Source organism: Streptomyces sp. NPDC059874 (assembly GCF_042731135.1).
Taxonomy (GTDB): Bacteria; Actinomycetota; Actinomycetes; order Streptomycetales; family Streptomycetaceae; genus Streptomyces.
The window spans coordinates 1-53,433 of record NZ_JBHWJY010000059.1; the positions used below are offsets into that span (position 1 = coordinate 1).

The following is a 53,433-nucleotide window of genomic DNA, read 5'->3' on the forward strand; positions in this document are numbered from 1 at the left end:
GGTACGTGGGGCCAGGCGCCCGGGGGCGGGACGCCGCCCGGCGGTGTGGCCGTGCCCGGGGCAGCGCCCGGCGCGTGGGCGAACCCGTTGCCCGCAGGAGCCCCCGCGGCGGGTCCCGCTGGCGGGGCCGTGGCTGGGATCGGCACCGCTGCCACGCACGTGGCCGGGGCGCCGGTGCCCGGGCCTCGGCAGGCTCCGGCCGTGGCCGCCAGGGGCGCGGGGGCCGGCCCCGCACCCGTATCCCCCCTGCCCCCCGCGGGAGCGGCAGCGGCGGCCCGGGTCGACCCGCGGGGCACCGCCCTCGCGCTGCCCGTGCCGCTCGTGGACGCGGGCGACCCGAACGCCGGGTTCCTGGCCGGCCTGCTGGCCTCCGCGCCCGGCGACCTGCTGGCCGCCCTCGGCTCGGCTCCGGCGGACTCCGCCGAGCTGCGACTGCGCGAGCTGCGGGCCCGCCTCGAACTGGGCGAACTGCCGGAGGCGTCCCGCACGCTGACGGATCTGGAGGCCCTGCATCCGGACGACTGGCGCGTGGTGTGGGCCCGCGGCATCGCCTCGCTGGCCACCGGGGACAACGAGATCGCGGCCCTGTCCTTCGACGCGATCTACGACGCCTTCCCGGGCGAGCCCGCGCCGAAGCTGGCCCTCGGGCTGTGCGCGGAGGTGCTGGGCCAGTTGGACAACGCCGCCGAGTACTACCGCCTCGTGTGGAGCACCGACCCCGGCTTCGTCAGCGCGGCCTTCGGTCTGGCCCGGGTCCAGCTGGCCACCGGCGACCGGGACGGAGCCGTGCGCACGCTGGAATCCGTACCGGAGGCGTCCATCCACTACACCGCCGCCCGGGTGGCAGCCGTACGCGCACGTCTGCGCGACCGGTCGCCGCAGGAGCCGCTGCTGACCGATCTGACGGCCGCCGCCGACCAGGTGGAGGCGCTGCGGCGATTCGGTCTGGACCCCGAGCGCCACGAGCGGCTCGCCACCGAAGTTCTGGGCTCGGCCCTGGACTGGGTACTGTCGGGTAGCCGGGGTTCCGACCCCGGCCGGACCTCGCTGCTCGGCAGTCAACTGGACGAGCGGGGCCTGCGCTTCGGCTTGGAGCGCTCGTACCGCGTGCTCGCGCGGCTGGCGCAGCGGGGCGAGGAGAGGATCGAACTGGTGGAGCGGGCAAACCGTTTCCGTCCCCGGACGTGGGTGTGAGTGATGTCGATGCATCGGCCGTCGGGCTGCCCCAGCTGCGCGGAACCCCTGGAGGAGGGTGACCGTTTCTGCGGAGTCTGCGGATACGCGGTCACCGCCCCTCCCCCGGCGGCGTCCACGGACCGCCCGACGATCGAGCTCCCCCCGGCGCCACCGGCCCCGACGGCCGCCCCCGGAGCGGCGGGTCCGGTCCCGGCCGGGTACGGGGCCCCGTCCCCCGGCGAGTCCTACGGCTCCGCCGCACCCGCCCCCGGCTGGGGCACGGCGGCCTCGGCCGCGCCGACCCTGGTCGACGGCCCGGCCGAGTGGACCGCCCCCGCCCCACAGGCACCGCAGGCACCACAGGCACCGCAGGCACCGGCCGGTGCCCCGGCCTGGACCCCGAGCTCGGCGGAGCACGCGCACGGCGGCGGGCCGGAAGGGCCGCAGGCCAGGTACGACCTGCCCGGCGGCACCACGCCGCCGGAAGGCACCGTCGCGCAGGGCACCTCCACGCCCCCGGAGGGGATCGCGTGGGGCGTGGCCGAAGCCGCGGCCGAAGCCCCGCAGGGGACCGGCAAGACCTGCGTCGCCTGCCGCTCCGGCCGTGTGGACACCGACGGGTACTGCGAGCACTGCGGCCACGCGCAGCCGCGCGAGCGGGACCACTTGGAGGAGGAGCTCGGCAGCGTCGCCGCGGTCAGCGACCGGGGCCTGCGCCACCACCGCAACGAGGATTCGTTCGCCGTGGCGGCCACCGCCCTGCCGAACGGCTCCACCGCGACCGTGGCCATCGTCTGCGACGGCGTCTCCTCGGCCAGCCGCCCCGACGAGGCTTCGGCCGCCGCCGCGGCAGCCGCCAACGAGGCGCTGCTCGACGCGCTCCCCCGCGGCGCCCACCCGCAGGAGGCCATGCACGACGCGATCCTCGCGGCCTCCGCGGCGGTGAACGCCCTGGCCCCCGAGGTTCCCGGCGCGCAGAACGCCCCCGCCTGCACCCTGGTCGGTGCCGTCGTCGGCAGCGGCCTGCTGACCATCGGCTGGGTCGGCGACAGCCGCGCCTACTGGGTGCCGGACGACCGGGCCGCGCTCCCCCGGCGGCTCACCGAGGACGACTCGTGGGCGGCCCAGATGGTCGCTGCCGGCCTGATGGGCGAGGCCGAGGCGTACGCCGATGTCCGCGCGCACGCCATCACCGGCTGGCTCGGCGCCGACGCGTACGACCTCGAACCGCACACCGCCACCTTCAAGCCGGACCACCCCGGCGTGGTCGTGGTCTGCACCGACGGCCTGTGGAACTACGCGGAGTCCGCGCGGGAGATGGCCCAGGTGCTGCCCGCGGACGCCGCCACCCGCCCGCTGCACAGTGCGCAGGTCCTGGTGGGCCACGCGCTGGACGGCGGCGGGCACGACAACGTCACCGTGGCCGTGGTCCCGTTCACGGCACTCGCGGACCCGTCACCGGCAGCCGAAGCGGAACCGGAACGGCAACCCGTACCGGAAGCGGAAGCGCGCCCCCAGGCCTGACCCGCCTGCCCGCCCGCCCGAGCCCCAAGGAGTCCAACCGATGGCGAACTTCGCCAAGCCGAGCGCCCCGCGCTTCAGCGTGGAGGTGTACCAGAACGAGTTCCTCCCCGAGGGCGGGCGGGACGTCCACGCCATCGTCACGGTCACCGCCACCGGTGGCGCCACCGCCACCCGCGCGAGCGTGGCCCACGGCACGGCCGCCGTCGTGATCATGGTCGACTGCTCGGGGTCGATGGAGTACCCGCCGGACAAGATGCGCGGCGCCCGCGAGGCCACCGCGGCCGCGATCGACACCCTGCGCGACGGCACCTCGTTCGCCGTGATCGCCGGTACGCACGTGGCCAAGGAGGTCTACCCGGGCCAGGGCGGTCTCGCCGTCGCTGACCCGACCACCCGGGCCCAGGCCAAGGAGGCCCTGCGCGGGCTCAGCTCCGGCGGCGGCACCGCCATCGGCACCTGGCTGCGGCTCGCCGACGGGCTGCTGCGCCGGTCCTCCGCCACGATCCGGCACGGCATCCTGCTCACCGACGGCCGCAACGAGCACGAGGAGCCGGCCGTGCTCCGGGCCACCCTCGACGCCTGCGCGGGCCGCTTCACCTGCGACGCGCGCGGTGTGGGCACCGACTGGGAGGTCAAGGAGGTCACCGGCATCGCGAGCGCGCTCCTCGGCTCCGCCGACATCGTGGCCGACCCGGCCCACCTCGCCGAGGACTTCACGCGCATGATGGAGAACGTCATGGGCAAGGAGGTCGCGGACGTCGCGCTGCGCCTGTGGACCCCGGTCGGCGTGGAGATCCAGTACGTGAAGCAGGTCGCGCCCACCGTGCAGGACCTGACCGACCGGCGCACCGAGGCCGGGCCGCGGGCCGGCGACTACCCGACCGGCTCGTGGGGCGACGAGTCCCGCGAGTACCACGTGTGCGTCCGCGTCCCGGGCGCCGCCGTGGGCCAGGAGATGCTCGCGGCCCGCGCGACGCTCGTCCTGCCGGGGGCGGCGCCCGGCGAGCCGGTCACCACGCTCGCCCAGGGTCTGGTCCGCGCGGTGTGGACGAACGATCTGGCCGCTTCCACGGCGATGAACCCGCAGGTCGCGCACTACACCGGGCAGGCGGAGCTGGCGCAGGCTATCCAGCAGGGCCTGGAAGCGCGCAAACTGGGCGATGTCGACGGCGCCACGGCCAAGCTCGGACGCGCCGTACAGCTTGCGAGCGCGTCCGGAAACGCCGACACTGCGAAGCTTCTGGCGAAGGTGGTGGATGTCGTGGATGCGGTGGCGGGTACTGTGCGGCTGAAACCCAAGGTCGCCGACGCCGACGAGATGACCCTCGAAACGCGATCGACACAGACCGTCCGAGTGAAGAAGACCTGAGAAGACCTGCCGTGATGAGGCAGGGAGAAGAAGGGGGAAGCGCCGCCATGCCGACCTGCCCGAACGGGCACCAGTCCGCCTCCGACGACTGGTGCGAGGTCTGCGGCCACCGCATGGCGGCCCAGGAGGCGCCGCCCGCGGCGCCCTCCTACGGCTACGGCTTCCCCCCGACCGGTGGTGCCGCGACCGTCCAGGCCGAGCTCTGCCCGCAGTGCCGCACCCCGCGCGAGGCCATGGCCCCGTTCTGCGAGGAGTGCCGGTACAACTACCTGACGCGGACGCCCACCGCCGGACCCGGCCCCCGGACCGGCGCCACGCCTCCGCCGCCGCCTCCGGCGCCCGCGACCTACTCCCAGGACCACTTCGAGTACCAGGGCTCGCGGCCGTCCCGGGTGAACCGACCGGCCGAGCCGCTCCAGCGCGAGGACGACTGGCTGCTGCCGCCGCCCGCGCACGAGCAGCCGCAGGAATACCGCCGGCCTCCGCAGCAGCAGCAGCAGCAGTACCAGCAGCCTCCGGCGCCCCCGCAGCCTCCCCAGCAGCACGAGTACCAGCAGCAGCCCCCGCCGCAGCACCAGCCGCACCAGCAGCAGCACCAGGCGCCGCCTCAGCCTCCGCAGCAGCAGTACGCGCCCCAGTACCAGCAGCAGGCCCCGCAGCAGCCGTTCCCCGCCCAGGGCGGCGCGTGGACCGCGACGATCGGCCCCGACCGCTCGTACTTCATGGCGATGATGCAGCGCAGCGGCCCCGAGGCGGCCGGGCTCAACCTGCCCGCGTACTCCCCGGAGCAGCACCTTCCGCTCTCCGGCGGCCAGATCACCATCGGCCGCCGGCGCGCCTCCACGGGCGAGTCCCCCGACATCGACCTGTCGGTGCCCCCGGAGGACCCGGGTGTCTCGCACGCGCACGCCGTGCTCGTCCAGCAGCCCGACCTGAGCTGGGCGGTGGTGGACCAGAACTCCACCAACGGCACCACCATCAACGGCGGCGAGGAGCCGATCCAGCCCTACGTCCCAGTGCCGCTCGCCGACGGCGACCGCGTCCACGTGGGCGCCTGGACCACCATCACGATCCGCCGGGGCTGAATGCCGCGGCCGCCGACCGGCCGGTTCACCCGTCCCCCAGGGGCCATACGTAGGGCCCCTGGGGGTCGTCGAGCCACGACCACTGGCCCTCGGCGCTCACGGTGACCCCGAAGCGCTCACGGCCCGGCCGGTCCTCGCTCCGCCACAGGTCCAGCGCCTCGCGGGGGTGCAGTACGCCGTCGGTCAGCACCAGCATGAATTGGAAGCGCTCGTTCTCCACCATCTCGTACGGGAGACCGTGCACCTCCCCGATCTCGGTGGGCGGCGGCGCCGCCGTGGCCCCGCGCAGCGGGACGAAGTAGGCCGGGGTGTGCAGGAAGTGCCCCTCGGCGAAGTCGGGGTCCCGGACCGTGAGGGCGATCAGCCCGGTCGACAGCGGGGCCAGGATCCGCGCCCCGGCCCGGCACTGACCGAGCCAGGCGACCGGGATCATCGGCAGCGTGCAGGTCACCATGATCCGGTCGAAGGGGGCCCGGGAGGGGCAGCCGCGGGCCCCGTCGCCGGTGATCACCGTCGGGTGGTAGCCGAGCAGCGCCAGGTGGGCCCGCGCCGACTCGGTGATCTCCTCGTCCAGGTCCACGGTCGTGACGAGCTCGTCGCCCAGGCGGTGGCACAGCAGGGCGGCGTTGTAGCCGGTGCCCGCGCCGATCTCCAGGACCCGGTCGCCGTCGCGCACCTCCAGCGCCGCCAGCATCTTCGCCATCAGGGAGGGCTGGCTGCTGGAGGAGACCAGCCGGCCGTCGCGCAGCCGGGTCGCGAGGGGGGTGTCGGCGTAGACCCCGCGCAGCCAGCGGGCCCGCCGCTCGGGGTCGGGGTCCTCGGCCCAGAGCCGCTCGTGGCCCGCTCCACGCCCGGTCCAGAAGTACGGCACGAAGACGTGCCGGGGCACGGCGGCGAAGGCCGCCCGCCAGCGCGGATCCTCCAGCACCCCGGCGGCCGTCAGCTCCCGCACCTGGGCGGCGTGCGCGGTCTCCCGCAGGTCCCGTACCGCGGTGGTGCGTGAGGTGTGTGCGCCCATGTCTCCACTGTGCTGCGCGGGGGCCCGGGAGGCGAGTGCGAACGCCTCCGAGTAGGTCCTAGGACCCCGGTCCTCCGTCCGGGCGTCTGAGACGATGGTCGGGTGAATGAGATTCCGCGGGGCACGCTTCAGGAGCAGACCTTCTACGAGCAGGTGGGCGGCGAGGAGACCTTCCGCCGCCTGGTCCGGCGTTTCTACCAGGGGGTCGCCGAGGACCCGCTGCTGCGCCCGATGTACCCGGAGGAGGACCTGGGCCCCGCCGAGGAGCGGTTCGCGCTGTTCCTGATGCAGTACTGGGGGGGTCCGACCACGTACAGCGAGCACCGCGGCCACCCGCGCCTGCGGATGCGCCACGCCCCCTTCCAGGTGGACGCGGCGGCGCACGACGCCTGGCTGAAGCACATGCGGGTCGCGGTGGACGAGCTGGGCCTGGCGCCGGAGCACGAGGCGCAGCTGTGGAAGTACCTGACGTACGCGGCCGCCTCGATGATCAACACCGCGGGCTGATCCGGACGGCCCACCGATCCGGACGGCCCCCGCGTTCCGAAGCGGAACGCGGGGCCTGCTACACCGGCCGGACCTGGAGGGCGCCCAGGCCGCCGGTGGCGCCGGGGCGGCGCATGGCGACGGAGCCGTACGGGGTGCGCAGCCGCAGCCAGCTCCCGGCGGCGAGCAGGGCCACCGGGTCGGGGGCGGCCGTGGCCGGCCCGCCCGCGGTCACGGTGGACCGGACGGGCCGCAGGAAGCCCAGGGACTGCGCGGCGTGTACGGCCCGCAGCGGAAGTTCGGTGTCGCCCAGCGTCCGGGACCAGATCTCGCGGCCGATGCGGTCGCGTTCCGAGCGGGTCCGGTGCTGGGCGGGCAGGGCCTCGTCGCGGGCCCGGAACTCGGCGACGGCCGCCGTGACGGCCGCCCTCATGTCCTCGGTGCCGGGCAGCCCGGGCACCTGCTGCCAGCCGCCGCGGGGCGGGAGCACCCCGGTCCAGGGCGGGCCGGTGACCGCCCCGGGGACGGTGGCCGTGGCCGAGGCCTCGTCCACGTGCTCCAGGAGCTCACCGGCGGAGACCGTCAGGTCCAGCGGCGCCTGCACGGGCGCGGCGAGCCGCACCGTGCGGACGGCCAGGACCTCGAAGGACGGCGGCCGGCCGAAAACGGCGAGCGCGCCGCCGCCGGCCTGGAGGCGAACGGCGGCGGCGCGGTCGTAGTGCACCAGCCGCCCCAGGAAGGCGGCGAGGTCCGCCGCCTCCCCGGAGTCGGCGAAGCGCAACTGCTCGTTCATGCCGCGAGGCGCCTTTCGGAGCCGTGCCGGGCCTCGGGCTCGTCGAGGTACTCCTCCAGGAAGTACCTCTCCTCGGCCGTGATGCGGCGGGGCCGCCCCTCGGCGAGGTTGTAGGGCACGACCACGGTCGAGGCGCGCACGTAGACCTTCTCGGGCGCGTCCTCGGTCGCCGCGTCCTTGACCTCGTAACCGATGGTCAGGGACGCGGCGCCTATCCGGGTCACCCACGATTCGATGAGCACCGGCTCGTGCCGGTGCACGAGGGGCAGCTTGTAGTCGATCTCGTGGCGGGCCACGACGGACCCGCCCGTGAAGGACTCGCTGCCCTCCCCGGGCGCCAGCCGGAACATGAAGTCGATCCTCGCCTCCTCCAGGTAGCGGAGGAAGACCACGTTGTTCACGTGGCCGAAGGAATCCATGTCCGACCAGCGCAGGGGGCACTGGTAGTGGTGTCTGGCCATGGTGACGGCCTCAGCCTCGGGTGAGCTTCTTGTAGGTGGCACGGTGCGGACGGGCCGCGTCCGGGCCCAGACGCTCGACCTTGTTCTTCTCGTACGACTCGAAGTTGCCCTCGAACCAGTACCACTTGGACTCGCCCTCGTACGCCAGGATGTGCGTGGCGACTCGGTCGAGGAACCAGCGGTCGTGGGAGATGACCACGGCCGCACCGGGGAATTCCAGCAGCGCGTTCTCGAGCGACGACAGGGTCTCGACGTCGAGGTCGTTGGTGGGCTCGTCGAGGAGCAGCAGGTTGCCGCCCTCCTTGAGCGTCAGCGCCAGGTTGAGGCGGTTGCGCTCACCACCGGAGAGGACGCCGGCCGGCTTCTGCTGGTCCGGGCCCTTGAAGCCGAAGGCGCTGACGTACGCGCGGGACGGCATCTCGACCTGGCCCACGTTGATGTAGTCCAGCTCGTCCGACACGACCGCCCAGAGCGTCTTCTTGGGGTCGATGTTGGCGCGGCTCTGGTCGACGTACGAGATCTTGACGGTCTCGCCGATCTTGACGGAGCCGGAGTCCGGCGCCTCCAGGCCCTGGATCATCTTGAAGAGCGTGGTCTTGCCGGCGCCGTTCGGGCCGATGATGCCCACGATGCCGTTGCGCGGCAGCGTGAAGGACAGGTCGTCGATGAGGACCTTGTCGCCGAAGGCCTTGGAGAGGTTGTTGACCTCGACGACGATGGAACCGAGGCGCGGGCCCGGCGGGATCTGGATCTCCTCGAAGTCCAGCTTCCGCATCTTGTCCGCCTCGGCCGCCATCTCCTCGTAGCGGGCCAGACGGGCCTTGGACTTGGTCTGACGCCCCTTGGCGTTGGACCGCACCCACTCCAGCTCTTCCTTGAGGCGCTTCTGGCGCTTCTCGTCCTTGCGGCCCTCGACCTTGAGGCGGGTGGCCTTCTTCTCCAGGTAGGTGGAGTAGTTGCCCTCGTAGGGGTGCGCGCGGCCGCGGTCGAGCTCGAGGATCCACTCGGCGACGTTGTTCAGGAAGTAACGGTCGTGGGTGACGGCCACGACGGCGCCCTTGTACTGCGAGAGGTGCTGCTCCAGCCAGTTCACCGACTCGGCGTCGAGGTGGTTGGTGGGCTCGTCGAGGAGGAGCAGGTCCGGGGCCTCGATCAGCAGCTTGCAGAGCGCTACGCGGCGCTTCTCGCCACCGGAGAGGTTGGTGACCGGCCAGTCGCCGGGCGGGCAGCCCAGGGCGTCCATGGCCTGCTCCAGCTGGGCGTCGAGGTCCCAGGCGTTGGAGTGGTCGAGGTCCTCCTGGAGCTTGCCCATCTCGTCGAGGAGCGCGTCCGAGTAGTCGGTCGCCATCAGCTCGGCGACCTCGTTGAAGCGGTTGAGCTTCGCGACGGTCTCGGCGGCGCCGTCCTGGACGTTCTCCAGGACGGTCTTCGACTCGTCGAGCTTGGGCTCCTGCATGAGGATGCCGACGGTGAAGCCGGGCGTGATGAAGGCGTCGCCGTTGGACGGCTGCTCCAGGCCCGCCATGATCTTCAGAACGGTGGACTTACCGGCACCGTTCGGGCCGACCACACCGATCTTCGCGCCGGGCAGGAAGTTCAGGGTGACGTCATCAAGAATCACCTTGTCGCCGTGCGCCTTGCGCGTCTTGCGCATGGTGTAGATGAACTCAGCCAAGAGAAACCGTCCGGCAGATCGATGGTGGGCAGATACACCCCATCTTGCCAGGCGTCCATACCCCGGGGGAAACGCGTGTGGTCGGGGCCCCTGAACCGGGCGCCGCCCGGAGGGGTACCTGACGGTCGTGGCCGTCACGGGTCGTCATCGGCCGTCATCGGCCGTCCCTGGGCCCCCTCCGGGGAATCGGCTTGCCCGCGGGTGCCGCGTGCGGTCACATACGGCCATGAGCAGAATGGCGCAGGTCCTGGTGCTGGCCCGGTACGAGGGCGAGGTGATGGAGCCGCTGACGCGGGACGACGAGTCGCGTACATGGCGCGGCCGGTTCGAGCCGATACCGGGCTGGTTCGTCGGCGGGTGGTACCTGGAGTTCTTCCGGGAGAGCCAGCGCACCGGGGTCCTGAAGGACCTGGAGGCACTGCCGTGGAACAGCCCGGAGTGCGTGCAGGTCATGCTCCACGACGAGGAGGACGACTGCTTCGGGCTGTGGATGTTCCGCGAGGGGAAGCTGGTGGAGCTGCCGCTGCCGGACACCGAACGCTTCCACAGGCCGGCCCCGCCCACGCAGGAGTACCCACCCCACCCCGGGTACCTGTGGCGCACGGACGTCGGGCACACGTGGCTGCCCGAGCAGACCCCGGAGGAACTGCGGGACCCGCGCCGGGCCTGGTAGGCGGGGCCCCGGCTATCGGACCGGTGCCCGTGGGACCGGGGACGGCGTGGTGAGGCGGCGGCGATGTGCCTGAACGGCGCGCGCCGTCGCCTCACCACGGGGCACGATGCCCCCTGCCATGACAGACGTGCCAAGTCATACAGGGGGTCCGGTGGGAAGCACACTGATCGGGTTGGCGGCCGCGGTGGTGGGCGTCGCGGGGACGCTCATAGCGTCCGTGCTGTCGCCACGCCTGCTGGCTCGCGTGCAGTCGGGACGCCACCATCTGGGCCTCGGCGAAGACCGAGTGGGATTCGCGACGGGCCTCTTCGACCACTTCCCTCGCTTCTGCGGTCACCGCACCCTTGTGCACGGCCCACAGGAAGTTCAGCAGATTTCGAACAGACTTCGTTCGGCTCTGGGACCGGTGGGAGCAGATGCTCGGCACGATGCGGGCCGATCTGGGCGTGGGGAACGGCGCGATCGACCTGCGGTCGGCCCCTGAAGGCCGACCTTTGCACCCCTGACGACCCACAGACGGCCCAGGCTGACCGAAGGTGCCCCTTGATCTCGGTCGCGGCGCCCGGGCTTACGCGGCCGGGCCGTCCTCCTCGTCCTGGGGGCGCTTGCGGAGCAGGAGGACCACCAGGCCGCCCAGGACCACCAGGCCCACCGCCAGGGAGGCGATGACCGGGGTCGCCGCCGAGCTGCCGCTGGTGGCCAGGCGTTCTTCCTCGGGGGTGGTCGGGGAGACGGGGGCCGCGCGGGTGCCCAGGGCGGCGGTGCCCACCGGGTCGGCGGCGGCGCCCGGCTGGGGGGCCGCGGGCTCGGGCCACAGTGCGGTCGCGGTGGCGGTGGACGCGGACTCGCTGGAGCCGGCCACGATCTGCGCCTGGGCCGGGACCTCGCTGGTGAAGACCCGGCCGACGGGCACCTTGGTCGCCCCGTGGACGGTGACCGAAGCCACCCCGTCGGGGGTGCCCGCGGGCACCTCGAAGTACAGCCGGGTGCCGTGGACGGCGGTGTCCAGGGGCCGCCCCTCGGCGTCCACCACGCGCACCCCCATCGCGAGGGCCGCGGTGTCGGGGACCACGGAGACGCTCCGCGCCCCGGTGCGCACGGTCACCGGGCCGATCCGGGTGCCCACCGCCCCCGAGACGTCGCCCGGGTCGAGCGCCAGCGAGGCCGGCGGCTCGGGCAGCCGCCCCGCCGCCTTCTGGAGGTAGTCCGCCAGCTTCTCCGCAGCCGGGTCCGCCGCCTCGACCTGCACCTTGTCCGCCAGCCGCCAGATCGCCACCTGGGTCCCGGCCGCCGCGCTCTCCGCGGTGAGCGCCTCGGCCCCGGCCGCCTTGGCGAGCCCGGCCAGATCGTTCAGCTGGGGGTAGGAGTGCTCCAGGACCCAGCGGATCCGGCCAGCCTCCCCGTTCCCGGCGAGCGGGCTGCCGCTCCAGCCGCTCTCCGTGTACCGGGCTTGCGGCTGCGCGTTCCCGGCCACTCCCACGCCGTACGTCTGGAGCATGCCGCCGCCGTCGACCCGCATCTCGTAGAGGCCCGCCGGGATGTGCCGCACGGACCCGTCTCCGGAGTGCAGGACCGCCTGCCCGTACGTCTTCAGCCCGTCCAGCACGGCGCTCGCGCCCTCCGGTGCCCGGGGCGAAGCCGGGCCGGAGTCTGCGGCCGCGCGGGCGCCGCCCGGCGCGGCGGTGAGGGCGGCGGCCAGCAGGGCCACCGCCAGCGGGCGCCGCGCGGAGCCCCGTACGGAAGGAGCGGGATCAGGAGCGGAGGATGCGGGAACGGCAATCGACACAGTCTTCCCCTTCGGGCCAAAGACCCAGGTGCCCGTGAGTACCGGGGAATCCTATCCGCCTCGAACACTCAGACCACCGCCGCCTTCTGAGTGCTCATCAGCGGGGTGTCCGTCTTCACCACGCGCCGGAAGGCCGCCGTGCCCCGGTTCAGGTCGTGCCCGATGGCGGTCGCGTCGATCTCCGCGGAGACCCACCGGTTGCCCTCTCCGTCGGCGGGATCGTCCCGGACCCGCAGCCGCCCGTGCACCACGAGCGGTTCGCCGACCGATACGGAGCCGGCCAGGTTCACGGCGAGCGAGCGCCGCGCCCACACGGTGTAGAAGCTGGTCGCCCCGTCGGTCCAGGCCTCCGTGCGCCGGTCGTAGTACCTCGGCGTCACGGCGAACCGGAACCTCGCCGACGGGCCGCCGGCCGTCTCCTTGAAGTCGATCCGCGTCGCCACGCAGCCCACCAGCGTCACCTGGGTGTCGTTCATCCCGGCCGCCCTCCCCCTCGGTACCGAGCCCGCGCGGACCATCCGTACGAGCTACGGACCATGCTGGGGCGGACCGCCGACGCCCGCTCGGGCCTGTGGACTACTGACGGGTTGTGGACAACTTCGTCCCCCCTGCGGCGACCGCGGCGTACTGCTCGCGCACCTCTCGGTAGCGCAGCAGTTCCGCCGCCACCGGTTCCAGCACGCGGGCCCGCCCGCATCCGGCCGCGGCCTGCCGCAGCCTGCGCTCCGCGTCCTGCCCGTAGCGCCGCGCCGGGCCCCGGGCCGCGATCGAGCAGGCCCATTCCACCAGCGGACCCCCGATGATGCCCGCCACCATCAGCAGCACCGGCGGCAGCAGCCTCGGCTCCAGGACCCCGACGATCTGCCCGACCAGCCACAGCCCGCCGTAGATCTGCAGCAGCGTCATCGCCGCCTGCCCCAGCACCGCCGCCGGCCACCACGCGGGCCTCGGCGGCTTGGCGCTCGGCACCGCGACCGCCGCGCCGAGGGTCACCGCGATCTCGTCCAGCGCCTCCGGGAGCCGGTCCGCGCCGCGCACCGCGGTCTCCCGTACCGCCTGCGCCCAGGGCTCGGGCAGGCCGGTGACCGCCTCGTCGGCGACCGCCCGTACGGCCTGCTCGACGCGCTGGCGCGCGGTCACCTCCTCCTCGACGGGGCCCTGCTCGGCGGCGGCGCCCCGGCCGCCGATCGCGGCCAGCGCGGCCAGGCCGGACAGGGTGCGGGGCGCGCGACGGCTCTCGTACCACCGCCACAGCCGGAGCCACGGCGTCCCGCACGCCTTTCCCGCGTTGCGTCGCCAGGCGCGCTCGGCGGCGAGACCCGCGGCGTACGCCCCGACCGCCTCCGCGAGCCGGTCCTCGAACTCGGCGCGCGCGGCCTCCCCGATCTCCGGCCCGGCGTGCCCGTCGGCCACGTACAGCGGCCGCAGGCGCACGGCCGCGCGGTCGACGTCGGCGGAGATCCTCCGGGTCGCGGCGCCCTTCTCCTGGGTGAACTGTCCGAGGAGCTCGCGCAGTTCCCCGACCCCTTCACCCGTCAGGGCGGAAAGTCCGAGCACGGTGGCCCCCGGTTCGCCGTGCTCGCCGAGTGCGATCCCGTCCTCGTCGAGCAGCCGCCGCAGGTCGTCCAGTACGAGGTCGGCGGCCTCCCCGGGCAGCCGGTCCACCTGGTTCAGCACGACGAAGGTCACCTCCGCGTGCCCGGCGAGCGGCCGCAGGTAGCGCTCGTGCAGGACGGCGTCCGCGTACTTCTCCGGGTCCACCACCCACACCACGGCGTCGACCAGGGCCAGTACGCGGTCCACGTGGTCGCGGTGCGCGCCTACGGCGGAGTCCAGGTCGGGCAGGTCCACGAGGACCATGCCGCGCAGGGCCCCCGTCTCCGAGGTCTCGCGGGGCCGGCGGCGCAGCCGGCCGGGGATCTCCAGCCGGTCCAGCAGTCCGGCGGCCCCGTCCGACCAGCTGCACGCGATGGGCGCGGCGGTGGTCGGCCGGCGCAGCCCGGTTTCGGAGATCTGCACTCCGGCGAGTGAATTGAACAGCGTGGACTTGCCGCTTCCGGTGGCTCCGGCGACCGCGACGACCGTGTGCTGCGGTGACAGCCCGCGGCGCGCGGCCGCTTCGTCCAGCACCCGGCCCGCCTCGGCGAGGGTCTTGCCGTCGAGCCTGGTCCGGGACAGGCCGACGAGCTGGCGCAGCGCGTCGAGGCGGGCCCGCAGGGCTCGGCCCTCGGGGCTGAGCGGGGGCGCCGCCGATTTGCCTCCGTCGCTGCCGACACCGGAGACGGCCCGTACGAGCGCGTCGTCTCCGTCCGAGCCCGTGTCGTCCTCGCCCTCGTCCGCCCCCGCCCGGCGCGAGCGCGCGATGAGCCCGTCGTCCCAGCGGTCGTCGATGCGGTCGCCGGTGCGGGCGTCGGTGCGGTCGGCGTCGGCGTCGGCGTCGGCGTCGGGCTCGGGGTCGGTCAGGGCGCTCACCGCGTCACCTCTCCTTCTGCAGTAGGGACAGTGCGGCGATGAGCTCGGCCTGTGGCTCCGGGGTCACTTCCAGCGCTTCGAGGGGGGCGAGCCTGCGGTCGCGTTCGGCGCGCAGCACCTGGTCGAGGTGGTCGCCGACCAGTTCCGCGCCCCGGTCGCGCAGCCGCAGCGCGGCCTGGGCGCCGATCCGTTCGGCGAGCCGCTCGCCGGCCGGGCGGGCCCGCTTGCCGCCGAGGAGTGCGGCGACGAGGAGGGCGGCGACGCCGCTGGGGTCGGGTGGCGGCTGCCTGTCGAGCCCGGCGACCTCTTCCTCGGCGAGTTCCTCCAGTACGCGCCGCCAGCGCCGTACGGCCATGCCGATGCGTTCGCCCGCTTCCCGGTCGGGCGCGGGCAGCGGCACGGCTCCGGAGGCCGGCTCTCGCTTCCAGGCCTCGGCGATGCGCTCGTCGGCGGCGGCGACGGCGCACTGGAGCAGTGCGGCGAGGGATTCGGCGAGGGAGTCGAGCAGTTCGTCGGCGCTGGTGTCGAGGGGGTAGCCGCGCCAGCGGGTGAGCGCGTCCCCGGCCAGTACGGCGCCCTGGTCGAGGCGGCCCTGGACCCGCTTGCCCTCCTTCTTGTACGCGTCCTCGACGGCGGCGGTCAGCCGTACGGCGGCGGCGTGCTGGGCGGCGACGGCGGAGGCGAGCTCCGGCATCCGCCGCGCGAGGGAGTCGAGCGCGCCGAGGGCGGTCCGCCCGACGGCGTACTGGCGGGCGGCCGGGTCCTGCGCGTGGTGGGCGAGCCAGGCGAAGAGGGGCGCGACGGCGCTGGCCGGCAGCAGCCCGCCGCCGCCCGCCGATTCGGGGAGCTCCGGCACGGTGAAGCGCGGTACGTCGCCCAGCCCGGCCCGGGTGAGGAGTGCGGCGTACTGGCGCGAGACCTCGGCGAGCACCTGGTGCGGGACCCGGTCGAGGACGGTGATGAGCGTGGCCTTGTACTGCTTGGCGGTGCGCAGCAGGTGCCAGGGGACGGCGTCGGCGTACCGCGACGCGGTGGTGACCATGACCCAGACGTCGGCGGCGCAGATGAGTTGGGCGGCGAGCGTCCGGTTCTCGACGACGAGGGAGTCGATGTCGGGGGCGTCGAGGATGGCGAGGCCGCGGGGCAGGCCGGACACGGTCTCGATCCGCATCTCGCGGGTCGCGTGGTCGGATCCGCGCCCTCGGTCGCGGGGGGATTTTCGTGCCGCGGGCGGGCCCTCGTCCTCGTCGTGCGGGACCCAGACCCGCATCAGGTCGGGCAGCACCCGCATCCCGGCGAACCAGTGGTGGTCGTCCGGATGGCAGACGAGCACGGGGATGCGCGTCGTCGGCCGGAGCACCCCCGCTTCACTCACTTGGCGGCCGACGAGGGAGTTGACGAGGGTGGACTTACCGGCTCCGGTGGACCCGCCGACGACGGCGAGCATGGGCGCCTCGGGCGCCTTCAGCCGGGGTACGAGGTAGTCGTCGAGCTGCGCGAGCAGCTCGGCTCTGGTCTGGCGGGCGCGTGGGGCGCCGGGCAGGGGCAGCGGCAGACGCACGGACGCGACCCGGTCGCGCAGGGCGGACAGGGCATCGAGCAGCTGAGGCCGAACATCCAAGGTCACCACATGCGAAGAATGCCCAATTTAGGACCATTTTTGAAGCTTATAAGTCCTCTGCGCGCCGAGCGCGACTCCAGAGGGACATCCTGGACACAGTGGACGAGTGGGACGCAGGCATAACGAGTGCACAACACCCAGGGCGCCGCGGCGCAAAAGCGGTGCGAGAATCGCACCTGCCTGCGATTATCGGGACCGCTTCACCGAACCTACACATCGTGGCACGCGGGTGAAGCAACCGGGACAAGGCAACCGGAGCTCTATCCTTGACCCGGCACGGCCCACCACGGCCACCTTCCGGCCCCCGTAGCTCAGTGGATAGAGCAGGTGCCTTCTAAGCACTTGGCCGCAGGTTCGAGTCCTGCCGGGGGCACCACTTGTCCGCCACCCCGAGGGCTAATCTGCGGAAGGCTTTCGTGCAGGTCAGCGGCACATTAGCCGGACCGCGGTAGCGCCGGCATAAACCCCGGAGCCTCCCTGGGGAGAGTCCGGGCTGTCCGGCTGTCACCGGGTTCCTGCGGGTGGCGGCGGAGAATACGCGGAGAAGTACCGGCTAGCCGAACGGGGCGGCGCCGTCCCGGCGCAGGGCCGACATCGTCATCAGCTGCGGGTCCTGGCGCAGCAGGCTCGCGTGGAGCGAGCGCAGGGCCGGGCCGGGCTCCGCTCCGAGTTCCTCGACGACCCGGGCGCGCTGGGCGGCGTACGTCGTCAGGGCCTCGTTCCCGCGGTCCGACCGGTAGAGCGCGAGCATCAGGAGCCACAGGAAGCGCTCCCTCAACGGGTACTTGTGCACCGCGTAGTGCAGGTACGGAACGGCGTTGCGGTGCCTGCCCAGCTCCAGTTCCAGCTCGGCGCGCACCTCCATGTCCGCGAGGAAGCGCTCCTGGCGGTAGAGCCGCTCGCGGTCCAGCATGGGGCCTTCGAGGCCTTCCGCGAGGGGCCCCGTGGACATCGTGCGGGCCTCTTCCAGCAGCTCGGCCGCCCTGAGGAGCTCGCCGTCGCGGGCGGCGGCCAGGCCGGCCGCCGCCAGCCGTTCGTAGACGTACAGGTCCACTTCACAGTCGCCGACGTCCATCCGGTAGCCGCCGCCCGACCATTCCAGGACGACGCCCCGTCCCCCGCCCGGATCGGGCGCGAGCAGGGCGCGCAGGCCCGAGACGTACTTCTGGATCAGGTTCTTCGCGTACGCGGGGCAGTCCTCGCCCCAGAGCGACTCGACCAGCTGATCGACGCCCGTCTCCAGATCGGGCCTGAGCAACAGCACGGCCAGCAGGGCCCGTTGCCTGGGCGGCCCCAGCTCCAGCGCCGTGGCGCCGCGGCTGACCCGGAGCGGCCCCAGGAGCCGGAAGCGCAGTCGTGGGGCACCCCCGCCGTCCCCCTCGGGGTCGCGGAAGCCGCGCTCGCGCAGCAGCACACCAGACATCGTTCCCCCCGCCCGAGACCTCGGCCAGCGTAGGTATTACCGACTGGTTCTCGCAGACGCCGTCCGGGGGTTGAGACCCGCGGACGGTCAGCGATCGTTCCAGCGACCGGTCAAACCCCCTCCCCGAAAGTGGAGCGGTCCCTCCTCCCATCCCCTTCGTTCGGAGAGCAGAGCATGCCGCCCACAGACCGGTCCGACCGCCCCCTTCTGCAGCGCTGGGGGCGGGTGGCCGCCGACCGGGCCCGGCTCCTGACCCGGGCGGGCGTCGTGCTCGCCGTACTGGGCCTGGTCCTGGCCGCCGGCACCATGGACCGTCTGGTCCTGAGCCGGTTCGAGAGCCCCGGTTCCGAGTCGGTGGCCACCCGGGCCGTCCTGGAGCGGGAGTTCGGGGCGGGCACGCCCGGTGTGCTGCTGATGGTCACGGCCACGCGGGGCACCGTGGACGAGGGTGCCGTCGCCGCCGAGGGCCGCGCCCTGGAGCGGGAGCTGGCCGCGCGGGACGGCGTCGCCGAGGTCTTCTCGTACTGGTCGCGGAACAACGCGCCCACCATGCGCGGCGAGGACGGACGGCAGGCCCTGATCATCGCCCGGATGTCGGGGACCGTGACCGAGGCCCGGACCAGGCTGGCCGAGCTCTCCCCCGACTTCACCCGGGACGGCTCCGAGCCGGGCTCCCTGGTGACGGTCCGGGTCGGCGGCGGTGACGAGGTGTTCCGGCAGGCCGCGGAGCAGGCCCGCAAGGACTTCCTGCGGGCCGAGGCGATCGTGTTCCCGCTGGTGCTGCTCCTGCTGTTCGCCGTCTACCGCCGGTTCTCGGCCGCCTTGCTCACCCTCGGCATGGGCCTGTTCTCGGTGGTCACCTCGCTGGCGCTGCTGCGCGGTGTCACCCACCTCACCGACGTCTCGACCTTCGCCGCCAACCTGGCGCTGGTGATGGGCATCGGGCTCGGCGTCGACTACAGCCTCTTCGTCATCAACCGCTTCCGCGAGGAGCTGACGGCCGGCCGGTCCGTCCCCGAGGCCGTCGAGCGGTCCGTCGCCCGGGCGGGCCGCACGGTCGCCTTCAGCGGTCTGACCGTGATCCTGTCGTTGTCCGCCCTGCTGCTCTTCCCGTTCCCCTTCCTGCGCTCGTTCGCGTACGCGGGCATCACCACCGTCCTGACCTCGGTCTTCGCGGCGCTGGTGGTCCTGCCCGCCGCGCTGGCCCGGCTCGGCCGGCGGATCGCCCGCAAGGGCGACGGTGCCCGCCCCGGGCGGGGCTGGTGGCACCGCGGCGCGCTGCGCATGATGCGGCGGCCGCTGCTGTACGGGATCCCCGCGCTGGTGGTGCTGCTGGGGCTGGCCGCGCCGGCGCTGGGGCTCACCTTCGGCGTTCCGGACGAGCGGGTGCTGCCGCAGGGGGTGTCCAGCCGGGTCGTGCAGCAGGAGATCCGGGACAACTTCGCCGCCGAGGAGATGGACGCGATCCAGGTCCTGCGGCCCGGCCCGGCAGGCGGGGCGGCGGGCGGGGCGGCGGACAGGACGGAGATCGAGGCCACGGCCCTGGCCCTGTCCCGGATCGCCGAGGTCCACCAGGTCGACGCCCTCACCGGCTCGTACGCCGAGGGCCGCAAGATCGCGGAACCGAACGGCCACACCGAACGGTTCTCGGGCGGACGGGGCACCTGGTTCTCGGTGGTGGCCACCCACCGCGGACTCGACCGGGACGTCGACCGGGTGCTCGCCGACATCCGCACGGCGGCCCCGGGAGCACGGCTCGGTGGCTATCCCGCCGAACTGCACGACTTCCGGGTGGAGTTGGTCGAGCGACTGCCGCTGGTCCTCGGGTTGATCCTGGTGACCACGTTCCTGGTCCTGTTCCTGATGACCGGCAGCCTGCTGCTCCCGGCGAAGGCCATGCTCCTGAACACCCTGAGCATGGCGGTGATGTTCGGCGTCCTCGTCCTGGTCTTCCAGGACGGCCGGCTGTCCGGCCCGCTCGGCTTCACCGCGAGCGGTTCGATCGAGCCCAGCATCCCGATCCTGATGTTCTGCACCGCCTTCGGCCTCTCGATGGACTACGAGGTCCTCATGCTGGCGCGGATCAAGGAGGAGTACGACCGCACGGGCGACAACACGGGCGCGGTCGCCGCCGGCCTGGAGCGCGGCGGCCCGCTGATCACCGCGGCGGCGGTCGTCCTCGCGGCGTCCTTCGCCACGTACGCCTCGTCCGGGATCGTCTTCCTCAAGATGCTCGGCATCGGCATGGTGGTGGTGATCCTCGTCGACGCCACCCTGATCAGGGCGGTCCTCGTACCGGTGTCCATGCGGCTCGCCGGCCGGGCCAACTGGTGGGCCCCCGGGCCGCTGCGCGCCCTGCACGACCGGTTCGGCATCTCCGAGGAGCCGGCGTCCGGGCGGCGCGGCGGCGGGCGTGCTCCTCTGCCGGAAAACGCATCGTCTGGTCGATGAAGATCCGCATCTCGCGCGAGAGGGTCTTGCCCGTGCGCCACGCGATCCGGGTGTGCACCTCGAAGGGGATCGGCCAGGAAGGGCAGCGACTCGCCGGGGCCGTCGTTCAACTCCGCCTCGAACAGCTCGCGGTAGGCGCAGCCTGCCTCGGCGGAGATGACCTGGACGCCGCGCAGATCGTCCGTGGTCACCACAGCATCGGCCGCCCGGACGGTCGAAGAGGCTCACCTCAAGGGATTCTTCGAGACTCTTGATGTGCGCCGTGACACTGGATTGCGCGTATTTCAGCTCGATGGCCGCGCGGGTGAAGCTGAGCAGCGTCGCCACCTTGTGGAACGTCGCCGACTGTCGAATGTCCACGCCCCCTCCATGGTCCGGTTTTCGCCGAACTCGTAGAGCGAAGACCAGCACATCAGGACACGAGAACCGGAGACCGGAACAATCGACTGTCTCATCGCGGACAGAGCCCGTCAGGAACCTGCCACGCCTTCGCCGTCCGGGATCAGTCCCTGTCGGGCAAGCAGAATTCCGGCCTGGAATCGACTGGTCGCCCCCACATCGGCCATGACGGCGGAAATGTGCCGGCGGCACGTGCGGGTGGCCATGCCGAGGCGCCGGGCGATCACCTCGTCCTTCAGACCCATCGCCATCAGCCGGATGACCGAAATCCGCAGGTCCTCGGTGTGGGGGTACTCGGCGACCCCGCCGATGTCGAAGGGCGTGCTGCCCTGCCAGACCGACTCGAAGGAACGGCACAGGTAGGCGACGACGGTGGGATCGGTGACGAGGGCCGCGCCGGGCGGTTCCTTGCCCTTGCGCTCCTTGGGGATGAAGGCGTTCTTGCGGTCGTAGACGATGAGCCGCTCGGACAGCTCTTCCGCGACGCGGACCTCGGCGCCCGCCTCGACCACCTGGCGCACGTAGGCGCGGGTGGCCAGGCTGGCCTGGGCGGTGTGCTGGTAGAGGATCCGGACGCGGATGCCGCGTTCTCGCATCTCCAGGGTCTGCAGCAGGTCCTGTTCGAGCAGCTCCGCACTGCGGCCGCCGCCGGGCTGGAGGGTGATGCGCTCCTCGGTGCAGCGCCGTCGCGCCAGGTCGATTTCGCGCCGGACGTCCTCGTAGTCGTCGAGGATCCGGATGGGTACGTCCTCGGCCACGGGCTGGGCGCGCGAGCGGTACATCTCCGACAGCACGCGCAGTTGTTGGTGGATCCCGGAGATCTCGCGGCGGCGCTGGGCGATCGACAGCTCCAGCGGCGTGACCAGCTCCGCTTCGGCGATCTCGGGGTCGAGCGCCACCGCGGCCCGGTCGCCGCCCGCCGAGGCGAGCAGTCTCAGGTTCTGCAGCTGCTTGCGGGCCTCGGTGACCAGGTGGACGTCGACGCCGAGGTGGTCGGCGGCCTCCTCGTCCCCACAGGATCCGACACGTAACACGTACTCGTAGGTCGCCAGGGCGACTTCGTCCAACAGGTGATGGTCGTCCATCGGCCACGAACCCCTCACCGAATGTCCGGTTTGCCGCTATCCACTTACTGCCGCTCCATCTTAGGACAGCCCGTGGCACTCGAACTCAAGCTTTGCTGGTGACAGATTCGAAGAGCGGCGGCAGAGAGCACCGAAATCAAAATCAGGGTCGAATACCGCATCACCGATACCCGGTCTCCGCCCGTATTTCGCGTTCCGAGCCCGAGTAGAGAAGAGAGTTCCATGCCCACCATTCCCTGGATGCCCGGGGCCGCCGCCGGTGAAGCGACCGCCGACTCCGGCCAAGCCGTGGTCATGGCTTCCAAGCTCCAAGTCGCCTCCTTCCTCCACGTCCCGCGGTTCTTCCTGCTGTCGCTGGTCGTGTGGAAGCAGCTGCGGTCGACCCCCGGGGTGATCGGTGCCTCGCTGAAGGCGGAGCCGCTGAAGAAGACCTTCTGGACCCTGTCCGCGTGGAGCGACCAGGAAGCCCTCGACACCTTCTCCCGCTCGGATCCGCACGCCCGGATCGTCACCCGGCTGCGTAAGGTGATGGACCGTTCGGTGTTCGTCTTCCATCCGGCCGACCGCGACAGCCTGCCCGCCGGCTGGGACGACGCGGTCGCACGGCTCTCCGACAAGGAGGCGGGCCGATGAGCGCCGTGACGGGACGGGCCGCCGACGAGGCGCCCGCGAGGCCGGTCGTGCCGCACGGGCGGCTGGTGCCGGCCGCCGCCTGCCTGGGGCTGTTCATGTCGTTCATCGAGGTGACGGCCGCGATCTCGACCCTGCGCGCGCTGCAGCTGGACATGCAGGTCGCGCCGGCCGACCTGAGCTGGGTGTCGAGCACGTACACCCTGGTCGTGGCGGCCTGCGTGCTCTCGGGCGGTGCGCTCGGCGAGCGTTTCGGCAGGCGCCGGGTGTTCGTCACCGGCGTGGTGGCGCTCGCCGCGGGCTCGCTGGTGGTGGCGAGCGCGAGCGGGTTCCCGCAGGTGCTGGTCGGGCGGGCGATCAGCGGGATCGGCGGCGCGCTGGTGCTGCCGACTTCGCTGGCCATCATCACCACGACCTTCTTCGTCGACCTGCCGCGGATGCTGCGCTACATCACGATCTGGGTGTCCATGTCGGGCGTCGGCCTCGCCGTCGGCCCGCTGCTCGGCGGCGCGCTGCTCGACCGCTTCGACTGGCCGGCCGTGTACCTGGTGAACACGCCGATCGCCGTGGTCACCGTGGCCATCGCGCTGTACGCGATCAAGGAGTCGAAGGTTCCCGACCGGGCCCTCGACCTGCCCGGCCAGTTCCTGTCGATCCTCGGTCTCGGCACGCTCGTGTACGGGATCGCCGTCGGTGGCCGACTGGGCTACGACGACCCGCTGGTGTTGGCCTCCCTGGGCGTCGCGGTCGTCTCCCTGACGGCCCTGGTCCTGGTGGAGCGGCGGGCGCCGATGCCGATGCTCGACGTACGGATGATGGGCTCGCTGCGGGTCTCCGCCACGCTGGTGGTGGCCGCGAGCGCGCTCTTCACCTTCGTCGGCGTCGTCTTCCTCGAGGTGCTGTTCCTCCAGCGGGTCCAGGGCGCCGCGCCGATGGCCACCGGCCTGAAACTGCTGCCGGCGATGGTCGCGTTCGTCCTGTCCACCCTGGTGGCGCAGCGGATCGCGGGGAAGGTGGGGCCGGGCCGGCTGCTGGCCGCCGGTTCCCTGGTCACGGGCGCGGCCGCGGTCGTCCTGGTCGGGCAGCGGCCCGACAGCGGGTACGGGATCACGGCCCTGGGCCTGACCCTGCTCGGGTTGGGCAGCGGCCTCGTGGTCGCACCGTCGACGGCCGCGGCGTTCGCGGTGGTCGAGCCGGCGCAGATGGGTTCGGCCTCCAACGCCGTCACCGCCTTCCGCCAGGTCGGCTCGGTGCTGGCCACCTCGGTACTGGGCGCGGTGCTCGCCGTGCGCTTCATCGGCGTGCTCCCGGACCGGCTCGACGCGGCACACGTGCCCCCACAGGTCGCCTCGGCGGTCGTGGAGGTGGCCCGCAACGGGGGCAACGGCACCGGCCGCTCCACCCCCGAGGTGACGGAAGCCGTCAACGCCTCGTTCAACGCCGGCATCCACACCGGAATGTGGGTGGTGGCGGCCGTCTCCGCCCTGGCGGCGGTACTGGCCCTCGCGTTCCTCGCGCGGAAGAAGAAGGACGCCTAGCGCTGTGGCCGGAAAGGTTTGCCGGGGCGCGGTGACCACCCGACAGGGCGGAACCCTGAGGAAGACGGAGAAAGCACCTGCTGAGGAGAAAAAGGTGAAGCGATCATGCGCCACAACCACTGATACGGAGCAAGCACGGCTTGAGGCTGCCGGCCGCCCCGGAATCAGGGCCGTTCTGCGGCTGCCGGCGATGCGCGCGATGTTCCTCGCGCACGCGATCTCCATGCTCGGCACCATCGCCGCCGAAGTCGCCCTGTCCGTCCTGGTCTTCCAACGCACCGGGTCGGCCCTGCTCTCCGCGCTGGTGTTCGTCTGCACCTTCCTGCCGTACGCGGTGGGCGGCACGTTCCTGTCCTCCGTCGCCGACCGGCTGCCCGCCCGCCGGCTGCTGGTCTCCTCCGACCTGATCTGCGCCGCCTGCGTCACTGCGATGACGATCCCCGGCATGCCCGTTCCCGCTCTTCTCGGCCTGCTCGTGATCACCGGTCTCGTCGCACCCGTCTTCCAGGGGGCGCGGGCCGCGAGCCTGGCCCAGCTGCTGGACGAGGAGCTGTTCCCGGTGGGCCGGTCGCTGCTGCGCACCATCAGCCAGACCGCGGTGGTGTCCGGGTTCGCGATCGGCGGCGTCCTGGTCGCCCTGGTGGGACCGCGCTGGGTGCTCGTCGCCAACGCCGTCAGCTTCCTGGTCTCGGCCGCGCTGCTGCGGCTGTGCACACCCGCCACCCCCGCCAACTCGGCGGCGACGCACGAAGGAGCGGCGGCCAAGCCGACCGTCCTGCGGGAGTCGCTGACCGGCCTGCGGCACCTGATGCGCACGAAGCGGCTGCGCGGACTGCTCCTGCTGTCCTGGGCGGTGCCCGCCTTCTCCTCGGTGGGCGATGGTCTGGCCGTGGCCTACACCGTCCAGACGGGCGCCGCCGCCACCGCGGCCGGCGCGCTCTTCACCGGCTACGCGGTCGGCACGGTCGTCGGCGAGGTCACCGTGGCCCGGCTGTCACCGGCGAGCCGGCGCCGTCTCGTCGTACCCCTGCTGATCACCAGCCAGCTTCCGCTCGTCTTCTTCGCGGCGGCCCCTTCGCTCCCCGTCGCGGCCCTGCTGCTCGCCCTGTCCGGGGCCGGCTTCGCCTTCAACCAAGGCATCGACCCGCTGATCCTCGCGGCGACCGAACCCGCCTACCGAGGGCGGCTGTTCACCGTACAGAGCAGCGGCCTGATGACCGTCCAAGGCCTCGGCATCGCCCTCTTCGGGGCCGCCGGCACGGTCGTCGCCCCGGGCCTGGTCATCTGCGCGGCCGGGACGGTCGGCGCCGTGATCGTCCTGTCCCTGGCCTACGCGGCACTGCGCGAGACCGCACCACCCTCCGCACCTTCCCCGACCCCGGACCGCGCCCCGGCCTCGATGACCGAATAGGCCCCGCACCCCGGCGGGACGCTCGTCATCCGTTCCCTCGACCGCCACCACCCCCGCTGCGCCGCTTCGCGCGCGAGCTCTGGTTCGGGCTGTGGGACCTGGTGCGCAGCAGTTCCGGTGCCGCTCCGGAGGAACTCGAGGCCTTCTTCGGCGACGCGATGCTGATCAATACGCGGGTGGCGCTCGGGGGGTGAGCCCCTCACTGCCCGGTACCGGAGAGCCCGAAGCCCTTCACGCCCTGGTAGTAGAGCCACGCGGTGCTGTCGCAGGAGGCCTTGCGGGCGTCCGCGTACCGGTCGCAGACCCGCCTGAGGTCTGCGTGGAAGGCGTCGTCCAGGCGGGCCTTGGCGGCCGGGAACAGCCCCGCCGCGCGGTGGTTGCGGTAGCCGAAGTCGTGGCGGGCGCAGGCCGTCGCGAAGGGGAAGCCGAACGGTTCCTCCGGGGCGCCGGTGCAGTAGTCCGTCGACCAGTCGAAGCCGTACGAGGCCCACGCGCTCCGGTTCGCGCGGGCCTCGGCCCACTCCTGCTGGCTGGCGGCGCTGCTCTGCGTCCAGCGGCTCAGCACCTGCGGCTTGTCGGCCGGCATTTCCGGGGCCGCCACGGCCGAGGGGGCGAGGGCGAGCACCGCGGCGGCGGAGGCGAGAAGGGGGGCGAAGCGGCGCATGGCGTTCCTCGGAGGTGGGGGCGGAGGGGGTGGCTGAGGGTCTGCCCCGGCCAACTGCTCCGGGCGCCGTCGGGTTACTTGCCGATCCGGCTCCCCTGGTCCGGCTCCCTCTCAGGTATGACGCCGTGTGGGACTTGCGGCAGGGAATTGATTCGTCCTGAGGAGGGACGCGCGAGGGGGGTCCCGCGGCCGAGACTGAAGGGCATGAACCGCCGTCCGCTCGTCATCGCCGCCGCCACCGTGGGAGTCCTCGCCACCGCCGCCTTCGCGCTGCCCAACCTCCCGCCCAACCCGCTGTCCGACTCGATCGACGACCACGTCTTCAAGGAGAAGGGCCGGCGTTTCGCCACCGCCGCCGACGCGCCGACCCGCGGGGACCTGGCCTTCGTCCTGCCCTCGTGGATACCCAAGGACGCCACCGACGTCCGCATACGGGTGCGCACCACCGGCAATGCCCGGCTGATCCGGTTCAACCTCGGGGCGACCCCGCTCGACGGCCCGCAGTGCACGGCGGGCACGCCGCATCGGATGGAGGCCCCGGAGTTGGGCGCCAGGTGGTGGCCGGGGCACATCCGCGCCGAGGTGCGGCCCGAGTGCCGGGACCGCTACCAATACCAGGTCGCGGTGCGCGGCAAACGGGTCTACGCCTGGACCGACGGCACCCCGTCCCCGAGCACGCAGCCGCAGGACGGCACCCACGGCACCCCGGCGGCCCCGGCGAGCGCGCGCTAGGGACGTCGCGGGGCAGACGGGAATTTGACGACAGGCCCTAGTCTCGGGCGCCCTGCGCCTCAGTCCTGGGCCAATACCGCGGCGGCGGCTTCGGCGAAGGCCTGTGGGTTGTCCAGCATGATGTTGTGCCCGCAGTCGGGCAGGGCCAGCACCGTGACGCCCGCGGCCTCCAGGGCCTCGGCGCCCGGGAGCGGGCCGTCGGCCTCGGGCAGCAGGAAGCCGCGCGGGATCTTCAGCTCCAGCAGCAGCTCCCGCATGGTGGGCGTGGTGCCCGCGGCGAGGTGGACGGCGGAGCGGTACAGGGCGGTCCGATCGGCCAACCGCATCGTGGCCCACCAGTGCGCGCCGACCCGGTCGCGGACCTCGGCCCAGCCGCCGGCGAGGAACTCCTCCTCGGTGTAGGTGGCGATCCCGCTGCTGCCGGGTATCCGCACGGGCGGCGTCGGGTCCAGGTTGGCGTCGACGAGCAGCAGCCGGGAGACCAGGTGGGGATGGCGGGCGGCGAGCACGATGGCCACGGCTCCGCCCATGCTGTGCCCGATCAGCTCGGCGCCCTCCACGCCGGCCGCGACGAGGGCGGCCGCCAGCGCGTCGGCGTGCGATTCGAGGGTGTAGTCGAACTCCTCGGGGCGGTCGCTGTGCCCGTGCCCCAGCAGGTCGATCAGCAGCGAACGGCGCCCGGCCAGCAGCGGATGCGTGGCGCTCGCCGCGAAGTAGGCGGGCGAGGTGGCTCCGAGGCCGTGCACGTACACGCGCGCCGGTTCCTCCCCGGGCAGTTCGGCCCACCTGATCCGGTCATCTCCCGCCGTCACGACTGCACTTCGCATGCTGCTCCCCCTCTGATCGTTCGGTCGGGGGTCAGCGTAGCCGGCCGTTCGGCCATGTCGTCTAGTCTCGGGCGGGTGACCGATTACGTGAACCAGCTCGGCGTGGACCCACTGCGGACCGGACCGCTCCCCGAGGAGGCGGCGGTGGCGGTGTGGTCCCTGGACACCAGACTGGACGTGGTCGGCGGACTCCCGGTCGCCGAGGCGGCGCGGGTGCTCGACGCGGGCGAGCTGAAGCAGGCCGAGCTGAAGTACCGGCCCGCGGACCGGCACCGGTACACCGCCTCGCACATCGGGCTGCGGGTGCTGCTCGGCGGCCACCTGGGGTTGGCTCCGGCGGACGTCGTCCTGGTCCGGGAGGACTGCCCGGGCTGCGCGGGCCCGCACGGCCGGCCGGCGGTGGCAGGGGGCGGGGTGCACTTCTCCCTCTCGCACAGCGGCGACGTGGCGTACGTCGCCCTCGCCCCGGTGCCGGTCGGCGTCGACATCGAGGAGTTCCCGAGCGCGGGGGCGGTGGCCGACGTACTGGACGACCTGCACCCGGCGGAGACCGCCGAGCTGACCGCCCTCCCGGAGGCCGACCGACGGTCCGCGCTCGCCCGCGTCTGGTCCCGCAAGGAGGCCTGCCTGAAGGGGATCGGCACCGGGATCGGCCTCGGCATCGTCGAGCCGTACGTCGGCTCCGGCCCGGCCCCGGCCGCCGTCCCGGACTGGCTCCTGACGGACCTCCCGGCCCCGACCGGCTACGCGGCCGCCGTCGCGGTGCGCGCCTAGTGCTGTGGCCGGAAGGGTTTGCCGCGCCGTGACCCGGTGAACCTTTCCGGTCACAGCACCAGGTCCACGACCGCGGCCGGCCGCCACGCCCGGCCGATGTCCCGCTCGCCATCCGTCGTGGCGCGGTTATCGTGACCGCCATGGACATCCGCCGGGCCCTGCGCCCCGCCGAGATCACCGCCGCCGAGTCCCTCTTCGACGGACCGGCCTCCCCCGAGTGGTCGGAGCGGTTCCTCGCCGCCCCGGGCCACCTGATGCTCATCGCCTACGTGGACGGGGTCCCCGCGGGCATGGTCTCGGGGGTGGAGATGACCCATCCCGACAAGGGCACCGAGATGTGCCTGTACGAGCTCTCCGTGGACGAGGGCTACCGCCGCCGCGGGATCGGCCGCGCGCTCACGCTGGCGCTGGCCGACGAGGCGAAGGCGCGCGGCTGTTACGGCATGTGGGTGGGCGTGGACACCGACAACGAGGCCGCCCTCGCCACCTACGACGCCGCCGGCGCCGTGGACGAGGGCACCTTCTCGATGCGCGGCTGGCCCCTGGCCCGGTAGGGACGGGCACCCCCGCGGCGGCGTGTCGTGCCGCCAGTCGGCGCACCCTCCGCGCGCCCGGCCCGCCGCTCGCCGAGCATCGGCCGCATGACCCCATTCGCCGCTCTCCTGCCGGCCGCCGCACTCCTCGCGGCGGCCACCACGGCCACCGCCCCGACGCCGCACTCCGACGCCACCGACGCCACAGCCCCCACCGCCGCCTACGTCGTCGTCCTGAAGGACGCCACCTCCCGCGCCCCCGCCCGCACCCGCGCCCTGGCCGCCGAGGCGGCGGCCGCCGGGGACGAGGTCGGCGCCGTCTACGACACCGCCCTGAACGGCTTCGCCGTCCGCACCACCCGCGCCCGCGCCGCCGAGCTGGCAGCCGACCCCCGGGTGGCTTCGGTGGAGCCGGACGCCGAGTTCCGCGTCTCCGACACACAGCCGCAGCCGCCCTGGCCGCTGGACCGGATCGACCAGCGCGACCTCCCGCTCGACGACTCGTACACGTACGCCACGAAGGCCGAGGGCATCACCGTCTACGTCGTGGACACCGGGATCAACGTGCGCCACGAGGAGTTCGGCGGTCGCGCCCGCAGCGGCTACAACGCGGTGTGGCTGGAGAGCTCCGGCGACTGCAACGGCCACGGCACGCACGTCGCGGGGACGGTGGGCGGGCGGACGTTCGGGGTCGCGAAGGGGGTTTCGCTGGTCTCGGTGAAGGTGGCCAACTGTCGGGGTTCCGGCAGCCTTTCGAACATCCTCAAGGGCCTCGACTGGATGGTGAAGGACGCCGCCCGCGATCCGGACACCCGGGCGGTGGCCAACATGAGCATGGGTGGCACCCGCAGCCGCGCCCTCGACGAGGCGGTGATCCGTGCCGTCGCCTCCGGGATCACCTTCACCGCGGCCGCCGGCAACGACGCCAAGGACGCCTGCGCCGGCTCCCCCGCCTCGGTCCCCGAGGCCCTCACGGTCGGCGCGAGCGACGGCGGTGACCGGTGGGCCCCGTTCTCCAACCACGGCCCCTGTGTGGACCTCGCCGCGCCGGGCGTGGCCGTCGTCTCGGCCTGGAAGGGCTCACCCACCGCCACCGCCCGGGCCTCCGGCACCTCGATGGCGGCCCCGCACGTGGCGGGGGTGGCGGCGCTGATCCTGGCGGGCGGGGTCGCGAGGACCCCAGACGAGGTCTCGGCGGCCCTGCTGCACTCCACCGTCGCGGACCACCTCTCCGACCTCCCGCCCGGCACGCCGAACCAGCTCCTGCACACACCGACCGACCGCTAGAACGGACACGCGACACCACCCCGACCGGTCGGTATCCGATGGGCCATCAGACTCTTGCTGATGGCCCATCAATTTCTGTGTGCTTCACGCGAAAACAAGTCATTGACTTCTCATCACGGCGACGCGTCAATATCGGCCACCGCACCGGCTCGACCTCCCCCACACAGCGGGTGGGGGGAGGGGTTCGTCATGACGAAGGAGTCGCGACCCAGTGAGTACGAGAACGCTCAGACACAGAGTGCTGGCCGGGGCGGGCGCATTGTCCCTGGCCCTGACAGGTGGCGTCATGGGCCTGGCGGGGACGGCGCAGGCCGCGACCAAGACCACACCCGTGTTCGTGAAGTGCGTCGCCCCCGCGCCGCAGCCGGGCGCCGACGGCAACCAGGACTTCACGGTCACCCTCCCCGACGGCGCCAAGGCCGGGGACGTCGTACCGATCACGATCGACCCGGGCGAGACCCCGGTCGTCCCGATGTTCACGATCGACACCGTGAACACGATCAAGGCCAAGCTGTTCGTCGGCGGCGTCGCCCAGACCGTGACCAGCCCGCCCACGCCCAGCCACCAAGAGGCGAACAAGAAGGCCAACCCGCCCGCTTTCAGCGGGAACATCACCATCCCGGACGGCACCGAGGGCACCACGATCCAGGTCACGATCGACCAGGTCATCACGGACGCCGAGCTGGGCGGCACCATCTACACGACCACCTGTACGCCCGATCCGCGGCCCAGCGCCTCGATCGGCTCCGTCGCGGTCGAGGCGCTGCCCAAGGACCCGATCACCACGAAGCTGACGCCCAACAGCGGCGGGGCGGGCACCGCCGTCGTCGCCACCGGCGCCAACTTCCCGGCCGGCGCCGTCACCTGTTCCGCCCTGCTCGCGGGCGCGGCGACCGGTGACACCGGATCGGGCACGGCGGACGCCGGCGGCGTCGCCACCTGCAACATCACGGTCACCAAGAAGGCCGACGCGATCAAGATCGACGGTGCGACCACGTCCAAGTCCTTCGTCTTCGTCGAGAAGGCGACCGGGGTCAGCAACCCGGTGGACGTCGAGGTCCTGCCCGGACCGCTGGCCCTCGGCCCGAAGGACGGCCAGCCGGCCGTCAGCTTCGGCTCGGTCACCATCAACGGCAAGTCCCAGTCGGTGGTCGGCATGTTCAACGCCGCGACCGTCCAGGACTTCCGCGGCGGCTCGCTCGGCTGGGACGTGACGGCGACCCGTACGCCGTTCCTCAACACGACGACCGGCCACTCGATGGCGAAGGCGCAGATCGGCATCCAGCCGTCCTGCACCGTCACCAACCCGGACAGCCCGAGCACCTGCACCGCGGGCACCCCCGGAGCGATCTCCGACACCCCGATGAAGATCGCTTCCCAGGCGGCCGGCGGGGAGGAGCTGACCGGTGGTGAGTTCGCCGTCGGCGGCGCGGGGATGATCCAGCTCCCGCCGTTCATGTTCGCCGACACCTACCAGTCGGTGGTCACCTTCTCCATCGCGTAACCCGCACCGCCCGTACAGGTACCCGTACCCGTACCCGTACGGCCCGCTCCGCCCAGGGTGGTGCGGCGCTCCGGCGCCGCGCCACCCCTTCCCCGTCTCCGCGCCGACTGGAGAACCTCCCATGCGCACCCGCACCTCTCTGTACGGTCTGCTCGTCGGCCTGCTGCTGGGCGTGGGCCTGCTCCCGGCCGGCGCCGCCACCGCGGCGGACAACGGCACCTGGGGGGTCTTCCCCACGCCCGCCGCCGGTGCGGCGATGACCGACCGCGCCTACTTCTTCCACCAGGGCCAGGCCGGGACCTCCGTCGGCGACAGCGTCACGATCCTGAACTCCTCCGACAAGGAACTGACGTTCCAGGTCTTCGCCACCGATGCCGTGAACACCCCCTCGGGCGGCGCCTTCGCGCTGCTGCCCGTGGAAACCAAGCCCAAGGACGTCGGTGCGTGGATCGCGCTGCCGCCCGAGACGGCTTCCACCGTCACCGTGCCGCCCAAGGGCCGCAAGGACATCCCGTTCACCGTGAAGGTCCCGGCGGACGCGACGCCCGGCGACCACGTCGGCGGGATCGTCGCCCTCAACACCGCCGTGGAGGGCGTGCAGCAGGAGGGCAAGGTCCAGGTCGGCGTGAAGCGTTCGGTGGGCGCCCGGCTGTACTTCCGGGTGCCGGGACCCCTGACGCCCGGACTGAGCGTGGAGGACGTGAAGGTCGACCGGTCGGCGCCGCTGCTGCCCTGGGTCAAGAACGCCCGCGCCACGATCACGTACACGCTGGTCAACCGGGGCAACGTGGTCGTCGACCCCAAGGTGACGGTGTCCGCCGAGGGCCTGTTCGGGCGCACGGTGCTGGACCGGCCGGCCCGGGAGCTGAAGCTGGCGCTGCTTCCCGGCCAGCGGATCGAGCTGACCGAACCGTGGCCCGACGCCCCCCAGTCGGACTGGGTGACCGTCAAGATCACCGCCGGGGCCACGGCCCACCCCGAGCTGCTCTCGGAATCGGAGACGGACTTCGTGGCCGTCCCGTGGCCCGCCGTGGGCGTGTTCCTGGTGCTCCTCGGCGCCCTGACGACCCTTCTGGTCCTGCGGCGCCGCCGCCGCTCGGCGGGCCGGGAACAGACTGATTCCGAACGGGACTTGGCTCGGACGCACTGACCGGCAAGGGTGTCCTTGGGGTGACGGTATTCGGCCATCACCGTGTCAAGGGGGAGGCACCACCAATGGACCAAGAGCACAGCGCCACCCGGCCCGGCGCCGGCCCGGGCCCCGGCCCCGACCGGCGGGCCGTCCTCGCCGGCGGGCTGGCCGGCGCCGCCGCCCTGACCCTCGGCTCGGCCGCGCCCGCCGCCGCGGCCAAGGGCACCGGACTGCTGAGCCGCATCGAGCGGGCGCTGGGCACGGGCACCGCCGCCTACCTGCCCGGCGACGGCTGGATACGCCTCACCCTGCCGCTGGACGACGGCGGCCCGGCCCCCGTCACGGTGGACGTGGTCGCGGACACGGCCCGGCCCCCGCACGGCATCGCGTACCTCCTGCCCGGCGGCGGCCTGAACTTCGCGGCGGACTTCTTCACTCCCGTGGCCCCCGACGGCCCGGGCCTCGCCCACGAACTGCGCCGCCGCGGCCTGCTCGTCGTCGGTGTCACCCCCCGCGAGGACGCCGCCGCGCCCCGGGACGTCACCGCCGAGTGGGGGCTCGCGGCGCACCGCCGGGACCTGGCCCGGGTGGTGGGCGCGCTGGACTCCGTACTGCGGCTGCCCTACCAGTACGTCGGCCACTCCGCCGGGGCCGCCCTCGCACTGGACGCGGCCTCGCACGACGACTCGCCGCGGCTGCGCCGCGTGGTCGCCCTGGACACCACCGGCCCCTACACGGGCGAGCTCGCGCTGCGGGCGGCCGCGACCCGGGACGCGTACGCCGCACAGCTCGCGCAGGGCACGTACGCGGCCGATCCGGGGCTCGCGGCCCTCGTCGCCCGCGCCGTGACGGACCCGGCCGGCGCCTCCCCGGCCCCCTGGCCACCGAACCCCTCGCTCCGGTTCACCCACGCGGGGCTCGCCCACTTCGCGCTGATCCGAACCGCGGCCCTGCCCGGCGCGGCGAACTGGATCTACGCCCAGGGTCACGGCGCGGGCGGCTACGCCTTCGGCGCCACCCCGGCCGAGGACCGGTTCACGCTGACCCACACCCCCCTGGCCACCTGGCACGCGGCGACCTCCGCCGTCGGCAGCGGACTGCTGCCGACCGCCCTGATGCGGGACCTCGCCGCGATCTGGGCGGGCGACGAAACCACGTACCGGATCGGCTGGGACCGCATCCGCGCCGAGGTGGTGTGGGTCAACACGGCGCTGGGCCGCGGTGACCACCCGCGCGGCGCGGAGCTGATCCGCGCCGCCGGCAACGACCGGGTGACCTTCACGGTCGTACCCGGCTACGGACACGGCGACGCGGTGTGGAGCGCGACGGCGGCGCGGGACGTGTGGTCGCTGCTCGGTTGACGAAACGGACTCGCCCCCCGCGGTGAGGGTTGCGGGGGGCGAGCGGTCCAGCGAGCGGTCCAGCGGGTGCGGTCGGTGGTTGCGGTCAGTGGTTGCGCGGGAAGCCCAGGTCCACGCCCGCCGGGGCGTCGGCCGGGTCCGGCCAGCGGGTCGTGACGACCTTGCCGCGGGTGTAGAAGTGGATGCCGTCGTTGCCGTAGATGTGGTGGTCGCCGAAGAGCGAGTCCTTCCAGCCACCGAAGGAGTGGTAGCCCACCGGCACCGGGATCGGCACGTTGACGCCGACCATGCCCGCCTCGATCTCCAGCTGGAAGCGGCGGGCGGCGCCACCGTCACGGGTGAAGATCGCGGTGCCGTTGCCGAACGGCGAGGCGTTGATGAGGGCCACGCCCTCCTCGTAGGTCTCCGCGCGCAGCACGCACAGCACCGGGCCGAAGATCTCGTCGCGGTAGGCGTCGGAGTCGGTCTTCACGTTGTCGAGCAGCGACAGGCCGATCCAGTGGCCGTTCTCGAAGCCGTCCACCGTGTAGCCGGTGCCGTCCAGGACCACGTCGGCGCCCTGGTCGGCCGCGCCCTTGACGTACGAGGCGACCTTGTCGCGGTGGGCGGCCGTGATCAGCGGGCCCATCTCGGAGGTCGGGTCGTTGCCGGGGCCGATCTTGATCTTCTCGGCGCGCTCGCGGATCTTCTCGACGAGGGTGTCGGCGATGGAGCCGACGGCCACGACGGCGGAGATCGCCATGCAGCGCTCACCGGCGGAGCCGTAGGCCGCGGAGACCGCCGCGTCGGCGGCCGCGTCCAGGTCGGCGTCCGGCAGCACCAGCATGTGGTTCTTGGCGCCGCCCAGCGCCTGTACGCGCTTGCCGTTCGCGGAGGCGGTGGTGTGGATGTGGCGGGCGATCGGGGTCGAGCCCACGAAGGAGACGGCCGCGATGTCGGGGTGGGCCAGCAGCGCGTCGACGGCGACCTTGTCACCGTGGACGACGTTCAGAACGCCCGCCGGCAGCCCGGCCTCGGTGGCCAGCTCGGCCAGCTTGTTGGCGGCCGAGGGGTCCTTCTCGCTCGGCTTGAGGATGAAGGTGTTTCCGCAGGCCACGGCCAGCGGGAACATCCACATCGGGACCATCGCCGGGAAGTTGAACGGGGTGATGCCCGCGACCACGCCCAGCGGCTGGCGGATGGCGGCCACGTCCACGCGGTTGGACACCGACGTCGACAGCTCGCCCTTGAGCTGCGTGGTGATCCCGCAGGCCAGCTCGACGATCTCCAGGCCGCGGGCGACCTCGCCCAGCGCGTCCGAGTGCACCTTGCCGTGCTCGGCGGTGATCAGCTCGGCGATGGCGTCGCGGTTGGCGTCCAGCAGGGCGCGGTAGGCGAAGAGCACCTTGGTACGGGCGGCCAGCGAGGACTGGCCCCAGCTCAGGTACGCCTCCTTGGCGACCTGCACCGCCGCGTCGACCTCTTCGGCCGAGGCGAGCGCGACCTGCGTGGTGACCTCGCCGGTGGCCGGGTCGGTGACCGGGCCGTAGTTGCCCGAAGCGCCCTCGACGGTCTTGCCACCGATCCAGTGGTTGACGGTCTTCATCCCTTTTGCTCCTTCACAGATGGCGACGTCGCTGAGCGGCTTGCCGGTCGTACTCTTCACGGGCCTGGGCCGCCGCTTTGCGCTTCGCGGTCTCGGCCACAGGAACATCCCACCACGCCTGCGCGGGGGGCGGGCCCGACACAGTGTCGGGCGTTCGGGTCTGTACGTAGACACATGTGGGACATGTTGCCGAGCGCGCCTCGGCCAGAGCTTCCCGCAGGTCACGTACGGTACGGGCGCGTATCACGGCCATCCCGAGGGACCCCGCGTTGGCGGCGAGGTCCACCGGAAGGGGGTCGCCGGTGTACGAACCGTCGGGCGCCCGGAAGCGGTACCCGGTGCCGAATCCCTCACCGCCCACCGCCCCCGAGAGCCCGCCGATCGACGCGTACCCGTGGTTGTCGAGGATGACCAGCTTGATCGGGACGCCCTCCTGCACGGCCGTGACGATCTCGGTCGGGTTCATCAGGTACGTCCCGTCGCCGACCAGCGCCCACACCGGGCGACCGGGAGCGGCCAGGGCCACCCCGATCGCGGCCGGGATCTCGTAGCCCATGCAGGAGTACCCGTACTCCAGGTGGTACTGGTCGACCGAGCGGGCCCGCCACAGCTTGTGCAGGTCCCCGGGCAGCGAGCCGGCGGCGTTGACGAGGATGTCGCTCTCGTCGACCAGCGAGTCGAGCAGCCCGAGCACCTGGGTCTGCGTCGGCGGCAGGTCCTCGTCGCCCGCACCCCAGGCGGCATCGACGAGCCGCTCCCACTCCCTCTTCCCCTCCCCGTACGAGGCCGTGTACTGGGGATCCACCCGGTACCCGGCGACCGCCTCCCGGAGTTCACCGAGCCCCTCGCGGGCATCGGCGACCAGGGGCAGGGCGCCGAGCTTGTGGGCGTCGTACGGGTCCAGGTTGAGGCCGAGGAACCGGACGGCCGGGTTCTGGAAGAGGGTCGCGGAGGCCGTGGTGAAGTCCGTCAGCCGGGTCCCGGCGGCGATCACCAGGTCGGCCTCCCGGGCGAGCCCGTCGGCGGTGGCCGTACCCGTGTGCCCGATCCCGCCGACCTCGGCCGGGTGGTCGTACGGGAGCACGCCCTTGCCCGCCTGGGTGGTGGCCACGGGAATCCCGGTGGCCTCGGCGAACTCCGCCAGCGCGGCCCCCGCCCCGCTGTGCCGGATTCCGCCGCCCGCGACGATCAGGGGCCGCGCGGAGCCCCGTACGGCGGCCGCGGCCGCGGCGAGCTCGACGCGGTCGGGCCGGGGCCGGCGTACGCCCCACACCCGCTCGGCGAAGAACTCCTCGGGCCAGTCGTACGCCTCGGCCTGCACGTCCTGCGGCAGCGCGAGCGTGACGGCGCCGGTCCGCACCGGGTCGGTGAGCACCCGCATGGCCTGGAGGGCGGCCGGGATCAGCGCCTCGGGCCGGGTGATCCGGTCGAAGTGGCGGGAGACGGGCCGCAGGGTGTCGTTGACGGAGACGTCCCCCGCCTCCTGCACCTCCAACTGCTGCAACACGGGATCGGCGGGCCGGGTCGCGAAGGTGTCCCCGGGCAGCAGGAGCACCGGAACGCGGTTGATGGTCGCTCCGGCGGCGCCGGTGACGAGGTTGGTGGCGCCGGGCCCGATGGAGGTGGTCACGGCGTGCGCCGACAACCGCCCGCTCTGCCGGGCGTACCCGACGGCGGCGTGCACCATCGCCTGCTCGTTGCGGCCCTGGAGGAAGGGCATGTCCTGCGCGCCCGTCTCCAGCAACGCCTGCCCGATCCCGGCGACGTTCCCGTGCCCGAAGATCCCCCAGGTGGCGGCGATCAGCCGGTGCCGCCGCCCGTCGCGCTCGGCGTACTGCGCGCTCAGGAACCGTACGAGCGCCTGCGCGACGGTGAGCCTCACTGGTGGTCCTCCGCTCGGGGGAAGGGCAGCCGGGGGTCGATCTCCTGCCCGTCCCAACTGCCGCGGATCCAGGCGTGGTCGGGGTGGTCCCGGATCAACCACTCCCGCGGCTCGCCGGGCGGCCCGGCCATCACGTTCAGGTAGTACATGTCGTGCCCGGGAGCGGCGATGGACGGCCCGTGCCAACCGTCCGGGATCAGCACGGCGTCCCCGCTCCCGACCTCGGCCAGGATGTCGGTCTTCCCCGCCGGGGAGGGCGTGACGCGCTGGTACCCGACCCCCGGGGTGTCCCCGTGCGGAGCGATCTCGAAGTAGTAGATCTCTTCGAGGCGGGACTCTTCGCCGGGGGCGTGCGTGTCGTGCTTGTGGGGCGGGTACGAGGACCAGTTCCCGCCGGGGGTGAGCACCTCGACGGCGATGAGCCGGTCGGCGGGAAACACGTCGGCCGCCCCGAAGTTGTTGACCTGGCGGGAGCAATTCCCGGCCCCGCGCAGCTCGACGGGCACCTCCCCGGCGGGCCCGTACCGCGCGGGCAGCCGCGCCGCGCACCGCGCCCCGGCGAGCGCGAACCGGCCGCCGCCGGCCGAGGTGACCTCCGCATGCGCGTCCCGGGGCAGGTAGACGAAGTCGGTGACCCCGTCGAACACCCCGGTCCGCCCCCGCAGTTCGAAGCTCAGCGGCGGTGTCGCGTCAGGCCCTGCGGGGCTTCCCCCACCCCGCCCCTTCCCGAACCTGTGTGCTCCGCCCCCGGCCCCCCGCGCCTCAAACGCCGGCGGGGCTGGATTTGGCTGATGCCGCCGGTCCGCTGAGGCCGCCGCACCATCCTGCCCCGGCCGGGCAAAACCCAGCCCCGCCGGCGATTGAGGCGCGGGGTCCGGGGCGGAGCCCCGATCGGTGACCGGCACCGGACCACCAGGCCCCGCGACACGCACACGGCAACCGCCCGACAACGGCAACACGATCCATTCAGCCTCCCCGCACGCGTGCGCGTACACCTCCCCCGGCGCCAACTCCAGGACTGCCAGCCTCGTCCACTCCATCCCCCACTCAGACACCACCGGCACGGGCGAGCACCTCCTCCACCTCGTCAGGGAACGGCATGGCCGACGAACACGCCAGCCGCGAGGCGACAATGGCCCCCGCCGCGTTCGCGTACCGCATCACGGCTTCCAGCGACCACCCCGCCAACAACCCGTGGCACAGCGCACCCCCGAACGCGTCCCCCGCCCCCAGCCCGTTCACCACCTCCACGGGCACCGGTGGGACCTCCGCCACCGTCCCGTCCCGATGCACCGCCAGCACGCCCTCCGGCCCCCGCTTGACCACCGCCAGCTCCACGCCGGAGGCGATCAGCGCCCGCGCCGCCTCGTACGGCTCCGACCGCCCCGTGGCGATCTCGCACTCCTCCGGGTTCCCGACGGCCACCGTCGCCACCGCCAGCGCCCGCTCGTAGTACGGCTCCGGTTTCTCCCGCCACAGCATCGGCCGCCAGTCCAGGTCGAACACCGTCACCCCCGCCCCGCGACCCCGGGCCTCCAGCGCCGCCAGCGTCGCCGCCCGCGAGGGCTCCTCGCTCAACCCCGTCCCCGTCATCCAGAACACCCGCGCGGCCCGCACCGCCGCCAGGTCCACCTCCGCCGCCTCGATCTCCAGATCGGGCGCCTTCGGCAGCCGGTAGAAGTACAGCGGGAACCGGTCCGGCGGGAAGACCTCGCAGAAGGTGATCGGCGTGGGGAGCCCGGCGACCTCCGCCACCCACCGGTCGTCCACCCCGAACCGCCGCAGCTCCGCGCGGAGATACGCGCCGAAGGGGTCCGCCCCGGTGCGGGTGATCACCGCCGTCCGTCGCCCCAGCCGGGCCGCCGCGACGGCCACGTTGCTCGGCGAGCCGCCGAGGAACTTGCCGAAGGTCTCCACCTCGGCCAGTGATACGCCGGTCGTCAACGGGTAGAGATCCACCCCGATCCGGCCCATCGTGATCAGGTCGAACTCCAACGGATCGCCGGTCCCGTTCACAGTCACGTCCTCCCGCTCGCCTCCCACCCTAAGGTGGCCGTTATGACGTCCTCCCCGCCCGCGTTGACCCGTATCCGTGTCGGTTCGGCTCCGGACTCCTGGGGTGTCTGGTTTCCCGACGATCCCTTGCAGACCCCCTGGGAGCGCTTCCTCGACGAGGTCGCGGACGCCGGGTACGAGTGGATCGAGCTCGGCCCGTACGGATACTTGCCCACCGATCCCGCCCGCCTCGCCGAGGAGACCGCCAAGCGCGGGCTGCGGGTCTCGGCCGGCACCGTCTTCACCGGACTCCATCACGGGCCCGCCGTGTGGGAGGACACCTGGGCGCACGTGTCGCGGATCGCGGCGCTGACCCAGGCCATGGGCGCGGCGCACCTCGTGGTCATCCCCTCCTTCTGGCGGGACGACAAGACCGGCGAGGTGCTGGAGGACCGCACCCTCACGCCCGCCCAATGGCGCGAACTGGCCTCCCAGACCGAGCGCCTGGGCCGGGAGGTCCGGGAGCGGTACGGGCTGCGGATCGTCGTGCATCCGCACGCGGACACCCACATCGACACCCCGCGGAACGTGGCCCGCTTCCTGGACGCCACCGACCCGGCCCTCGTCTCCCTCTGCCTGGACACCGGGCACTACGCGTACTGCGGCGGCGACAGCGTCCAGGCCATCGAGACCTTCGCCGAGCGGATCGGCTACCTCCACCTCAAGCAGGTGGACCCGCGGGTCCTCGCCGAAGTCGTCGCGCAGGAGCTGCCCTTCGGGCCGGCCGTGGGCCGCGGGGTGATGTGCGAACCGCCCTCGGGGGTGCCCGCGCTGGAACCCGTGCTCGCCGCCGCCCAGCGGCTCGACGTGGACCTCTTCGCCATCGTCGAGCAGGACATGTACCCCTGCCCGCCGGACCGACCGCTGCCGATCGCCCGTCGTACCCGCGACTACCTGCGCTCCTGCGGCGCCCGCTGACTCCTCGGAGGATACGAACATGAGCACGCTCGGCATCGCCGTCATCGGCACGGGCAAGATGGGCGCCGACCACGTCCGCCGGATCGGGCGCACCGTCGGCGGGGCCCGGGTGGTGGCCGTGGCCGATCCGGACGGGGACCGGGTCAAGGCGGTCGCGGGCACCCTGGACGGGGCGAGCGCGCACACCGACCCGGCGGCCGCGATAGCCGCGCCCGGGGTCCAGGCCGTGCTGATCGCGTCCCCCGGGCCCGCCCACGAGGAAGCGGTGCTGCGCGCCTTGGAGCGGGAGCTGCCGGTGCTGTGCGAGAAGCCGCTGACCCCGGACCCGGCGGGGGCGCTGCGGGTCATGGAGGCCGAACAGCGGCTGGGGCGGCGCCTGGTGCAGGTGGGTTTCATGCGGCGGTTCGACGCCGAGTACGAGCGGCTGAAGGAGCTGCTGGACGCGGGTGGGATCGGGAGGCCGCTGTTCTTGCACTGCCGGCACCGCAACGCCGCCTCGCCGTCCTTCTTCACCAGCGACATGCTGATCAGCGACTCCGTGGTGCACGAGGTGGACGCGGCGCGCTGGCTGCTGGGCCAGGAGATCACGGCCGTCACCGTGCTCTCCCCGCGGCCCACGGCGGCCGCCCCGGAGGGGCTGCGCGATCCCCGGCTGGTGCTGCTGGAGACCTCCGGCGGGGCCGTGGTCGACGTGGAGATCTTCGTGAACTGCGGGTTCGGCTACCAGGTGCAGTGCGAGGCGGTCGGCGAGGCGGGCAGCGCCCGGATCGGTGACGGCCACGCGATGGTGGTGCAGGCGGCGGGCCGGTGGGGCGGGGAGATCGACCAGGACTTCACGGTGCGTTTCGCCGACGCCTACGACCGTCAGCTGCGCCGCTGGGTGGCCGCGGCCGCGCGCGGCCGGGTGGCGGGGCCCGACGCCTGGGACGGGTACGCGGCGGCGGCCGTCTCCGAGGCGGGACTGGTGGCCGCGCGGACCGGCGTACGGACCGAAGTGACCCTGACGGAACGGCCTTCCCTCTACCGCTGACGCCCCCGATCGACCCGATCGCCCGACCCGGTCGACCCCTGTGCCGCATCCGTCACAGGGGTCGCATTCGTGTCACGCATGTCCCCGTTACGCGGGTCTTGCGTCACAGGGGCTCGACAGACCCTCCCCTGCCCTCGATCCGCGTCGTTCCCCGGGCACGAGGCGAGTGATCGTCAGTGTCCACGTGCCGGCTCCCCCGACGGCCTCCCGGCCGGCCCCGCGGCGTGGACGAGGAGGTGCCTGGCATGAGCGACCGACAGCTGTGGTCGTACAAGGAGATCGCTGCCCACATCCGGGTCCAGCCCGACACCGTGCGCTCCTACCGCAAGCACGGGCTCCTCCCCCCGCCCGATCACGTGGAGGGCGCCAAGCCCTACTGGTACGCCGACACCGTCCGCGCGTGGGTGGCCCGTCGGCCCGGCAACCGGGGGCGCCGCGAGGACTGAGCGGCGTACCGGACGAGCGGGGCCCCGGCCCCGCTCACCAGGACTCCTCGCCGCCGATCCGGGCCCCCGCCCGGGCCCGCACGCGGTCCCGCAGCCGCAGCCCCACCAGCGGGAACACCAGCACCGACAGCATTCCGGCTCCCACCAGCGCGGCGGCCTCCCCCGGGTCCACCTTCCCGGCCTGCACCCCGAGCGTGGTGATCGCCACCACCAGCGGCAGCGCGGTGGACCCGAACAGCACCAGCGCCGACCGGTCCCGCCGGTCCAGGTCCTTCGGGGCCAGCAGCCAGATCGGCAGCCCGCGCACCACGAGGAACAGCAGCAGGAACAGCGGCAGCAGCAGGAGCTCCCGGCCGCCCGCGAGCAGCGCCTTCAGGTCGAACTCGACCCCGGTGACCACGAAGAACAGCGGCACGAGGAAGCCGAAGCCCATGGCCTCCACCTTCGACAGCACGGTCGCGCTGCTCTCCGGGGCGGCCCCGTGCAGCACGAGGCGGGTGATGAGCCCGGCGGCGAAGGCCCCGAGCAGGATGTCCAGGCCGAGCACCTGGGCCAGCGCCAGCATCGACACCAGCAGCAGGACCACCAGCCGTACCGCGAACTGCGCGCTGCTGTGCAGGGTCTTGGCGATGACGTTGCCGAACCAGGGCGGCTTGGGCCGCAGCGACCAGAGGACCGCCGCCGCCGTCAGGGCCGCGAAGGCGGCCAGCAGCGCCGCCGACCGGCCCGGGGCCCGCCCGCTGAGCAGCAGGGCCATGGCGATGATCGGCCCGAACTCACCGATCGCGCCCATGGCCATCATCACGGAGCCGAACCTGCTCTGCAGGTCTCCGGCGTCCCTCAGCACGGGCAGGATCGCGCCGAGCGCGGTGCTGGTGAGCGCGGTGCCGACGTAGACGCCCTTGTCGAATCCGCCCCCGTGGGCGAGCAGGGCCCCGAGGCCGAGGCCCAGTGCGAGGGCGATCAGCCAGGCCCACACCGACCGCTTGAGGGTGTCCCCCTTGACCCGGTCGAATTCGAGTTCGTAGCCGGCCAGGAAGATCAGCATCGCGAGGCCGAGGTTGCTCAGTACGTCGACCACCTCGCCGGTGTGTACCCATCCGAGGACGTCGGGGCCGAGCAGGATTCCCAGCAGGATCTCGAAGATCACCAGCGGTACGGCCAGCCAGCGCGAGATCCCATAGGCCAGCAGGGGCGCGAGCACGGCGGCGGCCATGATCAGAACGAGGCTTACCGAGTGATCCATAACGGTCATTTACGTACAGTTCGGCCACACCGGCCAGTTTTGGCAACACGAGGCTCGCATTGATACCCCCTAGGGGTATAGTCTTCGAGTGTGGGGAGGACGGTGGAGGAATCCATCGCCCCCTGCGATCGGACACGTACGCCGCGAAGAGGAGAACGACATGACCGCCGAGACGGACACCCGGACCACCACCGTCTACCGCGTGACCGGCATGAGCTGCGGGCACTGCGAGGGCTCGGTGACCACGGAGCTCAGCGCCCTGCCCGGCGTCAGCTCGGTCAAGGCGGTCGCCGCGACCGGCGAGGTCACCGTCGTCTCCGACGCCCTGCTCGCCGAAGAGGACGTCCGCGCCGCCATCGACGAGGCCGGCTACGAACTCGTGGGTCGGGCCTAAGCGGCCTCGGGGAAGTGGGGTGCGTTTCCGCGTCGTCCGGTGCGGTGCATCGCAAGGCGGAGCAGTGCCCTTGTACTGGACGTACTCGGGTGCTGCGACAACGCGGCGAGGTGCCGTGCCGGGCGGCGCGGGGACGTGCCCCACTTCCCCGAGGCCGCTTAGCCATCGCGCGGTACCCCCGCAGCATTCCGCCGGGCCGTACCGGCCAGCTCATACTGGTTCCGTACGGCCCGGCCATCCCCCTGGAGCCGGAAGATGACCAGCACAGTGCACGACGGGCCCATAGCGGCGGTGGAACTCTCGATCGGCGGGATGACCTGCGCCTCCTGCGCGGCCCGCATCGAGAAGAAGCTCAACCGGATGGACGGCGTCGAGGCCACGGTGAACTTCGCCACCGAGAAGGCGAAGGTCTCCTACAGCGGTGACGTCCGGGTCGCCGACCTGATCGCGACCGTCGTGAAGACCGGATACACCGCCGAGGAACCCCCTCCGCCGGAGCCCGAGCCCGCGTCGGAGCCCGAAGGCGACCGGGCCCCGCGCGACCCCGAGCTCGCCGCCCTGCGCCACCGGCTGCTCGTCTCGGCCGCCCTGGCCCTGCCCGTGGTCCTGCTCGCGATGGTCCCGTCCCTCCAGTTCGACAACTGGCAGTGGCTCTCGCTGACCCTCGCCGCCCCCGTCGTCGTCTGGGGCGCCTACCCCTTCCACAAGGCGGCCTGGACCAACGCCCGGCACGGCGCCGCGACCATGGACACGCTGGTCTCCGTCGGCACCCTGGCCGCCTTCGCCTGGTCGCTGTGGGCCCTGTTCTTCGGCCACGCCGGCATGACCGGCATGCGGCACGGCTTCGACCTGACCATCTCGCGCACCGACGGCTCCTCCGCCATCTACCTGGAGGTCGCGGCCGGGGTCGTCTCCTTCATCCTGCTCGGCCGCTACCTGGAGGCCCGCTCCAAGCGGAAGGCCGGCGCGGCCCTCAAGGCCCTGCTGGAGCTCGGCGCCAAGGACGTGGCCGTGCTGCGCGGCGGCGCCGAGGTACGCATCCCCGTGGCGCAGCTCGTGGTCGGCGACCGGTTCGTCGTCCGGCCGGGCGAGAAGGTCGCCACCGACGGCACGGTCGTCGAGGGCAGCTCCGCCGTGGACGCCTCCATGCTGACCGGCGAGTCCGTGCCCGTGGAGGTCACCGTCGGGGACCCGGTCACCGGCGCCACCGTCAACGCCTCCGGGCGCCTGGTCGTCGAGGCCACCCGGATCGGCGCCGACACCCAGCTGGCCCGGATGGCCCGGCTCGTCGAGGACGCGCAGAACGGCAAGGCCGAGGTGCAGCGCCTCGCCGACCGGATCTCCGGGATCTTCGTGCCGATCGTGCTGGTCCTGGCGCTGGGCACCTGGGTCACCTGGCTGCTGGTGACCGGCGACGCCACCGCCGCCTTCACCGCCGCCGTGGCCGTCCTGATCATCGCCTGCCCGTGCGCCCTGGGCCTGGCCACGCCGACCGCGCTGATGGTCGGCACCGGCCGCGGCGCGCAGCTGGGCATCCTGATCAAGGGCCCCGAGGTACTGGAGTCCACCCGCCGCGTGGACACCGTCGTCCTGGACAAGACCGGGACCGTCACCACCGGCCGGATGACCCTGGCCGACGTGCACGTCGCCGAGGGCGTGGACGAGAAGGAGCTGCTGCGGCTCGCCGGCTCCCTGGAGCACGCCTCCGAGCACCCGATCGCCCGGGCCGTCGCCACCGGAGCGGCCGAGCGGGCGGGGGAGCTGCCGGTCCCGGAGGACTTCCAGAACCTGGCGGGGCTCGGCGTCCAGGGCGTGGTCGACGGTCACGCCGTCCTGGTGGGCCGCGAGCGGCTGCTGGCCGACTGGGCGATCACCCTCCCCCAGGAGCTCGCCGAGGCCAAGGCGGCCGCCGAGGCGGCGGGCAGCACCGCCGTGCTGGTGGCCTGGGACGGGGAGGCGCGCGGGGTCCTGACCGTGGCCGACGCCGTCAAGGAGACCAGCGCGGAGGCGGTCTCCCGGCTGCGGGCGCTGGGCCTGACCCCGGTCCTGCTGACCGGCGACAACAAGGCCGTCGCCGAGACGGTGGCGCGGGAGGTGGGCATCGACGAGGTGATCGCCGAAGTGCTCCCGCAGGACAAGGTGGACGTCGTGCGCCGCCTCCAGACGGAGGGTCGTACGGTCGCCATGGTCGGCGACGGGGTCAACGACGCGGCCGCCCTGGCCCAGGCGGACCTGGGCCTGGCCATGGGCACCGGCACCGACGCGGCGATCGAGGCCGGCGACCTGACCCTCGTACGGGGAGACCTGCGGGTGGCGGCGGACGCGATCCGGCTGTCGCGCCGGACCCTGGGCACCATCAAGGGGAACCTGTTCTGGGCCTTCGGCTACAACGTGGCGGCCCTGCCGCTGGCGGCCGCCGGACTGCTCAACCCGATGATCGCGGGGGCCGCGATGGCCTTCTCCTCGGTCTTCGTGGTGACCAACAGCCTGCGGCTGCGGTCCTTCCGCTAGTGGAAGGCCTCCCCACGGCCCACACAGTTCCTTCACGGGAGACGCAGATCACAGTGACGCCAACGTAACCATCCGGGGTCGTGGTGGGTCTAATGGGGCGATGCCAGGAACGTCTTGGGGGACGTCCGGGGGTATCGGCCGGCCGGGATTCGTGCGCGGGAAGCCTTGAGCGGCCGTCCCGACCCGAACGAGTCCCGGCACCACCGACGCCCCGGCTCGGGTCCCGTGGGGGGAATCCGTACCGGGGAAAAGGAAAGCGCCCCGACCGTCGACCCGTGGGGGGATCGACGGCGGGGCGCTTTTCGCATGCCTGGCGTGCCTTGAGGGCCTCGGGTCAGCGGGCCTCGACGGGGACGAAGTCGCGCAGGACCTCACCCGTGTAGATCTGGCGCGGGCGGCCGATGCGGGAACCCGGCTCCTTGATCATCTCGTGCCACTGGGCGATCCAGCCGGGGAGCCGGCCGAGCGCGAAGAGCACGGTGAACATCTCGGTCGGGAAGCCCATGGCCCGGTAGATCAGGCCGGTGTAGAAGTCCACGTTCGGGTAGAGGTTGCGCGAGACGAAGTACTCGTCCGCCAGCGCGTGCTCTTCCAGCTTGAGCGCGATGTCGAGCAGCTCGTCGCTCTTGCCGAGCGAGGAGAGGACGTCGTGCGCCGCCGCCTTGATGATCTTCGCCCGGGGGTCGAAGCTCTTGTAGACGCGGTGTCCGAAGCCCATGAGGCGGACGCCGTCTTCCTTGTTCTTCACCTTGCGGATGAAGGCGTCGACGTCGCCGCCGTCGTTCTTGATGCCTTCCAGCATCTCCAGCACCGACTGGTTGGCGCCACCGTGCAGCGGGCCCCACAGCGCGGAGATGCCGGCCGAGATCGAGGCGAACATGTTCGCCTGCGAGGAGCCGACCAGACGCACGGTGGAGGTCGAGCAGTTCTGCTCGTGGTCCGCGTGCAGGATCAGCAGCTTGTCGAGCGCGGCGACCACGACCGGGTCCAGGTCGTACTCCTGGGCCGGCACGGAGAAGGTCATGCGCAGGAAGTTCTCGACGTAGCCGAGGTCGTTGCGCGGGTAGACCACCGGGTGGCCGACCGACTTCTTGTACGCGTACGCCGCGATCGTCGGGAGCTTGGCCAGAAGCCGGATCGTCGAGAGGTTGCGCTGCTTCTCGTCGAACGGGTTGTGGCTGTCCTGGTAGAAGGTCGACAGCGCGCTGACGACGGACGACAGCATCGCCATCGGGTGCGCGTCGCGCGGGAAGCCGTCGTAGAAACGCTTGACGTCCTCGTGCAGCAGCGTGTGCTGGGTGATCTCGTTGCGGAACGACGCGAGCTGGTCGACGGTCGGCAGCTCACCGTTGATCAGCAGGTAGGCGACCTCGATGAAGGTCGAACGCTCGGCCAGCTGCTCGATCGGGTAACCGCGGTAGCGCAGGATGCCCTGCTCACCGTCGAGGTAGGTAATCGCGGACTTGTAGGCCGCGGTGTTGCCGTAGCCGCTGTCCAAGGTGACGAGCCCGGTCTGGGCCCGCAGCTTCGAGATGTCGAAGCCCTGGTCACCGACGGTGCTCTCGACCACCGGGTAGGTGTATTCACCGTCCGCGTACCGGAGTACTACAGAGTTGTCGCTCACGTCATCCCTCACCGACGTAGTGCCTCTTCTTCGAGGTGCCCTGACTGCCTCTACCTTCCCCCATTTGGCGCAGGAGAGTGCACTCGGGGTCGGCCTTTGGTGCTTTTGACGGCACTGAGTGCCGTCAAGCTGCTCATCCTGCCCCCTCCGCACCAGCGGCGGAACCCCAAATGATCGATCATCTAGGTGATGTTTCCCACCGGTATGCGTCCGGAGAGCCTCGGCGCCACAGCTGTGTACCTCCTGCCTGCGGAAACGGTACGCACCGCCTGCGCGAGGGCTTTGCGGGACCCGACGAGGACGACCAGTTTCTTCGCCCTCGTGACCGCCGTGTAGAGCAGATTTCGCTGGAGCATCATCCAAGCACCGGTGGTGACCGGGATCACCACCGCCGGATATTCACTCCCCTGGGAACGGTGGATGGTGACGGCGTACGCGTGGGCCAGCTCGTCGAGCTCCGCGAACTCGTACGCGATCTCCTCGTCCTCCTCCGTCCGTACCGTCAGGCGCTGTTCGTCGAGGTCCAGGCCGATCACGACACCGACCGTTCCGTTGAAGACCCCGTTCGCACCCTTCTCGTAATTGTTCCGGATCTGGGTCACCTTGTCCCCCACGCGGAAGACCCGCCCGCCGAACCGCTTCTCCGGCAGGTTCGGCCGGGCCGGCGTCATGGCCTGCTGGAGCAGACCGTTGAGGTTTCCGGCGCCTGCCGGGCCTCGGTGCATGGGGGCGAGGACCTGGACGTCCCGGCGCGGGTCGAGCCCGAATCTGGCCGGAACCCGCCGTGCGGCCACGTCCACGGCGAGCACGCCCGCCGCCTCGGTGTCCTCCTCGGGGAAGAGGAAGAAGTCCGGCAGCCCGTCGGTGATCGGCGGCAGACCGGTGTTGATCCGGTGGGCGTTGGTGACCACGCCCGACTGCTGGGCCTGCCGGAAGATCCGCGTCAGCCGCACCGCCGGCACCGGCCCGCCCTCCGCCAGCAGGTCCCTCAACACCTCCCCGGCCCCTACGGACGGCAGCTGGTCCACATCCCCCACGAGCAGCAGATGCGCCCCCGGCGCCACGGCCTTGACCAGCTTGTTGGCCAGCAGCAGGTCCAGCATCGAGGCCTCGTCCACCACGACCAGGTCCGCGTCCAGCGGCCGGTCCCGGTCGTAGGCCGCGTCCCCGCCCGGTTTGAGCTCCAGCAGCCGGTGCACCGTGGAGGCCTCCGCCCCGGTGAGCTCGGCCAGCCGCTTCGCCGCCCGGCCTGTGGGCGCGGCCAGCACCACCTTCGCCTTCTTGGCCCGGGCCAGCTCGACGATCGAGCGCACGGTGAAGGACTTGCCGCAGCCCGGCCCGCCCGTGAGGACCGCGACCCGCCGGGTCAGCGCCAGCTTGACCGCATCCCGCTGCTCGGGCGCGAGGTCGGCCCCGGTCCGCCCGGCGAGCCAGCCGAGGGCCTTGTCCCAGTCCACGTCCTGGAAGGCGGGCATCCGGTCGTCCTCGGCGTGCAGGAGCCTGCGCACCTGCCCGACCAGCGACAGCTCGGCCCGGTGGAAGGGCACCAGGTACACGGCGATCAGCGGGTCGGGCCCGCCCTGCGGATCCGGTACGGATTCCCGTACGACGCCCTCCGGATCGGCGGCGAGCTCGGCCAGGCACTCGATGACCAGCCCGGTGTCCACCTGCAGCAACTTGACCCCGTCGGCGATGAGCTTCTCCTGGGGCAGGAAGCAGTGCCCCTGGTCGGCGGACTGGGACAGGGCGTACTGGAGCCCGGCCTTGACCCGCTCGGGGCTGTCGTGCGGGATCCCCACCGCCTGGGCGATCCGGTCGGCGGTCAGGAACCCGATGCCCCACACGTCGGCGGCGAGCCGATACGGCTGGTTCTTCACCACCGAAATGGAGGCGTCCGCGTACTTCTTGTAGATGCGCACGGCGATGGAGGTGGAGACGCCGACTCCCTGGAGGAAGACCATGACCTCCTTGATGGCCTTCTGCTCCTCCCAGGCGGCGCCGATCAGCTTCGTCCGCTTGGGCCCGAGCCCGGGCACCTCGATCAGCCTCTTGGGCTCCTCCTCGATGACATCGAGGGTCTCCGTCCCGAAGTGCTCCACGATCCGGTCGGCGATCTTCGGGCCGATGCCCTTGATCAGGCCCGATCCCAGATACCGGCGGATGCCCTGGATGGTGGCGGGCAGCACGGTCCTGTAGTTCTCCACGGTGAACTGCTTGCCGTACTGCGGATGGGAGCCCCAACGCCCCTCCATCCGCAGCGATTCGCCCGGCTGCGCGCCCAGCAACGCCCCGACGACGGTGAGCAGGTCCCCGGCGCCGCGGCCGGTGTCGACCCGGGCGACCGTGTACCCGCTCTCCTCGTTGGCGTAGGTGATGCGTTCGAGCACCCCCTCGACCACCGCCAGTTGCACTGCCCCGTCCATTGCCATGCCCCGAAGCTACCGCCCGGCGCCGACAGCGCGTCGGGCCTGTGGACAGCGCGAAGGGGGTCCCGCCTTTCGGCCGGACCCCCTCACGGTTACCCCTCCCTCGTCGGACTTCCCGATCCCCCCAGATCCCTCCCCGGAAGTGCCGACGCAACATACGACCCACGATGCGCCCGCACGGTTGCATCCGGAATCACAGCTTTACAAATCCATTACTCAGTGCGCACGACACACCCACCCGAAGTGCCGGTGAATCGTGACAGACGTAGCGTTTCCGGCATGAGCGAATCCTCTTTCCAGGACGACGTGCTGGGCGAACTCGGCGACGACAAGCTGACCGAGATCGCCGGACTGCTCGGCACGGACGCCAACGGCGCGCGCGACACCATCGCCACCACGGTCGGCGCGATGACGGGCGACCTCCAGCAGAAGGCCGACGCCGATGACGACGAGGTCCGCCAGGCCTTCGCGGAGGTGGCCGAGCCCCCACTGCAGGGCGTGTCCACCCTCGGCGGCGGCCTCGGCGGCATGCTCGGCGGCGGGATGATGGCCGGGGTCCTGGCCAAGGTGAGCAAGCCCGTGGCCAACGCCGTCTCGAAGAAGACCGGCATCCCCGCCCCCACCATCAGCCGGGTCATCGAGCTGCTGATTCCGGTCCTCCTGGCCGTCTTCGCCAAGCGCGCCGCCGCCGGCAAGCCGGGCACGCCCGGCGCGACCCCCGCACAGAACGGCGGCCTCGGCGACCTCCTGGGCCAAATCCTGGGCGGTGCCAAGAAGTAGAAGCTCACCCGTTCGGGGGCCCGCGGCCATAAAGTTGGGCCCATGGCTGACAACGTGCGGCTGCGGAACCCGGAACCGGGAGACCTGGGCTGGATCGTGCAGCGCCACGGCGCGCTGTACGCGGCCGAGTACGGCTGGAACACCGACTTCGAGGGCATGGTGGCCCGGGTCGTCGCGGACTTCGCCCAGGACCACGACCCGTACCTCGAACAGATGTGGATCGCGGAGCTGAACGGCCACCGCGTCGGCTCCGTGATGTGCGTACGGGAGGACTCCGCGCCCGGCACCGCCAGACTGCGGCTCCTCCTCGTCGACCCGGAGAGCCGCGGCCTCGGCATCGGCACCCGGTTGGTCTCCGCGGTGGTCGACTTCGCCCGCTCGGTCGGCTACCGCGAGCTGGTGCTGTGGACCAACGACGTCCTCACCGACGCCCGCGAGCTCTACCTGCGCGCCGGGTTCACGCTGATCGCGGAGCGCCCGCACCGCTCGTACGGGGTGAGCCTGACGGGCCAGGACTGGCGCCTGCCACTACAGGAGAGCCGGCCCCACTGAGCCGTGCGGGCGCCGGCGAGGTGAGCGCGACCCCACCCACCAACAGCACCGCCGCCACCCACCGCAGCCCCGACACGGACTCCCCCAGCACCAGCGCCGCCGAGGACATCCCGAAGACCGGGACCAGCAGCGAGAACGGCGCCACGGACGAAGCCGGGTACCGGCGCAACAGATAGCCCCAGGCGCCGAACCCGAAGACCGTGGACACCCACGCCACGTACCCGATGACGCCCAGTCCGGACCAGTCCAGGGAACGCAGCGCGGCCAGGTCCCGTTCAGGACCCTCCAGCAGCAGCGACAGCCCGAACAACGGCAGCACCGGCACCACGCACACCCACACCATGAAGTTCAGCGCGTCGGGCGGGGCGGCCTTGCGCGTCAACACGTTGGACACCCCCCAGCACGCGGCGGCCGCCACGACCAGCACGAACCCGAGCACCGGCCCACCGGTACCACCGTCCACGGCGGCCACCGCGATCCCCGCGAGCGCCACCCCCATCCCGACCACCCGCACCCATCCCGGCCGCTCCCGCAGCACGACGGCAGCGAGAACAGCCGTGAAGACGGCCTGGATCTGCAGCACCAGCGAGGACAATCCGGCCGGCATCCCCGCATCCATCCCGGTGAAGAGCAGGCCGAACTTGGCGATCCCCAGGGCCAGACCGACCCCGAGGATCCACCTCCAGGCGACCTTGGGCGCCCCGACGAAGAACACGGCGGGCAAAGCGGCGACAAGGAAGCGCAAGGCGGACAACAACAGCGGCGGGAAGTGGTCGAGTCCGATCTCGATGACCACGAAATTGAAGCCCCAGACGGCGGCGACGAGCACGGCGAGTGCGGTGTGTACGGGACGCATGATCCGAGCATCGCCGCCCCAACCATGAAGCACCAGCTCAAATCTCTTCCCTCATCAATGAAGCATTGCTTACGCATGCCCCTCGGTGCCACCATGAGGACATGCTCGATCTCGCCAGGCTGCGCGCCCTGCACGCCGTGTCCGTCCACGGCTCGGTGGCGGGCGCGGCCGCCGCCCTCGGCTACACCCCCTCCGCCGTCTCCCAGCAGATCGCGAAGCTGGAGCGGGAGACCCGCACCACCCTCCTGGAGCGACGCGGCCGCGGGGTCGCCCTCACCGAGGAGGCCCGTCATCTGGCCTCCACCGCCCAGGAGTTGCTGGCGATCGTGGAGCGCGCCGAGACCACCCTGGAGGAGCGCCGCGGGCAGCCGAGCGGGCTGCTGACGGTGGCGGCCTTCGCCTCGGCGGCGCGCGGCCTCCTGCCGCCCGTACTGGCCGAGCTGGCCGAACTCCACCCCGCCCTGGACGTCCGCCTCACGGAGGTAGACCCCCACCTCTCCGTCGACCTGGTGGCCCGGGGCGTCACGGACCTGGCGGTGGCCCACGACTGGGACATCGCCCCTCTCCCGGCACCCGAAGGCATCGAACAGGCAGTCATCGGCGACGACCTGTGCGACCTTGTCGTGCCCGAGGGGCACCCGTTCACCACCCGCCGGGTCATCCACCGCTCCGACCTCAACGGCGAGCGTTGGATCTGCCAGCCACCCGGCCGGGTCTGCCACGACTGGCTCGTCCGCACTCTCCGCACGGCCGGCTTCGAGCCCGACATCGCGCACGTGGCCGAGGAGAACCACACCATCGTCGCCCTGGTGGCGGCCGGCCTCGGCGTGGCCGTCGTACCCCGCCTGGGCACCGGGCCGCTCCCCCCGGGCGCCGTGGCGGTCCCCCTGGAACCGGGCCCCGTACGCCGCCTCTACGCCCTCTGGCGGACCGGCGCGGCCCGCCGCCCCGCCATCACCGAAACCGTCCGCACCCTCCAGTCCCACTGGCCCCCCGCCTGAACGACCGCCCCGCCGAAACGCCCCCGCAGGGACCCGGCCCGCCCCGCCGGTGCCGGGTGCGCGCCGGCATGCCCCCGCAGGACCCGGCCCGCACCGCCGGTGCCGGGTGCGCGCCGGCATGTCCCCGCAGGACCCGGCCCGCCCCCGCCGGGGTCGGGTGTGCGTCGGGGCGTCCCCGCAGGGCGTCGAACGCAACCACCCTCGGCCCTCCGACCCCTGGAAACGTTCGACGCCCGA

45 protein-coding genes, 1 tRNA gene and 2 pseudogenes are annotated in these 53,433 nt (G+C 72.5%); 27 read left to right on the top strand and 21 right to left on the bottom strand.

From position 1 onward, the window contains the following. The 4 genes from ACFV9H_RS28230 to ACFV9H_RS28245 form a co-directional block, all read left to right on the top strand. The coding region (locus ACFV9H_RS28230) for a tetratricopeptide repeat protein (RefSeq protein ID WP_385403483.1) at window positions 1-1,194 on the top strand (1,194 nt) is incomplete at its 5' end. A 9-nt stretch (window positions 1,195-1,203) separates the two neighbouring features. After that, window positions 1,204-2,700 carry a protein phosphatase 2C domain-containing protein gene (locus ACFV9H_RS28235; protein ID WP_385403577.1) on the top strand — a complete coding sequence of 499 codons (1,497 nt, stop codon included), beginning with the start codon at window positions 1,204-1,206 and terminating at the stop codon, window positions 2,698-2,700. 40 nt (window positions 2,701-2,740) lie between these two features. Further along, entirely contained in the window at window positions 2,741-4,069 is a 1,329-nt protein-coding gene (locus ACFV9H_RS28240; protein ID WP_385403486.1) for a VWA domain-containing protein, read from the top strand. 47 nt (window positions 4,070-4,116) lie between these two features. Then, window positions 4,117-5,154, top strand: a complete 1,038-nt coding sequence (locus tag ACFV9H_RS28245; RefSeq protein ID WP_385403488.1) for an FHA domain-containing protein — start codon at window positions 4,117-4,119, stop codon at window positions 5,152-5,154. A gap of 25 nt (window positions 5,155-5,179) precedes the next feature. Here ACFV9H_RS28245 and ACFV9H_RS28250 read toward each other — a convergent pair whose 3' ends face one another. Further along, window positions 5,180-6,172, bottom strand: coding sequence for a methyltransferase domain-containing protein (locus ACFV9H_RS28250; protein WP_385403491.1), 993 nt, complete (start codon window positions 6,170-6,172; stop codon window positions 5,180-5,182). Window positions 6,173-6,274: 102 nt separating this feature from the next. Here ACFV9H_RS28250 and ACFV9H_RS28255 point away from each other — a divergent pair, with 102 nt between their 5' ends. Next, a complete protein-coding gene (locus ACFV9H_RS28255) occupies window positions 6,275-6,679 on the top strand; it encodes a globin (RefSeq protein ID WP_329385453.1) in 405 nt (134 codons plus the stop codon). 58 nt (window positions 6,680-6,737) lie between these two features. Here the strand turns inward: ACFV9H_RS28255 and ACFV9H_RS28260 are convergent, their stop codons facing one another. The 3 genes from ACFV9H_RS28260 to ettA are packed head-to-tail and all read right to left on the bottom strand — an operon-like array spanning window position 6,738 to window position 9,587. Continuing rightward, window positions 6,738-7,451: a hypothetical protein gene (locus ACFV9H_RS28260; RefSeq protein WP_385403494.1), complete on the bottom strand. Its 714-nt coding sequence runs from the start codon at window positions 7,449-7,451 to the stop codon at window positions 6,738-6,740. Next, window positions 7,448-7,912 (bottom strand): acyl-CoA thioesterase, encoded by a 465-nt coding sequence (locus ACFV9H_RS28265; protein WP_385403497.1) that lies wholly within the window; start codon window positions 7,910-7,912, stop codon window positions 7,448-7,450. The genes ACFV9H_RS28260 and ACFV9H_RS28265 overlap by 4 nt, the downstream gene beginning before the upstream one ends. 10 nt (window positions 7,913-7,922) lie before the next feature. Beyond that, a complete protein-coding gene (gene ettA / locus ACFV9H_RS28270; RefSeq protein WP_385403499.1) occupies window positions 7,923-9,587 on the bottom strand; it encodes an energy-dependent translational throttle protein EttA in 1,665 nt (554 codons plus the stop codon). A gap of 226 nt (window positions 9,588-9,813) precedes the next feature. Between ettA and ACFV9H_RS28275 the strand changes: the two genes are divergently transcribed. Further along, window positions 9,814-10,260, top strand: a complete 447-nt coding sequence (locus ACFV9H_RS28275; RefSeq protein ID WP_385403502.1) for a hypothetical protein — start codon at window positions 9,814-9,816, stop codon at window positions 10,258-10,260. A 568-nt stretch (window positions 10,261-10,828) separates the two neighbouring features. Here the strand turns inward: ACFV9H_RS28275 and ACFV9H_RS28280 are convergent. From ACFV9H_RS28280 to ACFV9H_RS28295, 4 genes are all read right to left on the bottom strand, one after another. Beyond that, complete coding sequence (locus ACFV9H_RS28280; RefSeq protein WP_385403505.1) at window positions 10,829-12,046, bottom strand: thioester domain-containing protein; 1,218 nt, start codon at window positions 12,044-12,046, stop codon at window positions 10,829-10,831. A gap of 68 nt (window positions 12,047-12,114) precedes the next feature. Continuing rightward, window positions 12,115-12,522: a single-stranded DNA-binding protein gene (locus ACFV9H_RS28285; protein ID WP_385403508.1), complete on the bottom strand. Its 408-nt coding sequence runs from the start codon at window positions 12,520-12,522 to the stop codon at window positions 12,115-12,117. 100 nt (window positions 12,523-12,622) lie between these two features. After that, the gene (locus ACFV9H_RS28290) at window positions 12,623-14,518 is read right to left on the bottom strand and encodes a GTPase (RefSeq protein ID WP_385403510.1); all 1,896 of its coding nucleotides are present in this window, start codon (window positions 14,516-14,518) and stop codon (window positions 12,623-12,625) included. 4 nt (window positions 14,519-14,522) lie between these two features. Further along, window positions 14,523-16,139 carry a dynamin family protein gene (locus ACFV9H_RS28295; protein ID WP_385403512.1) on the bottom strand — a complete coding sequence of 539 codons (1,617 nt, stop codon included), beginning with the start codon at window positions 16,137-16,139 and terminating at the stop codon, window positions 14,523-14,525. Between the two features lie 300 nt (window positions 16,140-16,439). Between ACFV9H_RS28295 and ACFV9H_RS28300 the strand changes: the two genes are divergently transcribed. Then, window positions 16,440-16,515: transfer RNA gene (locus tag ACFV9H_RS28300), tRNA-Arg, on the top strand. A gap of 177 nt (window positions 16,516-16,692) precedes the next feature. On the opposite strand, the gene ACFV9H_RS28305 is transcribed toward ACFV9H_RS28300, so the two are convergent. Beyond that, entirely contained in the window at window positions 16,693-17,562 is an 870-nt protein-coding gene (locus tag ACFV9H_RS28305; RefSeq protein WP_385403515.1) for a BTAD domain-containing putative transcriptional regulator, read from the bottom strand. Window positions 17,563-17,736: 174 nt separating this feature from the next. On the opposite strand from ACFV9H_RS28305, the gene ACFV9H_RS28310 reads away from it, so the two are divergent. Together ACFV9H_RS28310 and ACFV9H_RS28315 are read left to right on the top strand one after the other, a co-directional pair. After that, the gene (locus tag ACFV9H_RS28310; protein WP_385403517.1) at window positions 17,737-20,013 is read left to right on the top strand and encodes an MMPL family transporter; all 2,277 of its coding nucleotides are present in this window, start codon (window positions 17,737-17,739) and stop codon (window positions 20,011-20,013) included. Continuing rightward, window positions 20,010-20,267, top strand: a complete 258-nt coding sequence (locus ACFV9H_RS28315; RefSeq protein ID WP_385403519.1) for a hypothetical protein — start codon at window positions 20,010-20,012, stop codon at window positions 20,265-20,267. The genes ACFV9H_RS28310 and ACFV9H_RS28315 overlap by 4 nt, the downstream gene beginning before the upstream one ends. A gap of 10 nt (window positions 20,268-20,277) precedes the next feature. On the opposite strand, the pseudogene ACFV9H_RS28320 reads toward ACFV9H_RS28315, so the two are convergent. Continuing rightward, window positions 20,278-20,424, bottom strand: a pseudogene (locus tag ACFV9H_RS28320) (hypothetical protein); the annotation flags it as partial. A 59-nt stretch (window positions 20,425-20,483) separates the two neighbouring features. After that, window positions 20,484-21,497 carry a hypothetical protein gene (locus ACFV9H_RS28325; RefSeq protein ID WP_385403522.1) on the bottom strand — a complete coding sequence of 338 codons (1,014 nt, stop codon included), beginning with the start codon at window positions 21,495-21,497 and terminating at the stop codon, window positions 20,484-20,486. 222 nt (window positions 21,498-21,719) lie between these two features. On the opposite strand from ACFV9H_RS28325, the gene ACFV9H_RS28330 reads away from it, so the two are divergent. The 3 genes from ACFV9H_RS28330 to ACFV9H_RS28340 all read left to right on the top strand — a co-directional run bounded on the left by ACFV9H_RS28330 (window position 21,720) and on the right by ACFV9H_RS28340 (window position 25,076). Next, complete coding sequence (locus ACFV9H_RS28330; RefSeq protein WP_385403524.1) at window positions 21,720-22,130, top strand: DUF3291 domain-containing protein; 411 nt, start codon at window positions 21,720-21,722, stop codon at window positions 22,128-22,130. After that, a complete protein-coding gene (locus tag ACFV9H_RS28335; RefSeq protein WP_385403526.1) occupies window positions 22,127-23,665 on the top strand; it encodes an MFS transporter in 1,539 nt (512 codons plus the stop codon). The genes ACFV9H_RS28330 and ACFV9H_RS28335 overlap by 4 nt, the downstream gene beginning before the upstream one ends. 94 nt (window positions 23,666-23,759) lie before the next feature. Further along, a complete protein-coding gene (locus ACFV9H_RS28340; protein WP_385403529.1) occupies window positions 23,760-25,076 on the top strand; it encodes an MFS transporter in 1,317 nt (438 codons plus the stop codon). A gap of 199 nt (window positions 25,077-25,275) precedes the next feature. On the opposite strand, the gene ACFV9H_RS28345 is transcribed toward ACFV9H_RS28340, so the two are convergent. Further along, the gene (locus ACFV9H_RS28345) at window positions 25,276-25,740 is read right to left on the bottom strand and encodes a phospholipase (RefSeq protein ID WP_385403531.1); all 465 of its coding nucleotides are present in this window, start codon (window positions 25,738-25,740) and stop codon (window positions 25,276-25,278) included. A 204-nt stretch (window positions 25,741-25,944) separates the two neighbouring features. On the opposite strand from ACFV9H_RS28345, the gene ACFV9H_RS28350 reads away from it, so the two are divergent. Then, a complete protein-coding gene (locus ACFV9H_RS28350; RefSeq protein WP_385403534.1) occupies window positions 25,945-26,472 on the top strand; it encodes a hypothetical protein in 528 nt (175 codons plus the stop codon). A gap of 59 nt (window positions 26,473-26,531) precedes the next feature. Here ACFV9H_RS28350 and ACFV9H_RS28355 read toward each other — a convergent pair whose 3' ends face one another. After that, window positions 26,532-27,299 (bottom strand): alpha/beta fold hydrolase, encoded by a 768-nt coding sequence (locus ACFV9H_RS28355; protein ID WP_385403537.1) that lies wholly within the window; start codon window positions 27,297-27,299, stop codon window positions 26,532-26,534. 75 nt (window positions 27,300-27,374) lie between these two features. Between ACFV9H_RS28355 and ACFV9H_RS28360 the strand changes: the two genes are divergently transcribed. The 6 genes from ACFV9H_RS28360 to ACFV9H_RS28385 all read left to right on the top strand — a co-directional run bounded on the left by ACFV9H_RS28360 (window position 27,375) and on the right by ACFV9H_RS28385 (window position 33,890). Then, window positions 27,375-28,073, top strand: a complete 699-nt coding sequence (locus ACFV9H_RS28360; protein WP_385403539.1) for a 4'-phosphopantetheinyl transferase family protein — start codon at window positions 27,375-27,377, stop codon at window positions 28,071-28,073. Between the two features lie 128 nt (window positions 28,074-28,201). After that, window positions 28,202-28,627 carry a GNAT family N-acetyltransferase gene (locus ACFV9H_RS28365; RefSeq protein ID WP_385403579.1) on the top strand — a complete coding sequence of 142 codons (426 nt, stop codon included), beginning with the start codon at window positions 28,202-28,204 and terminating at the stop codon, window positions 28,625-28,627. 87 nt (window positions 28,628-28,714) lie between these two features. Further along, a complete protein-coding gene (locus ACFV9H_RS28370) occupies window positions 28,715-29,893 on the top strand; it encodes a S8 family peptidase (protein WP_385403541.1) in 1,179 nt (392 codons plus the stop codon). Between the two features lie 211 nt (window positions 29,894-30,104). Then, window positions 30,105-31,397 carry a hypothetical protein gene (locus ACFV9H_RS28375; RefSeq protein WP_385403544.1) on the top strand — a complete coding sequence of 431 codons (1,293 nt, stop codon included), beginning with the start codon at window positions 30,105-30,107 and terminating at the stop codon, window positions 31,395-31,397. 121 nt (window positions 31,398-31,518) lie between these two features. Further along, window positions 31,519-32,547: a WxL protein peptidoglycan domain-containing protein gene (locus tag ACFV9H_RS28380; RefSeq protein WP_385403546.1), complete on the top strand. Its 1,029-nt coding sequence runs from the start codon at window positions 31,519-31,521 to the stop codon at window positions 32,545-32,547. A 65-nt stretch (window positions 32,548-32,612) separates the two neighbouring features. Next, the gene (locus tag ACFV9H_RS28385; RefSeq protein ID WP_385403548.1) at window positions 32,613-33,890 is read left to right on the top strand and encodes a hypothetical protein; all 1,278 of its coding nucleotides are present in this window, start codon (window positions 32,613-32,615) and stop codon (window positions 33,888-33,890) included. An 85-nt stretch (window positions 33,891-33,975) separates the two neighbouring features. Here the strand turns inward: ACFV9H_RS28385 and ACFV9H_RS28390 are convergent, their stop codons facing one another. Genes ACFV9H_RS28390 through iolC form a run of 4 tightly spaced genes read right to left on the bottom strand, consistent with a single transcriptional unit; the run spans window position 33,976 to window position 39,373 of the window. Further along, window positions 33,976-35,475, bottom strand: a complete 1,500-nt coding sequence (locus ACFV9H_RS28390) for a CoA-acylating methylmalonate-semialdehyde dehydrogenase (protein ID WP_385403550.1) — start codon at window positions 35,473-35,475, stop codon at window positions 33,976-33,978. A gap of 13 nt (window positions 35,476-35,488) precedes the next feature. Continuing rightward, window positions 35,489-37,357, bottom strand: coding sequence for a 3D-(3,5/4)-trihydroxycyclohexane-1,2-dione acylhydrolase (decyclizing) (iolD, locus tag ACFV9H_RS28395; protein ID WP_385403552.1), 1,869 nt, complete (start codon window positions 37,355-37,357; stop codon window positions 35,489-35,491). Then, the gene (gene iolB, locus ACFV9H_RS28400; protein WP_385403582.1) at window positions 37,354-38,397 is read right to left on the bottom strand and encodes a 5-deoxy-glucuronate isomerase; all 1,044 of its coding nucleotides are present in this window, start codon (window positions 38,395-38,397) and stop codon (window positions 37,354-37,356) included. Before iolB ends, iolD begins: the two co-directional genes overlap by 4 nt. 7 nt (window positions 38,398-38,404) lie before the next feature. Next, complete coding sequence (iolC, locus tag ACFV9H_RS28405) at window positions 38,405-39,373, bottom strand: 5-dehydro-2-deoxygluconokinase (RefSeq protein ID WP_385403585.1); 969 nt, start codon at window positions 39,371-39,373, stop codon at window positions 38,405-38,407. A 42-nt stretch (window positions 39,374-39,415) separates the two neighbouring features. Here iolC and ACFV9H_RS28410 point away from each other — a divergent pair, with 42 nt between their 5' ends. From ACFV9H_RS28410 to ACFV9H_RS28420, 3 genes are all read left to right on the top strand, one after another. Then, the gene (locus tag ACFV9H_RS28410) at window positions 39,416-40,330 is read left to right on the top strand and encodes a sugar phosphate isomerase/epimerase family protein (RefSeq protein WP_385403554.1); all 915 of its coding nucleotides are present in this window, start codon (window positions 39,416-39,418) and stop codon (window positions 40,328-40,330) included. Between the two features lie 19 nt (window positions 40,331-40,349). After that, on the top strand, window positions 40,350-41,360 hold the full coding sequence (locus ACFV9H_RS28415; protein ID WP_385403557.1) for a Gfo/Idh/MocA family protein: 1,011 nt from the start codon (window positions 40,350-40,352) through the stop codon (window positions 41,358-41,360). A 245-nt stretch (window positions 41,361-41,605) separates the two neighbouring features. Further along, window positions 41,606-41,806, top strand: coding sequence for a MerR family transcriptional regulator (locus ACFV9H_RS28420; protein WP_365479811.1), 201 nt, complete (start codon window positions 41,606-41,608; stop codon window positions 41,804-41,806). A gap of 34 nt (window positions 41,807-41,840) precedes the next feature. Here the strand turns inward: ACFV9H_RS28420 and ACFV9H_RS28425 are convergent, their stop codons facing one another. Continuing rightward, the gene (locus ACFV9H_RS28425) at window positions 41,841-43,052 is read right to left on the bottom strand and encodes a cation:proton antiporter (protein ID WP_385403588.1); all 1,212 of its coding nucleotides are present in this window, start codon (window positions 43,050-43,052) and stop codon (window positions 41,841-41,843) included. 160 nt (window positions 43,053-43,212) lie between these two features. On the opposite strand from ACFV9H_RS28425, the gene ACFV9H_RS28430 reads away from it, so the two are divergent. Next, the gene (locus tag ACFV9H_RS28430; RefSeq protein ID WP_385403560.1) at window positions 43,213-43,446 is read left to right on the top strand and encodes a heavy-metal-associated domain-containing protein; all 234 of its coding nucleotides are present in this window, start codon (window positions 43,213-43,215) and stop codon (window positions 43,444-43,446) included. A gap of 255 nt (window positions 43,447-43,701) precedes the next feature. Next, window positions 43,702-45,957: a heavy metal translocating P-type ATPase gene (locus ACFV9H_RS28435; RefSeq protein WP_385403562.1), complete on the top strand. Its 2,256-nt coding sequence runs from the start codon at window positions 43,702-43,704 to the stop codon at window positions 45,955-45,957. Window positions 45,958-46,291: 334 nt separating this feature from the next. On the opposite strand, the gene ACFV9H_RS28440 is transcribed toward ACFV9H_RS28435, so the two are convergent. After that, window positions 46,292-47,581: a citrate synthase gene (locus tag ACFV9H_RS28440; RefSeq protein WP_385403564.1), complete on the bottom strand. Its 1,290-nt coding sequence runs from the start codon at window positions 47,579-47,581 to the stop codon at window positions 46,292-46,294. Window positions 47,582-47,763: 182 nt separating this feature from the next. Further along, window positions 47,764-50,010 carry an ATP-dependent RecD-like DNA helicase gene (locus tag ACFV9H_RS28445; RefSeq protein ID WP_385403566.1) on the bottom strand — a complete coding sequence of 749 codons (2,247 nt, stop codon included), beginning with the start codon at window positions 50,008-50,010 and terminating at the stop codon, window positions 47,764-47,766. A 276-nt stretch (window positions 50,011-50,286) separates the two neighbouring features. On the opposite strand from ACFV9H_RS28445, the gene ACFV9H_RS28450 reads away from it, so the two are divergent. Together ACFV9H_RS28450 and ACFV9H_RS28455 are read left to right on the top strand one after the other, a co-directional pair. Continuing rightward, window positions 50,287-50,787 (top strand): DUF937 domain-containing protein, encoded by a 501-nt coding sequence (locus ACFV9H_RS28450; protein WP_385403569.1) that lies wholly within the window; start codon window positions 50,287-50,289, stop codon window positions 50,785-50,787. A 54-nt stretch (window positions 50,788-50,841) separates the two neighbouring features. After that, a pseudogene (locus ACFV9H_RS28455) lies at window positions 50,842-51,339 on the top strand (GNAT family N-acetyltransferase); the annotation flags it as partial. On the opposite strand, the gene ACFV9H_RS28460 reads toward ACFV9H_RS28455, so the two are convergent. Then, window positions 51,245-52,195, bottom strand: a complete 951-nt coding sequence (locus ACFV9H_RS28460) for an EamA family transporter (protein WP_385403572.1) — start codon at window positions 52,193-52,195, stop codon at window positions 51,245-51,247. The pseudogene ACFV9H_RS28455 and the gene ACFV9H_RS28460 overlap by 95 nt on opposite strands. Before the next feature lie 101 nt (window positions 52,196-52,296). On the opposite strand from ACFV9H_RS28460, the gene ACFV9H_RS28465 reads away from it, so the two are divergent. Continuing rightward, the gene (locus ACFV9H_RS28465; protein ID WP_385403574.1) at window positions 52,297-53,196 is read left to right on the top strand and encodes a LysR family transcriptional regulator; all 900 of its coding nucleotides are present in this window, start codon (window positions 52,297-52,299) and stop codon (window positions 53,194-53,196) included. The last annotated feature ends 237 nt before the right edge of the window (window positions 53,197-53,433 follow it).

Bases quoted from the DNA above. Each gene is read 5' to 3' on its own strand.
- ACFV9H_RS28380 (WP_385403546.1), top strand. From the start codon at position 31,519: ATGCGCACCCGCACCTCTCTGTACGGTCTGCTCGTCGGCCTGCTGCTG.
- ACFV9H_RS28265 (WP_385403497.1), bottom strand. From the start codon at position 7,912: ATGGCCAGACACCACTACCAGTGCCCCCTGCGCTGGTCGGACATGGAT.
- ACFV9H_RS28325 (WP_385403522.1), bottom strand. From the start codon at position 21,497: ATGGACGACCATCACCTGTTGGACGAAGTCGCCCTGGCGACCTACGAG.
- ACFV9H_RS28310 (WP_385403517.1), top strand. From the start codon at position 17,737: ATGCCGCCCACAGACCGGTCCGACCGCCCCCTTCTGCAGCGCTGGGGG.
- ACFV9H_RS28385 (WP_385403548.1), top strand. From the start codon at position 32,613: ATGGACCAAGAGCACAGCGCCACCCGGCCCGGCGCCGGCCCGGGCCCC.
- ACFV9H_RS28465 (WP_385403574.1), top strand. From the start codon at position 52,297: ATGCTCGATCTCGCCAGGCTGCGCGCCCTGCACGCCGTGTCCGTCCAC.
- ACFV9H_RS28350 (WP_385403534.1), top strand. From the start codon at position 25,945: ATGAACCGCCGTCCGCTCGTCATCGCCGCCGCCACCGTGGGAGTCCTC.
- ACFV9H_RS28245 (WP_385403488.1), top strand. From the start codon at position 4,117: ATGCCGACCTGCCCGAACGGGCACCAGTCCGCCTCCGACGACTGGTGC.
- ACFV9H_RS28355 (WP_385403537.1), bottom strand. From the start codon at position 27,299: ATGCGAAGTGCAGTCGTGACGGCGGGAGATGACCGGATCAGGTGGGCC.
- ACFV9H_RS28410 (WP_385403554.1), top strand. From the start codon at position 39,416: ATGACGTCCTCCCCGCCCGCGTTGACCCGTATCCGTGTCGGTTCGGCT.
- ACFV9H_RS28305 (WP_385403515.1), bottom strand. From the start codon at position 17,562: ATGTCTGGTGTGCTGCTGCGCGAGCGCGGCTTCCGCGACCCCGAGGGG.
- ACFV9H_RS28460 (WP_385403572.1), bottom strand. From the start codon at position 52,195: ATGCGTCCCGTACACACCGCACTCGCCGTGCTCGTCGCCGCCGTCTGG.
- ACFV9H_RS28330 (WP_385403524.1), top strand. From the start codon at position 21,720: ATGCCCACCATTCCCTGGATGCCCGGGGCCGCCGCCGGTGAAGCGACC.
- ACFV9H_RS28415 (WP_385403557.1), top strand. From the start codon at position 40,350: ATGAGCACGCTCGGCATCGCCGTCATCGGCACGGGCAAGATGGGCGCC.
- iolB (WP_385403582.1), bottom strand. From the start codon at position 38,397: ATGGAGTGGACGAGGCTGGCAGTCCTGGAGTTGGCGCCGGGGGAGGTG.
- ACFV9H_RS28450 (WP_385403569.1), top strand. From the start codon at position 50,287: ATGAGCGAATCCTCTTTCCAGGACGACGTGCTGGGCGAACTCGGCGAC.
- ACFV9H_RS28420 (WP_365479811.1), top strand. From the start codon at position 41,606: ATGAGCGACCGACAGCTGTGGTCGTACAAGGAGATCGCTGCCCACATC.
- ACFV9H_RS28345 (WP_385403531.1), bottom strand. From the start codon at position 25,740: ATGCGCCGCTTCGCCCCCCTTCTCGCCTCCGCCGCCGCGGTGCTCGCC.
- ACFV9H_RS28250 (WP_385403491.1), bottom strand. From the start codon at position 6,172: ATGGGCGCACACACCTCACGCACCACCGCGGTACGGGACCTGCGGGAG.
- ACFV9H_RS28390 (WP_385403550.1), bottom strand. From the start codon at position 35,475: ATGAAGACCGTCAACCACTGGATCGGTGGCAAGACCGTCGAGGGCGCT.
- ACFV9H_RS28235 (WP_385403577.1), top strand. From the start codon at position 1,204: ATGCATCGGCCGTCGGGCTGCCCCAGCTGCGCGGAACCCCTGGAGGAG.
- ACFV9H_RS28275 (WP_385403502.1), top strand. From the start codon at position 9,814: ATGAGCAGAATGGCGCAGGTCCTGGTGCTGGCCCGGTACGAGGGCGAG.
- ACFV9H_RS28370 (WP_385403541.1), top strand. From the start codon at position 28,715: ATGACCCCATTCGCCGCTCTCCTGCCGGCCGCCGCACTCCTCGCGGCG.
- ACFV9H_RS28335 (WP_385403526.1), top strand. From the start codon at position 22,127: ATGAGCGCCGTGACGGGACGGGCCGCCGACGAGGCGCCCGCGAGGCCG.
- ACFV9H_RS28240 (WP_385403486.1), top strand. From the start codon at position 2,741: ATGGCGAACTTCGCCAAGCCGAGCGCCCCGCGCTTCAGCGTGGAGGTG.
- ACFV9H_RS28445 (WP_385403566.1), bottom strand. From the start codon at position 50,010: ATGGCAATGGACGGGGCAGTGCAACTGGCGGTGGTCGAGGGGGTGCTC.
- ACFV9H_RS28315 (WP_385403519.1), top strand. From the start codon at position 20,010: ATGAAGATCCGCATCTCGCGCGAGAGGGTCTTGCCCGTGCGCCACGCG.
- ACFV9H_RS28430 (WP_385403560.1), top strand. From the start codon at position 43,213: ATGACCGCCGAGACGGACACCCGGACCACCACCGTCTACCGCGTGACC.
- ACFV9H_RS28285 (WP_385403508.1), bottom strand. From the start codon at position 12,522: ATGAACGACACCCAGGTGACGCTGGTGGGCTGCGTGGCGACGCGGATC.
- ACFV9H_RS28425 (WP_385403588.1), bottom strand. From the start codon at position 43,052: ATGGATCACTCGGTAAGCCTCGTTCTGATCATGGCCGCCGCCGTGCTC.
- ACFV9H_RS28260 (WP_385403494.1), bottom strand. From the start codon at position 7,451: ATGAACGAGCAGTTGCGCTTCGCCGACTCCGGGGAGGCGGCGGACCTC.
- ACFV9H_RS28435 (WP_385403562.1), top strand. From the start codon at position 43,702: ATGACCAGCACAGTGCACGACGGGCCCATAGCGGCGGTGGAACTCTCG.